General features: G+C 60.6%; 47 protein-coding genes (2 of these 47 only partly in view). 20 read left to right on the forward strand and 27 right to left on the reverse strand.

Annotated features, from left to right (window positions below; genetic code table 11):
* The 5 genes from HY29_RS16455 to HY29_RS16475 form a co-directional block, all read left to right on the forward strand.
* A protein-coding gene (locus HY29_RS16455; RefSeq protein WP_034799006.1) for an efflux RND transporter permease subunit crosses the window boundary here: on the forward strand, positions 1-2,646 show its 3' portion. The gene continues 474 nt to the left of window position 1, outside the view; only the last 2,646 of its 3,120 coding nucleotides appear in the window; its start codon lies beyond the left edge, outside the window; it ends in the stop codon at positions 2,644-2,646.
* Positions 2,647-2,720: 74 nt separating this feature from the next.
* Positions 2,721-3,533, forward strand: coding sequence for a serine O-acetyltransferase (cysE, locus tag HY29_RS16460; protein ID WP_034799008.1), 813 nt, complete (start codon positions 2,721-2,723; stop codon positions 3,531-3,533).
* A 206-nt stretch (positions 3,534-3,739) separates the two neighbouring features.
* Positions 3,740-4,885: an OmpA family protein gene (locus tag HY29_RS18675; RefSeq protein ID WP_051601681.1), complete on the forward strand. Its 1,146-nt coding sequence runs from the start codon at positions 3,740-3,742 to the stop codon at positions 4,883-4,885.
* Positions 4,886-4,915: 30 nt separating this feature from the next.
* The gene (locus HY29_RS18680) at positions 4,916-6,763 is read left to right on the forward strand and encodes a hypothetical protein (RefSeq protein WP_155838394.1); all 1,848 of its coding nucleotides are present in this window, start codon (positions 4,916-4,918) and stop codon (positions 6,761-6,763) included.
* A 154-nt stretch (positions 6,764-6,917) separates the two neighbouring features.
* Positions 6,918-7,127, forward strand: coding sequence for a DUF3126 family protein (locus tag HY29_RS16475; protein ID WP_034799010.1), 210 nt, complete (start codon positions 6,918-6,920; stop codon positions 7,125-7,127).
* A gap of 58 nt (positions 7,128-7,185) precedes the next feature.
* Here the strand turns inward: HY29_RS16475 and HY29_RS16480 are convergent, their stop codons facing one another.
* Complete coding sequence (locus tag HY29_RS16480; protein ID WP_034799014.1) at positions 7,186-7,614, reverse strand: hypothetical protein; 429 nt, start codon at positions 7,612-7,614, stop codon at positions 7,186-7,188.
* 238 nt (positions 7,615-7,852) lie between these two features.
* Positions 7,853-9,268: an exodeoxyribonuclease VII large subunit gene (gene xseA, locus HY29_RS16485; protein WP_034799017.1), complete on the reverse strand. Its 1,416-nt coding sequence runs from the start codon at positions 9,266-9,268 to the stop codon at positions 7,853-7,855.
* A gap of 134 nt (positions 9,269-9,402) precedes the next feature.
* On the opposite strand from xseA, the gene HY29_RS18685 reads away from it, so the two are divergent.
* On the forward strand, positions 9,403-10,410 hold the full coding sequence (locus HY29_RS18685) for a sensor histidine kinase (RefSeq protein WP_162176752.1): 1,008 nt from the start codon (positions 9,403-9,405) through the stop codon (positions 10,408-10,410).
* A gap of 16 nt (positions 10,411-10,426) precedes the next feature.
* Here the strand turns inward: HY29_RS18685 and HY29_RS16495 are convergent, their stop codons facing one another.
* From HY29_RS16495 to HY29_RS16505, 3 genes are all read right to left on the reverse strand, one after another.
* The gene (locus HY29_RS16495; RefSeq protein ID WP_081811468.1) at positions 10,427-12,277 is read right to left on the reverse strand and encodes a PAS domain S-box protein; all 1,851 of its coding nucleotides are present in this window, start codon (positions 12,275-12,277) and stop codon (positions 10,427-10,429) included.
* 235 nt (positions 12,278-12,512) lie between these two features.
* Complete coding sequence (locus tag HY29_RS16500; RefSeq protein ID WP_034799019.1) at positions 12,513-13,937, reverse strand: TadE/TadG family type IV pilus assembly protein; 1,425 nt, start codon at positions 13,935-13,937, stop codon at positions 12,513-12,515.
* Positions 13,938-14,123: 186 nt separating this feature from the next.
* A complete protein-coding gene (locus HY29_RS16505) occupies positions 14,124-14,822 on the reverse strand; it encodes a hypothetical protein (RefSeq protein ID WP_155838395.1) in 699 nt (232 codons plus the stop codon).
* 221 nt (positions 14,823-15,043) lie between these two features.
* Here HY29_RS16505 and purD point away from each other — a divergent pair, with 221 nt between their 5' ends.
* The 5 genes from purD to HY29_RS16530 all read left to right on the forward strand — a co-directional run bounded on the left by purD (position 15,044) and on the right by HY29_RS16530 (position 21,802).
* On the forward strand, positions 15,044-16,342 hold the full coding sequence (gene purD / locus HY29_RS16510) for a phosphoribosylamine--glycine ligase (RefSeq protein ID WP_034799034.1): 1,299 nt from the start codon (positions 15,044-15,046) through the stop codon (positions 16,340-16,342).
* Entirely contained in the window at positions 16,339-16,869 is a 531-nt protein-coding gene (locus HY29_RS16515; protein WP_034799036.1) for a DUF1993 domain-containing protein, read from the forward strand. Before purD ends, HY29_RS16515 begins: the two co-directional genes overlap by 4 nt.
* 122 nt (positions 16,870-16,991) lie before the next feature.
* Complete coding sequence (locus HY29_RS16520; protein ID WP_155838396.1) at positions 16,992-18,932, forward strand: hypothetical protein; 1,941 nt, start codon at positions 16,992-16,994, stop codon at positions 18,930-18,932.
* A 147-nt stretch (positions 18,933-19,079) separates the two neighbouring features.
* On the forward strand, positions 19,080-21,056 hold the full coding sequence (locus tag HY29_RS16525; RefSeq protein ID WP_155838397.1) for a hypothetical protein: 1,977 nt from the start codon (positions 19,080-19,082) through the stop codon (positions 21,054-21,056).
* Between the two features lie 101 nt (positions 21,057-21,157).
* Positions 21,158-21,802 (forward strand): TetR/AcrR family transcriptional regulator, encoded by a 645-nt coding sequence (locus HY29_RS16530; protein WP_162176753.1) that lies wholly within the window; start codon positions 21,158-21,160, stop codon positions 21,800-21,802.
* A gap of 6 nt (positions 21,803-21,808) precedes the next feature.
* Here HY29_RS16530 and sigJ read toward each other — a convergent pair whose 3' ends face one another.
* The 7 genes from sigJ to HY29_RS16565 form a co-directional block, all read right to left on the reverse strand.
* On the reverse strand, positions 21,809-22,678 hold the full coding sequence (sigJ, locus tag HY29_RS16535) for an RNA polymerase sigma factor SigJ (RefSeq protein ID WP_034799043.1): 870 nt from the start codon (positions 22,676-22,678) through the stop codon (positions 21,809-21,811).
* Positions 22,675-23,211 carry a hypothetical protein gene (locus HY29_RS16540; RefSeq protein ID WP_034799046.1) on the reverse strand — a complete coding sequence of 179 codons (537 nt, stop codon included), beginning with the start codon at positions 23,209-23,211 and terminating at the stop codon, positions 22,675-22,677. Before HY29_RS16540 ends, sigJ begins: the two co-directional genes overlap by 4 nt.
* Entirely contained in the window at positions 23,208-23,597 is a 390-nt protein-coding gene (locus tag HY29_RS16545) for a hypothetical protein (protein WP_034799049.1), read from the reverse strand. Before HY29_RS16545 ends, HY29_RS16540 begins: the two co-directional genes overlap by 4 nt.
* 64 nt (positions 23,598-23,661) lie before the next feature.
* Entirely contained in the window at positions 23,662-25,527 is a 1,866-nt protein-coding gene (locus HY29_RS16550) for an ABC-F family ATP-binding cassette domain-containing protein (protein WP_034799050.1), read from the reverse strand.
* 58 nt (positions 25,528-25,585) lie between these two features.
* On the reverse strand, positions 25,586-27,103 hold the full coding sequence (locus HY29_RS16555) for a M61 family metallopeptidase (RefSeq protein WP_081811470.1): 1,518 nt from the start codon (positions 27,101-27,103) through the stop codon (positions 25,586-25,588).
* A 97-nt stretch (positions 27,104-27,200) separates the two neighbouring features.
* Positions 27,201-27,485: a hypothetical protein gene (locus tag HY29_RS16560; RefSeq protein WP_034799052.1), complete on the reverse strand. Its 285-nt coding sequence runs from the start codon at positions 27,483-27,485 to the stop codon at positions 27,201-27,203.
* 61 nt (positions 27,486-27,546) lie between these two features.
* Positions 27,547-27,813, reverse strand: coding sequence for a hypothetical protein (locus HY29_RS16565; RefSeq protein ID WP_034799055.1), 267 nt, complete (start codon positions 27,811-27,813; stop codon positions 27,547-27,549).
* Between the two features lie 109 nt (positions 27,814-27,922).
* Here HY29_RS16565 and HY29_RS16570 point away from each other — a divergent pair, with 109 nt between their 5' ends.
* From HY29_RS16570 to HY29_RS18690, 6 genes are all read left to right on the forward strand, one after another.
* On the forward strand, positions 27,923-29,011 hold the full coding sequence (locus tag HY29_RS16570; protein WP_034799058.1) for a phosphotransferase family protein: 1,089 nt from the start codon (positions 27,923-27,925) through the stop codon (positions 29,009-29,011).
* The gene (locus HY29_RS16575) at positions 29,008-30,243 is read left to right on the forward strand and encodes an MFS transporter (RefSeq protein ID WP_206741989.1); all 1,236 of its coding nucleotides are present in this window, start codon (positions 29,008-29,010) and stop codon (positions 30,241-30,243) included. The genes HY29_RS16570 and HY29_RS16575 overlap by 4 nt, the downstream gene beginning before the upstream one ends.
* A gap of 55 nt (positions 30,244-30,298) precedes the next feature.
* The gene (locus tag HY29_RS16580) at positions 30,299-31,210 is read left to right on the forward strand and encodes a hotdog family protein (RefSeq protein ID WP_051601689.1); all 912 of its coding nucleotides are present in this window, start codon (positions 30,299-30,301) and stop codon (positions 31,208-31,210) included.
* Positions 31,211-31,220: 10 nt separating this feature from the next.
* A complete protein-coding gene (locus HY29_RS16585) occupies positions 31,221-32,258 on the forward strand; it encodes an alcohol dehydrogenase family protein (RefSeq protein ID WP_034799066.1) in 1,038 nt (345 codons plus the stop codon).
* Positions 32,259-32,272: 14 nt separating this feature from the next.
* Entirely contained in the window at positions 32,273-33,577 is a 1,305-nt protein-coding gene (locus HY29_RS16590; RefSeq protein ID WP_034799068.1) for a metal-dependent hydrolase family protein, read from the forward strand.
* 118 nt (positions 33,578-33,695) lie between these two features.
* Positions 33,696-34,595 carry an OmpA family protein gene (locus HY29_RS18690; RefSeq protein WP_051601693.1) on the forward strand — a complete coding sequence of 300 codons (900 nt, stop codon included), beginning with the start codon at positions 33,696-33,698 and terminating at the stop codon, positions 34,593-34,595.
* A 64-nt stretch (positions 34,596-34,659) separates the two neighbouring features.
* On the opposite strand, the gene HY29_RS16600 is transcribed toward HY29_RS18690, so the two are convergent.
* From HY29_RS16600 to HY29_RS16650, 11 genes are all read right to left on the reverse strand, one after another.
* On the reverse strand, positions 34,660-35,730 hold the full coding sequence (locus tag HY29_RS16600) for a DUF2855 family protein (protein WP_034799071.1): 1,071 nt from the start codon (positions 35,728-35,730) through the stop codon (positions 34,660-34,662).
* Complete coding sequence (locus HY29_RS16605) at positions 35,727-36,482, reverse strand: enoyl-CoA hydratase/isomerase family protein (RefSeq protein WP_034799074.1); 756 nt, start codon at positions 36,480-36,482, stop codon at positions 35,727-35,729. Before HY29_RS16605 ends, HY29_RS16600 begins: the two co-directional genes overlap by 4 nt.
* Complete coding sequence (locus HY29_RS16610; protein ID WP_034799076.1) at positions 36,479-37,810, reverse strand: cytochrome P450; 1,332 nt, start codon at positions 37,808-37,810, stop codon at positions 36,479-36,481. Before HY29_RS16610 ends, HY29_RS16605 begins: the two co-directional genes overlap by 4 nt.
* 13 nt (positions 37,811-37,823) lie before the next feature.
* Positions 37,824-39,158 (reverse strand): cytochrome P450, encoded by a 1,335-nt coding sequence (locus tag HY29_RS16615; protein WP_081811471.1) that lies wholly within the window; start codon positions 39,156-39,158, stop codon positions 37,824-37,826.
* A gap of 21 nt (positions 39,159-39,179) precedes the next feature.
* Positions 39,180-40,142, reverse strand: a complete 963-nt coding sequence (locus HY29_RS16620) for a pseudouridine synthase (protein WP_034799079.1) — start codon at positions 40,140-40,142, stop codon at positions 39,180-39,182.
* Between the two features lie 15 nt (positions 40,143-40,157).
* Complete coding sequence (locus tag HY29_RS16625; RefSeq protein WP_034799081.1) at positions 40,158-40,586, reverse strand: hypothetical protein; 429 nt, start codon at positions 40,584-40,586, stop codon at positions 40,158-40,160.
* A 63-nt stretch (positions 40,587-40,649) separates the two neighbouring features.
* On the reverse strand, positions 40,650-41,876 hold the full coding sequence (locus tag HY29_RS16630; RefSeq protein WP_081811472.1) for a sensor domain-containing phosphodiesterase: 1,227 nt from the start codon (positions 41,874-41,876) through the stop codon (positions 40,650-40,652).
* Between the two features lie 249 nt (positions 41,877-42,125).
* Positions 42,126-43,478, reverse strand: a complete 1,353-nt coding sequence (locus tag HY29_RS16635) for a M24 family metallopeptidase (RefSeq protein ID WP_034799083.1) — start codon at positions 43,476-43,478, stop codon at positions 42,126-42,128.
* Between the two features lie 19 nt (positions 43,479-43,497).
* Positions 43,498-44,724, reverse strand: coding sequence for a M24 family metallopeptidase (locus HY29_RS16640; RefSeq protein ID WP_206741990.1), 1,227 nt, complete (start codon positions 44,722-44,724; stop codon positions 43,498-43,500).
* A gap of 41 nt (positions 44,725-44,765) precedes the next feature.
* Entirely contained in the window at positions 44,766-46,211 is a 1,446-nt protein-coding gene (locus HY29_RS16645) for a M20/M25/M40 family metallo-hydrolase (protein ID WP_034799088.1), read from the reverse strand.
* 90 nt (positions 46,212-46,301) lie between these two features.
* Positions 46,302-47,984 carry an alpha/beta hydrolase-fold protein gene (locus HY29_RS16650; protein WP_034799090.1) on the reverse strand — a complete coding sequence of 561 codons (1,683 nt, stop codon included), beginning with the start codon at positions 47,982-47,984 and terminating at the stop codon, positions 46,302-46,304.
* Positions 47,985-48,463: 479 nt separating this feature from the next.
* Here HY29_RS16650 and HY29_RS16660 point away from each other — a divergent pair, with 479 nt between their 5' ends.
* The 3 genes from HY29_RS16660 to HY29_RS16670 all read left to right on the forward strand — a co-directional run bounded on the left by HY29_RS16660 (position 48,464) and on the right by HY29_RS16670 (position 53,833).
* Positions 48,464-51,379: a TonB-dependent receptor domain-containing protein gene (locus tag HY29_RS16660; protein WP_162176754.1), complete on the forward strand. Its 2,916-nt coding sequence runs from the start codon at positions 48,464-48,466 to the stop codon at positions 51,377-51,379.
* Positions 51,380-51,646: 267 nt separating this feature from the next.
* A complete protein-coding gene (locus HY29_RS16665; RefSeq protein WP_206741992.1) occupies positions 51,647-52,483 on the forward strand; it encodes an IclR family transcriptional regulator domain-containing protein in 837 nt (278 codons plus the stop codon).
* Positions 52,484-52,570: 87 nt separating this feature from the next.
* Positions 52,571-53,833: a SulP family inorganic anion transporter gene (locus tag HY29_RS16670; RefSeq protein ID WP_034799094.1), complete on the forward strand. Its 1,263-nt coding sequence runs from the start codon at positions 52,571-52,573 to the stop codon at positions 53,831-53,833.
* Between the two features lie 20 nt (positions 53,834-53,853).
* On the opposite strand, the gene HY29_RS16675 is transcribed toward HY29_RS16670, so the two are convergent.
* The 4 genes in view from HY29_RS16675 to HY29_RS16690 are tightly spaced (at most 2 nt apart) and all read right to left on the reverse strand, a layout consistent with a single transcriptional unit that may run on beyond the window.
* A complete protein-coding gene (locus HY29_RS16675) occupies positions 53,854-54,813 on the reverse strand; it encodes a lysophospholipid acyltransferase family protein (protein ID WP_051601696.1) in 960 nt (319 codons plus the stop codon).
* A 2-nt stretch (positions 54,814-54,815) separates the two neighbouring features.
* The gene (gene lpxK, locus HY29_RS16680; protein ID WP_051601698.1) at positions 54,816-55,805 is read right to left on the reverse strand and encodes a tetraacyldisaccharide 4'-kinase; all 990 of its coding nucleotides are present in this window, start codon (positions 55,803-55,805) and stop codon (positions 54,816-54,818) included.
* Positions 55,802-57,064, reverse strand: coding sequence for a 3-deoxy-D-manno-octulosonic acid transferase (locus HY29_RS16685; protein WP_034799103.1), 1,263 nt, complete (start codon positions 57,062-57,064; stop codon positions 55,802-55,804). Before HY29_RS16685 ends, lpxK begins: the two co-directional genes overlap by 4 nt.
* Positions 57,064-57,671 carry the 3' portion of a lysophospholipid acyltransferase family protein gene (locus HY29_RS16690; RefSeq protein WP_034799104.1) on the reverse strand. 127 nt of this gene lie beyond the right edge of the window, so 608 of the gene's 735 nt are visible here — the last part of the coding sequence; its start codon lies beyond the right edge, outside the window; it ends in the stop codon at positions 57,064-57,066. Before HY29_RS16690 ends, HY29_RS16685 begins: the two co-directional genes overlap by 1 nt.

Consider the following 57,671-nt stretch of genomic DNA (forward strand, 5'->3'; position numbering starts at 1 on the left):
ATGGCGCTGGACCTTGAAGACCGCTTCCAGCGTCTTCCGGGCACGGAGCTGACCGATACGTTCGGCCTGCCGGATGAGGAAGTACGTGTCGTGGTAGACCCGCAGGCCCTGTCTGCCGCAGGCCTGTCCTTTCGTCAGGCGGCCGGGCTGATTGCCTCTGCTGACAGCAAGACCCCTGCCGGACGCCTCAGAAGCTCGGGCGGAACGATTGGCCTTCAGGTCGGTGGAGAGTTCGACAGCATTGCCCGCATCCGCGAAGTGCCGCTGCTGCAGCGCCAGGATGGCTCCGCCGTTCGGGTGGGCGATGTCGCGCGGGTCGAGAAAGGCTTTGCCGATCCGCTGCCGCACAAGGCGCTGGAGAACAACAAGCGCACCGTGCTGATCGGTGTCTACATTTCCCCGAACCAGCGCGTCGACAAATGGGCCGAAAATGCCCGCGCCATCGTGCACGAATACGCGGAAAATACGCCTCCCGGCCTGAAGATCGAGACCGTGTTCGACCAGAGCCGCTATACGACAGACCGGCTGAACGGGCTTGCGAAGAACCTGATGCTCTCGGCGCTGATCGTGTTCGTCGTGCTGTTCATCACAATGGGCTGGCGCTCTGCCATTGTGGTTGGCGCGGCCATTCCGCTGACGGTCAGCCTGGTCCTGATCCTGTTCAATGTGTTCGGCCATCCGCTGCACCAGATGTCGGTGACGGGGCTCGTCATTTCACTGGGCCTGTTGATCGACAATGCCATCGTCGTTGTGGATGATTTCGATCAGCTGCGCGCCAAGGGGCATGCGCGGGTAGACGCCATCCGCAAATCGCTGCGCCATCTTGCTGCGCCGCTCGCGGCCTCAACGCTGACGACCGCGCTCGCCTTTGCGCCCATTGCCATGCTGCCCGGCGGCGCGGGAGAGTTTGTCGGCATGATTGGCCTGTCGGTCGTTTTCTCGATCACGGCATCCTTCATCGTGTCGATCACGGTCATTCCCGCCATGGCCGGCTGGTTTGACCGCAAGCGCTCCTGGGAGACCGGCCATGCCAAGCGTCCGCGCCGCTGGTGGCGCGACGGTGTGCACAGCGACTTCCTGTCTGATGGCTATCGTACAACGGTGGAGGCCGTGCTGCGCTTTCCGCCGCTGGGCATCGTGCTCAGCATCTTCCCCGCACTGCTGGGTTTTTACCTGGTCGGGCAATTGCCGAGCCAGTTCTTTCCGCAGACGGAGCGGGACCAGTTTCAGGTCTCCATGCAGCTCGCCCCGGAAGCCGACATTTCCGACACGGAAGACGTCGTGCGCCGCGCAACGGAGATGATACAGTCCATCGAAGGCGTCGAATCCGTCACCTGGGTGTTGGGGGAACCGTCCCCGCGGGTCTACTATAATGCTATCGTTAATACCGAAGGTGTTGAGGGCTTTGCCTCCGGCTGGGTACAGCTGGACGGAAATCAGCGCACGCGCCAGACCGTCGGCGAAGTGCAGCGCATGTTGCGGGAGGAATTCCCCAGCGCGCGGTTCCTGGCCTTGCCGTTTGAGCAGGGTCCGCCTGCTGACGCGCCGATTGAGTTCCGTGTCATGGGCGATGATTTCGACGTGCTGAACATGATAGGCGATCATACCCGCTCCATCCTCAGCCAGACTCCGGGCGTCACCTATTCTGTCGCCTCGCTGCAACTCGGCGCGCCGACCATTCGTCTGCAGGCAGATGAAGCGGCCACAGCCCTCGCAGGCGAAAGGCTGACAGACATCGCTGCAGACCTCAGCGCCGAACTGGACGGCGTGCGCGCAGGATCTGTGCTTGAAGGCACTGAAGAGCTTCCCGTGAAAGTCATCGCGCCAATGTCTCGGCGGACTGGCATGTCAGACTTGCGCTCAGCGATTGTCGGGCAGGGTACGGGCACGCCGATTGCCGCCTTGGGCGAAGTGACGCTGACGCCGGAAACGGCCGTCATCACAAGACGCAACGGACAGCGCATGAACCAGATCCTGGCCTTCCTTGATCCGTACACGCTGCCCGCGCCGGTTCTGGCAGATTACCAGCAGCGCCTTGAGGCCAGCGATTTTCACGTGCCCGCAGGCTATGAGATCATCGTCGGGGGTGAGGCAGAAAACTCCAGCGATGCCCTGGGGAACCTTGCGGCGGTTGGCATACCGCTCGTCATGGTGATGGCGGGTGCCATCATGCTGGTGTTCAACTCCTTCCGCATGATGCTGTTGGTGCTGACCACGGGCTTCCTGTCGCTCGGCCTCGCCTTCTTCGGGGTGTGGCTGTTCAATCTGCCCTTCGGGTTCAATGCGATCATTGGCGGCTTTGGCTTGTTCGGCATCGCGATCAACGGCTCCATCGTTGTGCTGTCGCTGTTGAGGGCCAGTCCCGAGGCGATGGCGGATGATGTGATTGCCCAGCGAGAGATCGTCGTCGATGCGACGCGCCATATCGTGGCCACCACCCTCACCACGATGGGCGGTTTCGTGCCGATCCTGTTGTCCGGCGATGCCTTCTGGATGCCTTTGGCGGCGGGCATTTCCGGCGGTGTGGCGGGGTCGGCCCTGTTGGCGCTGTATTTCACGCCGGCAGTCTTCCGCATCACGACGCTGAAGCCCGTCCGGCGCACCTTCACCTATCTGTTTAACCGCAAGGAAATGCCGGCGAGCTAATCAGGGATCAGGCCTTGCCACATGGGAATTGATCCCCCATCTCGCTTATTCAGGGAAAGAAAGGGACCCCCGACATGCCAGAGAACCCGGATATCGGCGCCCCCGCGCCTGCCTGGAGCCGTCTGCGTTTCGAGGCCCGCGCCGCCGCCTCGGATGAGCCGACCCTGTCGAGCTATCTGAACTCGGCCATTCTGGCGCATTCAACGCTGTGCCAGGCGCTGTCTTTCCATCTGGCGGAAAAGCTGGGCAGCCCGGTGATGAGCACCCAGCAGATCCGCCATATCCTGTCCGAAGCGTATAATGCAGACCGCACCCTGGTCGACGCCGCCGAGGCCGACATGCAGGCCGTGCTGGAGCGCGATCCCGCTTGCCGCGGCATGTTGCAGCCTTTCCTGTTCTTCAAGGGCTTTCTGGCGCTGCAGACCTATCGCGTGGCGCACCAGTTGTGGCGTGAAGGCCGCGAAACGCTGGCCTTTTACTTCCAGAGCCGCGCGTCCGAACTGTTCGGCGTGGACGCGCACCCCGCCGCCCGCATAGGCCGCGCCGTCATGCTGGATCATGCCTCCGGCATCACGATCGGCGAGACGGCTGTTGTCGGCGATGGCTGCTCTCTGCTGCACGGCGTTACGTTGGGCGGTACCGGCAAGGAAGTCGGCGACCGTCACCCGAAAATCGGCAAGGGCGTACTGCTCTCTGTTGGTGCGAAAGTTCTGGGCAACATCACGATTGGCGACGAGGCCAAGGTGGCTGCAGGCAGCGTGGTGCTGAAAGATGTGCCTGCGCACTGCACCGTCGCGGGCGTTCCGGCGAAGATTGTCAGCGGTCCGTCCTGCTGCCATCCGGCCGAAACAATGGACCAGACGATTCCCGACGAAGCGTCTAAATAATCTGAACATTCCCCTGTCGCGTGTTGCTGCACTCAGTAATTCACGCGACAGCTGAATTATCCACAAGCATTCACTGTTTTATTGCTTTGCCCAGCGTTTCATTTCGGGATCGCAATATTGTTGCTTGTTTAGCTTTCAGTTACCATCCGGACTTGCGTCTCAGTAGGGACGAAGCGTGATTCCACGTTCCAGAAGGGGGCTGTCGGGTGAGCTATGAGGAGGAGAGCGAAGGCCGTCTGCGCCGCACGCGCAAGGTGCGCCGCGTGCAGGCAGAGCGTTTGCCCTTCATGCCCTATGCTGCCGGCCCGCTGATCGCCTTGGGTCTGCTCCTTCTTTTTGCAATCTGGCCGTTCGCCTTTGGTGTGATCGAGCGCTCGGCAGAGCGCGCGGCGGTTGAGGCGCTGGCCGGGGCAGACGCTGGCTGGGCTCGGCCCAAAGCCTCCGGTCAATGGATCATCCTGGAAGGCACGCCCCCCTCAAAAGAGGCGGCTGACAGCGCGCTGCAGGCCGTGCGCGAGGCCAAGGCCCGCACCTTGCTGGGCCCCGCCCGCCCGATCACCCGTGTGCGGGACCGGTTCACTCTGACGGAGGCGGCTGACACGCCGACTGGCATGCCGAATGGCTGGTCTTACCGCCTGTCCGATGGCGTGCTGACGCTTGATGGCGACATGCCCAACAATGATGTGCGCGACGAAGTGCTAAAGGCCGCCCGCGCCGAGATCGATCCGCCGCGCCTGATCAGCGTTCGGGATAGCCTGACCATCACCAATGAGCCGCTGCCGGAAGGCTACATCTCTGTCGCCCTGCGCGGCATTGATACCGTCACGCGGTGCGATCGCGGTGTGGCGAGCTTCAGCTCCAACCGCTTCTCGATCAGCTGTGAACTGCCGGGCTCGGATGCCTCTGCCGTGCGGGAAATCGCGCTGGCCCCGATTGCCCTGGGGGAGATTGGCGCAGTCGACATCATGGCCCGTGAGGCCGTGGCGAGCTGTGAGTCCTCTCTCTCAGACCTCCTCTCCGGCACGCAGATCAAGTTCAATTCCTCCAGCGCCGCCATTGATGCGTCCAGCTCGGAATTGCTGGATGAGGTGGCAGAGGCCGTGCGGGCCTGTCCCGGCAATCTGCGGATTGAGGGGCATACGGACAGTACCGGACTAGACGAGACCAATCGCCGGCTCAGCCAGGCGCGGGCGGAAGCCGTGCGCAATGCGCTGATCGCGCGCGGCGTTCCAGCCACGCGCCTCGTTGCGGCAGGCTATGGCGCCAGCCGGCCCATCGGCTCTAACCGCACGGCAGACGGCCGTGCCCAGAACAGACGCATAGAAATACGGGTGATCCGTGTTTCCGAATGATTTCCTCCTGAGACTCTGAAAGTAACGACCATGTGGTATCTCCTTATCCAGATCCTCGTACTCATGATCTTCGCGGCCGTCGCCGGGGCATTGCTTGCCTATTGGTGGATGAAGAACCGCTATGAGGATGTCACGGAAAGCTATGAGGACATGCTGGAGCGGTCCGCGCATGATGCGCTGCCACCTCCTGCGACGCGCGCTGACCTGCAGGCCTTTGTGTCCGGTCTGGAAGCGCGGCTTGAGGCGCGTCTGGAAGGCCTGCCCGCCCTCGTCACGCGGGAGGAGCTGGACACTGGCCTGCGCGGCATCGGCGCCCAGATCGCCTCTATCCCGCAACCTGAAATGCCGGAACAACCGGACCTGACCCCGATCACTGCGCATCTGGAAACGGTCACCCACCGTCTGGACGGCATCACGGGCAATGTGGAAGGCATGCGCACGCACCTGACGGCAGACGGCGAAGAGAGCGCCTTCACCCCGCTGATCGGCCGCCTGTCACAGATTGAGGATGCTGTTGGCCAGCTGAAGAATACAGAGCTGAACTCGGTTGAAGGCCATCTCGAAAGCCTGGAAGCCCGCATCTCCCGCATTGAGGATGGCGTGAACCTGCTGATGAGTGTGGAAATTCCCAAGCCCCCGGAAATGCCGGAGATTCCGGAAGTGGACCTCGGCCCCGTGCACAGCGCGCTGGCCAGCATCCAGCTTGCCATCGAAAGCATCGACGTGCCGATCACGGATCTCGACCCCATCCGGCAGGATTTTGGCCAGATGGAAGCCCGCCTGGCTGAGTTTGCCGAAGGGCTCGATGCCCAGCGCAAAGCCGACAATGAAAGCATGACGATCCGTCTGCAGACCTTGTCCTCTTCGCTTGCCTCCCTCCGTGTGCCGGATGTGGACGGCCTGCGCGAGCGCCTCTCCAAGCTGGAAAATGTCATCACCGCGCTATCGGAGCAGAAGTCAGATCTTGGCCCGATCACCGAAACCCTGCGTGAGATCGACAAGCAGATGCGCAACCCGTCGGATGACATGCGCAAGATGTCGACCCGCCTTGCGGATCTGGAAGGCGGCACCGCCGCAGTTCACGCAAAGCTGGTGCTGCTGGAGAGCACTGTGTCCGGCATGCGGCCAGAGCCAGTTGACCTGAGCCCCGTTCAGACCCGCATCTCGCAAGTCGAAGCGGCGCTGTCCTCCCTGCGGGTGGAGTTGCAATCCCTGCCGGACAATGCACCGCTGGAGCGCCGCATCGCGGGCCTGCAGGAATCTGTCCTGTCGCTGAGAGAGCCGGACCTGTCCGGCCTTACAAACTCTCTGCGCAAGATGGAATCGCGGATGAATCTCGGCGCTGTGGAAGACCGGCTGAATGCCATCGAATACGCGCTGTCATCGCTGACGCATTTCGTACGTACGCGACCAGACCCGGTCGACTATTCCTTCCGCACGCCCGCTCCGATGCCGGCCTATGAGGATCAGTCAGGCCCCACCTTCACGCTGCCTGTGAAGACACCGGCCTCGCCGCCTCCACCACCGCCACCCCCTCCGGCGAAGCAGCCCGCACCTGAAGCCGTTTCAGGTGATCCGGTTCAGGCCGCCATGCGCCCGGATGACAAGGCGAACCTGCTGGTCGAAGCGGCCTTCGGGGAAGGCGACGATCTGGAGCTGATCAATGGCGTCGGCCCGATGCTGTGCGAGCTGCTCAATGATGTCGGCGTCTACTATTTCTGGCAGGTCGCCGAATGGGGCGAGGACGAGATCGAATGGGTCGATGGCAAGCTGGAGCACTTCAAGGGCCGTATCGAGCGTGATGACTGGGTCGGCCAGGCCAAGCAGCTGGCTGAGCGCCCGGATGTCGCCAAGCGCCCGCGCCCGCATTCCGACTAATGCGGCATGGCGGGGGCTGGCTCTGCTGGCGCGCGTGACAGTGGGGCCGTTCGGTCTATATCAGGCGCATGGCCTGATTGCAGGTCGAGCGGTTGCAACGGCACCGAAAATCTCTAGGTTGCGCCGCGAACACCGAACATAAAGGAGCCGCGTTATGGAGCGCGAAGAAACGCTGCGTCTTGAGGCGTACCTGAAAGAGAAACTTCACCCTGGCCTCCGCCTGGTGCCGCGCGACAAGACGGATGATTCCGTTGAGTGCTATCTCGGCGCTGAGTTCCTGGCTGTCGTCTACAAGGATGTCGACGAGGGCGAGACCTCTTACCAGTTCCAGATGACCGTTCTGGAAGAAGACATTAACGGCTAAGCTGACAGAGGCCGTCCCGGCGCCGGAACGGTCCTCATTCAGCCATCTGGCCCTGCCCCTAAAAGGGCAGGGCGCATATGTCCGGCTCAACCCATTCGCGCCGGGCTTTCACGCTGAACAGCGTGTCCCGGTGCCAATATTCGAAAACCCAGTCCGATTTTCCGCACGGGCCGGCCAGCAGGCCGGATAGCACGGCGTGAATCGGCGTGCCTTCAGGCGCTGAGCGCCAGGCATGCTCGGCGGCTTTCAGCGAGGCGATGGTGATCGTCTCATGATAGCCTTCCGCGTCTGTGTTTCGGCCGCCGAGGGATTCATTATAGGCGCGGATCATGCCGGGCATGTCGCGATATGCGGCGGCGGCATCCTCCGCGATCAGGCCCAGCGCCGCGGCCCAGTGGGCGGCATGGGTCCATTCCGCTTTCGGCACGCTGCATCTGCGGAAGCCATCCAGCAGCACGGCGATATCGTCATCGGTTTCAAAACGCATCTTTCAGTTCCTTAAATGATGGCGGGACCAAAACAAAAGCCCCGCCGGGTGGCGGGGCTTGTTGGGTCGAATGCTGGTATGACACGCGGGTCAGTCAGGCAGTCGCCAGGCACAAGCACACGCCGGCTGGATGAGCCGAGTCTGTTGCTGAACGGTGATCGCGTGTTTGTGCATGAAAGCCGGTTAACGAATCCTGCCGGAAATGGCAAGTCCGAATTTATCCTTAGGCGGAGTTCACCTAGAAGAGAGAGCCCTGCTGGCCTTTTGGTTTCGGCTTGTCTGCCTTCGGTGCAGGCTTTGGCGTGGAGGGCGCTGGCTGCGGCGCGCTGCCGTCCGGGCGGGCCATGACATCGCCATCGCCAAAGCTGACCTTGAAGGCAGGCGATTTCGCCGCCGCACCGGCAGAGCGGATCAGGTTTCCATCCGTGTCCCGAACAATTGCATAGCCCCGCTTCAAAGTGGACTGATAGGAAAGGGTTTCCAGCAGCTTGCCCTGGCTGGAGAGCGCCGTCTTGCGGGTCTCGATCAGGCGCATCAGGGCCGGGCGGGCGCGCACGGCCGTGTCGCGCAGGCGCTGTTTCGAGGCGCGGATTTCGCCGCGCAGACTGGCCGGGCTGAGCGATTGGCGTGACAGGCGCAAGCGGGCCTTCTGGACCAGGGCCAGCGCCGCCTTTGGCAGATTCCCGCTGGCATAATCCAGCCGCTGGCGTTTGGTTTGCAACAGCATTTCAGGGCGCGGCAGGCGGGCGGCGGCCAGCTTGTCTTTCGCCTGTCCGGTGCGGCGGGAGAGGGCGCGCTTCAGGCGCTCGCCATGCTCTCCGGTCAGCAGCAACAGTTCTGAGCGCACCGGCACGGCGATCTCGGCAGCGCCTGTCGGCGTTGGCGCGCGGGCGTCGGAAACATAATCGATCAGCGTCGTATCGGTCTCGTGGCCCACGGCGGAGATCAGCGGAATCTCGCTTTCAAAGGCTGCGCGGACGACATTTTCTTCATTGAAGGGCCAGAGGTCCTCAATCGAGCCACCGCCCCGCGCGACGATCAGCACGTCCGGCCGGTCAGCGCCGGTCATGGCGTTGAAGCCCTGGATGCCGGCCGTAATCTGCCCGGCGGCCTGGTCACCCTGGACGAGGGCCGGCCACACGATGACGCGCACGGGGAAACGGTCCCGAATCCGGTGCAGGATATCCCGAATCACGGCGCCGGTCGGGCTCGTCACCACGCCGATTGTCTTCGGCAGGAAGGGCAGCTTCTTCTTGTGCTCGGGCGCGAACAGGCCCTCGGCGGCGAATTTCTTCTTGCGCTCTTCCAGCAGGGCCATCAGCGCGCCAGCGCCAGCCGGGCGCATGGAAGAGGCCAGCATCTGATAGTTCGAGCGGCCTTCATAAATCGACAGGCGCCCCGTCGCGATGACTTCCAGGCCCTCTTCCGGGCGGAAGGGCAGCCGGTCGACCTGGCTTTTCCACATCACCGTGTTGAGAACGGCCTTTTCGTCCTTCAGGTCACAGTACATATGGCCTGACCGGGCAATGGTGACGCGGCCCAGCTCTCCGCGCACGACGACATGGTCAAAATTGGTCTCAACCGTCCGCTTCAGGCTGGCGGCGAGATCGGAAACCGACAGGGCGGCGTCATTGGAGGCAGGGGGTGTAGGCATATGCCTGTTTTGGACGCGCTTGGCAGTCTGGGCAAGGGGCCGAATGCGTCTCTACCTTTCGGAGAATGGTCATAGTCGCTTAACTTCTTTTGGGGCAAAATATGCGCGCATGCCTTCTGGAGGGGGATGAGGAGATGGCAGATACACTTGAGTTTCAGTCAAGAACAGGCGGCTTTGATCTGGTTCAGGCCGCCGACCAATGGCTGCAGCCCATGATGGTACTGGACCGGGAATTCTGCTTCGTTTTTGCCAATCGCGCCTATCAGCGCATCATGGGCAAAACCTGGAAAGAGATGGAAGGCCGGTATTTCTTTGACGTCTTCTACCATGCCCCGAAGAAGAAAGTGGAAGTCGAGGCGACGTTCCGTGAGACATTTGACGGCGAACTGACACATCTGGCCGAGCAGCCCTATGAGCTGGAACAGCCGGACGGCTCAATTCATGTGCGCACCTGGCAATGGGTACAGAAGCCTTTCTTCAACGCTGATGGTCAGGTGACGCATATCGTACAGCGTTGCGAAGACGTGACCGATCGTGTGGAGCTGATGCGCCAGAACGAGATCATGTCGAACGAGCTGGCGCACAGGATCAAGAACATGTTCTCGGTCATCATGGCGACGGCGCGGATCTCCGGCTCTTTGGCGGATGATCTTGAGGGCTTCATCGATGAGTTCAATGACCGTCTGGTCTCGATGAGCCGGGTCTATTCCAGCCTCACCACCAATGACTGGTATGGGCTGCCTCTCCGGCATATTCTGAAAGAGGAAATCGAGGCGGCAGTGCACCGCGATACATCAAGATATTCCCTCTCCGGTCCGGACATCACGCTCAGCCTGAAATCGACCAAGGATGGTGCACTGATCATTCACGAACTGGCCTCAAATGCCAAAAAATATGGCTGCTTCAGCCAGCCTGAGGGCCGTCTGGATGTGCGTTGGTATCTGGAGGATGAACATCTGGTCGTCGAGTGGGAGGAAAGCGGCCTGACTGACGTCAAGCCGCCATCCCGGAAGGGCTTTGGCAGCATCCTGTTCCACATGTTACCCAATCTGAAGGTCACGCGGGACTTCCGGGAGACCGGCCTTATGGTGACGGTGCGTAGCCCGATTTCCATTTCCATATTTGGTGAGGAAGAGGCCTGAGCCGAGCCTGTGTGGATCAGGCCTGCCTGGCTCTTTCAGTCAGCAGGTTTGTCACTTGCCCGACAAGGCGCTGCGTCAGGATGGGCTTCGTCAGGAAGGGGCTGTTCTCATAGGCCTTCCCGGCGGTATCGCGTGAACTGCCGGATACGGTGACGAAGGGGATGCCTGCCTTCATCAGACGCTCTGCGACCGGGTCTGCCGTTTCGCCTGCCAGGTCCACATCCACAACCGCGCCGTCGCACTGGACCTTGTCCAGCAATTGAAGCGCTTCATAGACAGAGCCCACCGGGCCAATCACTTCATAGCCGGAATCCTCAAGCGCCGCTGCGACATCAATCGCAATGATGGCCTCGTCTTCCACGACCAGGATGCGCTGGACCTGCTTCGCGCTCTGCGGGACAGGCACAGTCGGAGCAGGAGCGTGCATTTGCTCTGTCTCCGGAGCATGCTCTGCGCTCTTGTAGTCGTCATCCTCAAAGACGCGATCATCAATGCTGCGCAAATGCCAACGAACGCCTTGCGGCAGGAATTCCAGCTTCACAGGCTGACCAAAGGCGATGCGGGCCATCTTCTCGATCACGGTGGAGCCAAAGCCTCGGCGCTCAGGCGCCGTGACGGGCGGGCCGCCCTCTTCGCTCCAGGTGATGTCGAACTTGCCTGTGCCGTTCTGCAGTACGTCCCACACGATGGTGACCGTGCCGGTATCATTCGACAGGGCGCCATACTTGCCGGCATTGGTGGCCAGTTCATGAAGCGCCATGCCCAGGGACTGGGCGGCGGCAGATGTGAGGCGGACTTGCGGCCCCTTGAGGAAAATCCGGGTGCCGATCAAATCCTTGAAGTGGGCCAGCTGTGAGTTGACGATTTCATCCACGCGCGCCCCGCGCCAGCCGGAATGGACCAGCAGGTCCTGGCTGGAGGCGAGCGACTGCATCCGCTCAGAGAAGCGGGGCATGAAATCTTCGTGCTTGCTGGCCGTCTGGCGGGCGATGGCCTGCACCAGAGTGATCATGTTCTTGGAGCGGTGATTGACCTCGTTCATCAGGAACTGGATCTGCTCCTCATGCTGTTTCTGGTCTGTGATGTCCGTATTCGTGCCGAACCAAAGCGCCAGTTCTCCCTGCTTGTCATGCACGGGCAGGGCGCGGGACAGGAACCAGCGGAACTTGCCGTCTGCGCCGCGCAGGGGGAAGGTCTCTTCCCACGGCTCGCCAGTGTCCCAGGAATGCTGCATGCTAGTTGTCACGCGATCCACATGGTCCGGGTGATGCAGCGTTTGCCAGCCCCAGCCCTTTGTCTCCTCCAGCGTGGTGCCAGTATATTCATACCAGCGCTTGTTATACCAGAAAATCAGGCCTTCCTTGTCAGCCATCCAGGCCAGCTGAGGGATGTTGTCGGCAAGCGCCTCGAACCGCTCCTCGCTTTCCTGAAGCTGTAGCTGATTTTCATACTGACTGGTGATGTCGCGCACGATCTTCGACGCGCCGACAATCTTGCCGTCATCATCGTGGATCGGTGACACAGTGACAATCATGCGCAGCCTGCGCTGATCCTGGTGAAGGCGGACTGTCTCATGGTTGCGAACGGTCTTGCCTGCCGTGATGCTTGTCAGGATATCGTCTGCTTCCTGTTGCCGTTCCGCCGGAATCAGCAGGCGCACAGAGCGGCCAATGGCCTCTTCGGGCTTGTAGCCGAAAACACGTTCTGCAGCCGGATTCCAGCTCGCAATGGTGCCGTCCAGCGCCGTCGAGATGATTGCGTCTGATGAAGATTGAATGATTGCGCCGAGCCAGGAACTTTCCGATGCCGATACAATCGGGGGGCCAGCTGCCGGTCCGGGAGCATTGGGGCGTTTATTCCGCGCCATAGGGAGAGCTCCCGCTTTCATGTGTGGGGCGTGATTTCACGCCGTCGTGTCCGCACATAATATCAACGATAGAGAGGGCTTGTCTATAACCCTGATCAATGCCTCAACAGTGTGTGCGTGACTGCCGCCACGATGGCTCTCAACCTGCCGGAATGCCAATGGCTACGGGCCCTTGTGGTTCAAACAAGGGCCCGCATGCCGGGGGTATATGACAGGTGGAAACAGGCCCCTGCGATTAGTAACGGATACGCAGATCAGAGATGGATTGAGCGATGTGCGTATAGGCATCTTTCAGCTCGTCAGCGTTTTCCGGCTCGAACGCAAAGTCCGGCCCGCTGGAGCAGTAATTCAGGATGGCCTTACCTTTTGAGGGGGCCTGGAAGGCAACCGTATAGATCTTGATTCCGCGCGCCTTGATGGCATCGCACATCTTTTTCGATTGCTGGTTCGAGTTGCCATTTGAGGAGTCATACTGGTTCAGGAAGTCACCATCCGTCATCAGGATCATGGCTTTGGCAGTATCCGGCTCTTCATAGGCCCAGGGCTTGGAGCTGGCGGGCCAGATCGATTTCCACTCCGGTGCAATCAGATACCAGCCCCAAGCGATGCCGAGATGGCCGGCGGTGCCGCCGCTGGCGGGCAAATTATTGATATAGGCGTTCAGCACATCCGTATTGGAGGTCAGCGGAACCGGTGGCGGAGAGTTGCAAGCCTGGTCTGTATTCCAGCGGTCACGGGATTCGTCATATGTGGCGCCGACGGCTTCGACCCAGGCGAACGGACCCGGCGCCGCATCGGTAAAGGCTTCACTCCCGAGACGTTCCTTGACGCAGGTATTGTTGATTGTCTTGGTCGTGGTGCGCGGCTCCCAACTATAATCCGGGACCCATTGCTGCTGGCAATCGTAATACCATCTGCCGCGATATTTGTACCAGTCGCAGACTTCCTCATAGTGGCCGCCATCCTGGACCTGCACGTAGTATGTGCCTTCATAGGTGCGGACCTTGGTTTTGCCCGTGACCGGAGTGAAGAACGCACCGGCATCCATACCGTAGGAATAGGACACCATACCGATACGGACATCCCCGGTATCGATGAGGCTCGAGTCTTCCGGCAAAAGCACCTTCACGGCGAGCACTGCGGCTTCCTTGAGGGCTGCGTTCCGGCTGCCGGACATGGAGCCGGATGTGTCGAACACAAAGGCGATGTCGACCTTACCGATACCGTAGGTGGAGGCGGAGGAGACCGAATAGTTGATATGGTTCACGCCGGCCAGCTGCATGATGGCGGTATCCTGGCTGCACTTGATGTCAACCTGGATGTCCTGGGTGCTGCTGGAGATCGTGGAGACCGGATCCTTGCACCCCATCCCGCCCGAAGCGAGCAGGGACGAGTTGATGTAGTTCTTGATGTATTCCTTGATCTCGGCGTCTGTGCGCCCATCCTGCATCTCGCGTGCGCCGGCAATGACCGCGCTGTCGATGATCTGCTGGACACGGTTCTTGCTGGTGTTGACCTGCTGAAGATCAATGGCGAAGCCCATCAGAAGAAAGATCGGAATGACCGACAAGGCGAAGATGATCGCGACGTTGCCGTCTTCACGCGTGCGTGCCCGGTTCCAGGCCTTTGCGATGAGCTTTGAAAATTTACCCTGATACATGTTTCCCACCCCAGAATAAGGCCGGGTGCGGCCTCTTACGGTTCGTGCGCACCCTCGCATATCTGGATAACTCTACGGTGAAAGCGGGCGGGACGTTTTCAAAACGGGCAGTAAGAAAGCCTTAACCAGCACAGAGGGCGTGAGGGCAGGGCACTCACGCGGGGGACAGATGGTTTTGCGGGGGATTCAGGACGTGTTCGGCCAGAGCTGTTCAACGGTCTCATCATGCAGGGCAAGGGCTGCTTCCTGTTGCAAATGCTTCAGGTGGCGCGCGTAAAACACGGCCGGGTCAAGCCGCTGGACGGGGCGAAGCGGGCCTGCCAGAAGCCGGCGCATTTTGGTGACGTAAAGCGCGGCATTATCCAGCGCGTGGTTAATTGCGAGCAGGCGGCGGACCAGCGGTCCGGACGGAACAAGATCATCCGGCGCAGGCGGATAATCGCGCAGATCTACGGGCGTGTCCTCATCCAGGAAGCGGATGCGCGGGCCGGTGCGGAAGGCTGGCGGCGGGGGCGTGCCGGCACGCCTGGGGCCGTCTTGCGGCTCGGTCAGGCGAAAGTGCGGAATGGGAAAGGCCGGGCGGGACGGGGTCTGCGCCGGGCCTTTGGATCCTGCCGCAGGCTGGGCTGTGGGGAGGCCGGGCCTCGCGGCAGGTGCTGGCAGGGGGCCGAGTTCCAGCGCCTTCAGGACAAAGACCCGGCGCAGGACAGGCTCCAGAAAGGCCAGCAGGTTGCGGATTTCGCCATGTTCCTTGCGGTTCAGGAAGGGTTTGGCAGGGATGGGATAGAGGCCCAGCCGCGCCTGTGCCGAACCCGCCAGATAGCCGATTGCGTCCCACCAGAAGCGGACAAGGCTGACAATGTGGCGGGCGGGGCGATAGGTCATGCCCGCAAGAATGAGGGGGCCGCCTTTGCGCCGGATTGGACCGGGTGGAAAAAAGGCCTCAATCAGGCGGACTGTTTTGAAAGCAATAGGGTAATTTTCACGCACACAAGAGGACGAGCGGGGATTGCGCGTCAAATATGCCCGGTCAAATGACGCGGATGGCATCAAAGGCACGCATACAGGCTTGATCTCCGGCACGGACCCGCGCATCAACCCGTTCCATGAACATACTTCTCATCGGATCGGGCGGGCGTGAACACGCTCTGGCATGGAAAATGGCGCAATCGGCGCTGGTAGACATGGTGCACTCCACACCGGGCAATCCCGGCATGGACGAAGCGGGCCCCTGTTTTGACGTGGCCGTGACGGACATCGACAAACTGGTGCAGCTGACCCTGCAGGTGGAGCCGGACCTTGTGGTCATCGGGCCGGAAGCGCCGCTGGCGGCGGGCCTGGCCGATGTGCTGAGGGCGCGCGGCTTTGACGTGTTCGGGCCGAGCGCGCAGGCCGCACAGCTGGAAAGCTCCAAGGCCTTCTCCAAGGCGCGGATGAAGGAATATGGCGTGCCGACGGCGGCCTATGGCGAGTTCACCGATCCGGTGCTGGCCAAGTCTTACCTGCGAACGCTGGAGGCGCCCTATGTGCTGAAAGCCGATGGCCTGGCCGCCGGCAAGGGCGTCGTGATCGCGCCGACGCTGGAAGAGGCCGATGCCGAGATTGACGAGATGCTGTCCGGCAAGTTCGGCGATGCTTCCGCGACGCTGGTGATCGAGGAATTCATGCATGGCGAGGAAGCCAGCATCTTCGTGATCACGGACGGCACGGGCGCGGTCTATCTGCCTGCTGCGCAGGACCACAAACGCGCCGGCGATGGCGACACGGGCCCGAATACGGGCGGCATGGGCGCCTATGCCCCGGCCCCGGTGGTGACGGACGAGATCCTCTCCCGCGTGAAGAAACAGATCGTACAGCCCATGCTGAAAGGCATGAAGCGCGACGGCATGCCGTATCAGGGCGTTCTCTATGTCGGCATCATGGTGACGGCGGACGGCCCGAAAGTGGTGGAGTTCAATGCCCGCTTCGGAGACCCGGAATGCCAGGTTCTGATGAAGGGCCTTGCTGGCGACATCGTTCCGGCGATCCTGGGCGCGGCGACGGGCGGCCTGGAAGGCAATGAAGAGGCGTTCGAGGCGCTGCTGGAGCTGGACCGGTTCGAGCCGACGGCAACGATTGTTCTGGCCACGGAAGGCTATCCCGGCAGCTATGCCAAGGGCTCTCTCATCCGCGGCGTGAAGGCCGCGAACGAATTGCCGGGCGTTACCGTGTTCCATGCGGGCACGGATGTGGACGAGAGCGGCGCGCTGATCGCCAATGGCGGGCGCGTCCTGAACGTGACGGCCAGTGGCGACACGCTGAAACAGGCCGTGGACCGCGCCTATGCCGGGGTCGACGCCATCGACTGGCCAGAAGGATTTTGCCGCCGCGACATTGGCTGGCGCGCTTTGGGAGAGACGGAATGAACCTTCACGATCTGGTCGTTGTGGCCCCGAAACAGATGCTGCTGGCGCTTGCCGGGCAGCTGGACAAGGCTGTGGCATGGGGCAAGGAGAATGGTGTGTCTGCGGACGAGTTGCTGCAGAAACGCCTGGCGCCGGACATGTTCCCCCTGTTGATGCAGGTGAAGTTCATCTCCCTGCAGGCGCGTGAGACGGTGTGGCGTCTGCGCGGCGATGAGGTGGTTATGTGGGAGTCCGGCGACACGATGGACGAGATGAAGGCGCTGATTGCGCGCACCGTGTCCATGCTGGACGAGGTGAAGCCGGAAGACTTTGACGGTGCGGAAGACCGCGTACTCTCTGTCACGCTGCCCAATGCGATGATGTTCGAGCTGGAAGGCGCAGACTTTGTGCGCGACTGGGCGATCCCGCAATTCCACTTCCATGCCGTCACGGCCTACGCTATTTTGCGCAATGCCGGGGTTGATCTGGGCAAGGCGGATTATGTGCCGCACATGCTGCCCCATCTGCGCCCGGTGACCACGGCCTGATTTCCCCCCATCACATCCCCCCTTGGGGTGATGCCGCAGGACGCGCCCCGGCATAATGTCTGGTCATGTCGTGGAAAGGCGCTACAAATATCAGCGTCTGAGCAAGCCGTGGGGAGACGTTTTTGTTTCGATATCTGATGCTGGCCATGCTGCTGGCCATGAGCGCGCTTCAGGCGCATGCGTGGAAGTCTTATAGCGACGCAGGCAGCCTGCTGGCCGATATCAGCCGGGACAGATGCGTTGAGGACGCGCCGGAAGGCTTCAACTGCCTTTCGAAAGACATCCGCTATGTGCGTACCGATACGGGCACCATGCCGGTGCGGCTGTGGTCCATTTCGCAATTGGACGGCGAGCAGATGGGCGTGATCCTGGACAGGTACACTCTTCCGCGTGAGGACTTCACAAGGTACGCGCAGGATTATGGCGGCCAGAGCAAGGGCAACGGCTATAGCTGGATCTCCAAACAGGTCGTGCTGCAGGGCCTGGCGGCCGAGGACGGCACGATCCTGTTGCCGGCGGAATACATCCAGGTACTGCCCATCAGTGACAAGGTGGCCCTCGTGATGGCGCTGGACTACCGGTATTATTTTGTGACCCTCGACCCGGAGACGCCGCACCTCTTCAAGCTGCCGTTCAAGCACTACGAATTCTACTTCATTTATGGCCGCACGCCCGAAACCCCCTTCACGCTGATGTTCCATGACAAGACGGCGACGGATGCGCGGGGCAAGACGCTGGTCGTGATGGATAATATGGGGAAAGAGGTGCACCGCATCACCGACGTCGTGAACGAGGGCAGCGGGGATTACGATTTCTACTACTATGGCAATGGCAAGATTGCCTTTCCGGTGAAGGGCCAGGACGGGGCGGGCCTGTCCGTGGTCGTCAATGCGCTGACGCTGGAGCTGGAAGAAGTCGGCCCATATTTCCAGACGCTGCCCGTGGGCTATGCGCTGGCGGATGAGTGGGACGATAATAATTTCAATAATTACCAGCAGGCCCCAGTGCAGCGCGTTGCGACCATGACATCCGGACACGGCATATTGTCCGGAGAGCAAATCTACCTGCCCATTCGCAAAGCGGATGGCGAGGTGCTGAATTTCGACCATCCCAACATATTGGGCATTGTGCCGCTGTTCCTGCCGGAGATTGACGGCGTGCGTGGCTGGCTGGTTGTGTATGAGGCGGCGGACGGCCGGTGGTATCGCCTTGTGGCAAACGCCCCGGATGGAGATCTGCTGAGCGGCAAGCGGGACGAGTTGATGCCCGAATCCATCATGGAGCTGATCCTGGGCCGCGAGGGCTATCCGCCCTTTGCCGATATCTGGCTGGGAACGCTGGACAAGGATGAATATTATGGCCTGTTCGCGGGTGCAGACAAGCGCGACATACCGGAGCCGCCCTTGCGGCTGGCAGTGCGCTATTTCAAGAATCCGATGAACCGCTCCGAAGGGGTGACGGACTGGTATGATGCCGGCATGGATATTGGCCGGGAAGAGCTGTGGGCCGCCTATGAGGCGCGGGACAATAAAGCAACGCACCCGGACAATCCGCTGGCGATGGAGCGTCCGCTGATCCTGAAGACGGCCCGCGAATGGTGGCAGAACAACAAGAACTACCGCGAATATCTGGAAACGCCATGGGAGGTGTTGCAGGCACGGTATGAGGCCGAGGCGAGGGACTCCCTGAAGATAACTGCCGATGCGATATTGGCGATGAACAGCAGTGATGTGCCCTATGGCGGGGATTTCTACGCCGCGGCCCGCACGCTGGGCGGCAAATATCTGAGCGCGTATTGGCGCCGGTGGCATGCCCTGCCGCGATCCAGCGACGCGTATGATATCTGCAGCCGGTTCGGGAACAACAGCTATGAATGCAATTTGGTGTGGCCATGGGCGCAGGGGATATCTGACGGCCAGCGCGCGCAGGAACAGAAGGCTGCCCAGGCCTATGCGCAGGACGTGGCACGCACAAAGCGCCGGGCGCCCGCATACAACAAGCCGGTGTCGGAGCCGCGCTGTTACAATCAGGGCGATGGCACGGAAAAGTGCTTCTATGATTAGCGGCGTTTGATCCGGAGGGCGCAAGAATAAGCTGCAGCATCCCCCCTCCGGGGGATGCTGCCTTGGGGACATCTCCATAGTATCAAGGTATCGTCATGATCCAGCCTCGTCATATCCGGCGTCTGGATACGCTTTGGGGAGATGCCTGTGTTTCGATATCTGATGCTGGCCGTTCTGGTTGTCGCAGGGGCGCTGAACGCCCATGCGTGGGAGACGCTGAACGACAAGAATTTCGACTCGACCGTTCGCGATGGCGGGTGCGTTAGCAAGACCGATTTCGAACGCTGTGTGTCTGCCCGGCCAATTTTCGTGCGTACGGACGAAGGCCCCTCGGTCAAACGATATCTTCTCGCCAGTCATGGTGTGACGACAGCGGAGCTGGAGGCGATGCTGGACGAGTTGGGCGTTTCGACGAGCGTCTATGTGGACTATGTCTGGGACAACGAGGGCGGTCGCGGGCGGAAGCATATCGACTCAGTCGCAGAGCAAACGGTGCTGTTCGGCCTGATGGCAGAAGACGGCACGACGGAGCTGGCGCCGCCGATCTACAAGAAGGTCTGGCCTGTGAGCGACAAACTGATCCTGGTCAGGAGGCTCAACCTCGGCTGGGGCTTTATCACTCCGGGTGATCCGGCATCCTTCAGGGCGCTTGATTTTCCTTGGGACAATTGGGACTGGTATTTTGGCAACCAGGCCTCCTTGCCGTCGATGATTATGTTCAGAAGCAAGAGCACGACACCCGGCCTTTTGAAATATACCGTGATCAATACAGACGGAGAGCCCTCCACCACGATTGACAGGGTCAAGCCGACCAAAGGAGACGGGAAGCCATTTGCCATAAATCGCAGTGGTTATCTTGGGTTTCCAGTTCGCACTGAAGACGGCGCCGACACAACCGTATTCTTGAACGTGAAGACACGCGATATCGAGCGGGCCGATCCGACGTTTGAGTTTGTGCCCGTTGGCTGGAGAATAACCGGCGAATATGACCTGGATGTGGGAAGGAAAGGATTCACTTTTACGCCCATGGAAAAGGTGGGGACAATATCTTCAGGTCACGGAATAATATCCGGCGGCATGTATATGCCGCTGGACGATTGGGACAGTGCTCTGAAGCCGAACCCCGAGGCAGATGAACAGAAGATCATTGGCATCGTGCCGATCTATCTTCCTGACGAATATCAGAATGTGCGCGGATGGATCACGGTCCATGGCGACGATACGCGGCGGTGGTACAAGCTGGTGGCACATGCGCCGGAAGAGGATGCGCGCGGGAAGGAGCAGGTCGGCGAGAAGGACGAGCTGGATCCCACGGATATCATTCGCTATGCAAAATATTTTCCTCCGGTGGCTGATATCTGGATCGGGTCTGCGGATGAGGCCAAGTACAGGGAGCAATTCAGGAACGCGGACCCCCGGGATGTTCCCCCGCCCGAGCAGCGCGTCGTGGTACGTCTGTTCGACGATCCCGATCATCCCGAAACGTCCGGCATGACCGACTGGGTCAGCACAGGTAACGATCTCCACAGGCGAGCTATCGAGAAAGCCTATGATACGGACATCTCCACGATGAAGACGCACCCCTCCGATCCACAGGCGCTGATCACAAACGGCGTTATTCTGACTGCGGTCGTGAATGCCGGCCAGAACAAGGATGACCGGGAATATCGTGAAATGACGCCTGCGCAACGCCAGGCACGAGAAGCCCAGCGCGAGGCGAATTATCAGGCCGTCCTGGCGCGTGTCCAGGTTTCCATGGCCGATGAAATCCTGCAGTCAGGCCGGTCCGTCAGGGAGTATGTCAATTTCTACGCGGTGGCGAAGAGACATGGCGGCAAGTATCTGAGAGCCTATTGGCAGGAGTACGGGCATCTGCCGGACATAGCGGATTCAGGCGAAATCTGTAACCGGTTTGGACAGAACAGTGAGGAGTGCCGGCTCGTCTGGCCCAAGGCGCAAGCCTATTATGCCGAGGAAAAGGCGAAGTCCGACCGCGAAGCGCAACGCTATGCCAGGGAACAAGCGGATCGCCGCCCTGACCCCAACTGGAACAGGCCTTCCAAGAGCAAAGAGCCACGTTGTTACAACAATTATGATGGAACGGAGACGTGCTTCTCTGATTAGGCAGGACAAGAGGCGGTCATGCATGCTGTCGTCAGGCTTCGGGGATTTGAATTTTGCGATAGCTTGACGGCACCGCCATGTTTGACGGTAAGATGCGGCCGATGACCAAAACAGATGATAATGGGGCGGGCAGCCAGGCTGGACGAAAGCGGCGGACGCGAAAGGGCGAGGAAACACGGCGCCTGCTGGTGACATCCGCCGTCGAATGTCTGACCGAGCAGGGCTATGCCGCGACTTCCGTGGAATCGGTGATGGCGAAGGCCGGGGTCAGCCGGGGCTCTATGCTGAACCAGTTTCCGACGCGACTGGACCTGATGAGCGCGGCCAGTGAAGCGGCGATGCGCGCCATGATCGCCGATACACGCGCGCGATTTGAGGGCGTGGACAGCCCGGCCACAAAGATGCGCCGCCTGTGCGACATGTTCTGGCAGACGCAGAACATTCCGGAAGCCGCGGCGGTGACGGAAGTCTTGCTGGCTGCGCGCTGGGATGCGGATCTGGCCAAGCGGCTGCGCCATATTGCGGTCGAGATAGAAGTGGAAATCGACGCAGACGTTCAGCGCATCGCGCAGGCGGCCGGCATCAAGGATGTCGAGGCGTGCATTGTGCATGCGCGGATGCTGATCCTGTCTCTGCGGGGCATTACGCTGGAATTGATGTTCGACCCCCAGCGCGATGTCATCCACAGCGCGCTGGCCGAATTGCGTGCCATGCATGCCGCCTTTTGTGATCGGGTGCTGGGCTAGGCCCGCTCAGGCAGGCAGCTTGTCCGGATTGCGCATGGCATAGAGCCAGGCGATGCGGCCGGAGGAATCCGGGGCGAGGGTGAGCACCAGGTCTATTTTGCCATTCAGACGACGGACGATGGCGGGCGCCCTGTTGGCGCTGGCCGGTTCGACGGTCCACTGCGCCTGCTCTTGCGCCGCTTTCTGCATGATGGCCATCAGGACCTGGGCAATCTCTGCCGGACCCGTCAGAGGACGGAGGGCCGCGCGGGCTTTCTTTCCGCCATCACTGTAGGCGGTCGCATCTGGTGAGAAGAGGGCGAGCACGGCGTGGTGATCCTGCGCGGCGGCGGCAGATAGGAAACGCTGCAGCAGATCTGCGACCTCGGCAGGGCTGGCGTCGAAGCGCGGGCCGCTCTCCTGCAGGCGCTTGTGTGCGCGGCTGACCAGCTGGCGGCAGGCGGCCTCTGACTTTCCCGTGGCGGAGGCAATCTCGTCATAGCCAGCATCGAAAGCTTCGCGCAGGATGAAAGCGGCGCGTTCGGTTTCTGACAGGCGCTCCATCGCCCAGAGGAGCGCCAGCTCGCATTCCTGGGCGAGGGCGAAGCTGTCTTCCAGTGAGAGCGTGTCACTCTCCACCAGTGGCTCCGGCAGCCAGGGGCCGGGATAGGTTTCCCGCCGGGACCGGGCAGAGCGCAGCGCGTCGATTGCAATACGCGTCGCGGTGCGGCGCAGCCAGGCGCGCGGGTTTTCGATGGTGTCGTGATCGGCCTGCTCCCAGCGCAGCCAGGTGTCCTGCACGGCATCCTCGGCCCCTGCGCGCTCTCCCAGCATGCGATAACAGAGGGCCGTGAGGGCCGGACGTTCGGCTTCGAAGATGGCGGTGTCGGCAGTCATGCGGCGAGCTTCACGACCTTGCCGCCAAAGTCCAGCCTCTTGCACGCCTTTCCGTGGCCGAGGCCGCGTTTCAGCACCGGATAGATCCGGCCTGAGGCCGCAGCGAAGGCGCAGGAGACAGCGGCCTTCTTGCCGAACTCGCTTTCGATTTCGCGGCGCAGGTCGTCGGCAAGCGGGTCGCCCGTAATCGCCATCATGGCGAAGCGGAAGCCGAGGCCGATGGCGCCCGCGTCCTGTGGACGGCCCTCGGCGCAGGCCTGGAGGCAGGCTGCGTCGGCGCCGCCTTCTAGCGCCATGTCGACGACAAGCTGGGCGCACGGGCCGCAATCGCCCTCCAGCGTGGAGGCGAGCAGCGCGCCGGTCCACACGGCCTGCCCGGCGGCGGGGCCGCGATACTTGTAGAAGTTCGGCAGGCGGGAAAGCCCGATGGCGGCGGGCACGCTGATGTCGATGAGGTCATGCATGTAGTCGACGTCGTAGGTGTAGTGCCGGCCCATCTTGCGGGCCTTGTCGTGGAGGAATTTGCGGATCATGCTCTGAGCTCCTTGCGGGTGAAGTTGAAGGCGGCAGCGAGGGCAAGCCAGGCCGGGGCCTGGATGCCGGTGAGGTTCACGAGCGCGATCTGGTCGAACGGGGCGCCGCGATGAACGGCCCAGATCCAGACATGGAAAAGCGCGTGAAGAGCGGGCCATATGGCGCCGCAAACGGCCGCCGTGCGGTCGGACTTCGCAGCCCCATAGGCAAGGGCTGCCCCGCTCATCCCGAAGGCGAGGGCGATGTCACGCACGAAATGCGGATTGAAAGGCCCCATCATCGCGACGCCGGGCACGGTTTCGTACCAGGTGTGCGGCGCGAACCACATAATCAGCGCATTGGTGAAATGTGCGGCGGCGATGAGGAAAAGGGCTGGTCTCCACATGTCATGTCTCCTGTTTCAGAGACATGACGAGACAGCGCCCGGTTTTGTGACAGGACGGGCTGGCTTACGCTTCTGCTTCCAGCGTTTCTGCGGCTTCCAGCCATTCGGTTTCGGCGGCTTCGGACGCTGCGGCGTGGTCGGCGCGGGTCTTCAGCAGTTTTTCGAGTTCTTCCGGAGGCGGAGTGCCTGCGGCCAGTTTGGCGTCGATCCTGGCGATGGCGGCATTGGCCTTTTCCATGCGCTCTTCAGCCTCGCGGGCCTTTTTCTTGAGGGCGGAGAGGCGTTTCTTCGTCTCCGGGTCTTCAGCCTTTGGGGCCGCAGCTTTCTGCGGCTTTGCTGCCTTTGTCTCTTCCCGGTCGGCCTTCATGACGAGGGCGCGATAGTCTTCGAGGTCTCCGTCATAGGGCGCGGCCCGGCCATCCTTGACCAGCCAGAGCCGGTCAGCGGTCGCTTCGGCCAGATAGACATCGTGCGTGATGAGCAGGACAGCGCCAGGGAAATCGTTCAGCGCGTAGATCAGCGCCTCGCGGCTGTCGATGTCGAGGTGGGAGGTCGGCTCGTCGAGGATCAGGATGTGCGGCGCTTCGGCCGACATCAGGCCGAGCAGCAGGCGGACTTTCTCTCCGCCGGACAGTTTCTCGACATTGGTCTCGACCTTCTCATGCGGAAAGCCCATGGCGGCTGCGGCAGCGCGCACCTTGGCCGGGGGCGTACCCTTGGGCATGATGCGCTGGATATGCATCAGCACGCTGTCGCCTTCTGAGAGTTCGTCCAGCTGGTCCTGCGAGAAATAGCCGATGCGCACGGCGCGCGGGGCGATGCGCTGGCCGCCCATCAGGGGCAGGCGTTCGGCAATGGATTTGACAAGCGTGGTTTTGCCCTGTCCGTTGGCGCCGACAATGGCGATGCGGTCGTCCGGGTCCAGACGAAGAGTCACCTTCTTCAGGATGACGGCATCCTCGCCATAGCCGAGATCGGCGTCCTTGATCTCCAGCATCGGCGGGGCGAGCTTGTCTGCCGGTTCGGGGAATTTGAAGGGCGTTGTGCGGTCTGCCACCGGGATGGAAATGTCCTGCATCTTTTCCAGCATCTTGATGCGGGACTGGGCCTGGCGGGCTTTCGAGGCCTTGGCGCGGAACCGGTCAACAAAGCTTTGCAGGTGGGCGCGTTCTTTCGCCTGTTTGGCCTGCTGGGATTCCAGCTGGGCGAGCTTTGCCGCGCGCAGCTTCAGCCAGTCATCATAGCCGCCTGGCGAGATGGACAGTTTGCGATGTTCCAGCGCCATGGTGTGGGTGACGCAGCGGTTCAGCAATTCCCGGTCGTGGCTGACGATCAGCACCGTATACGGATAGCGCTTGATATAGCCTTCCAGCCAGGCGGCGCCTTCCAGGTCCAGATAGTTGGTCGGCTCGTCCAGCAGCAGGAAATCCGGCTGGGAGAAGAGGACACCGGCAATCGCCGCGCGCATGCGCCAGCCACCGGAGAATTCCTTCGTGGCGCGCGACAGGTCTTCGGTCGAGAAGCCTAGGCCGTTCAGCACTTCGGCGGCGCGGGCCTCTGCCGTCCAGGCGTCAATGTCCAGGAGGCGCTCATGGATCTCGCCGATGCGGTCCGGGTCGGTCGCCGTTTCGGATTCCTGCATCAGGGCGTGGCGCTCTGTATCGGCGGCCAGCACGACATCCAGGATCGTGTCATCACTGGCGGGCACTTCCTGCGCGACCCAGCCGAGACGCGCGCCCGTGTTCAGGCGGATGGCGCTGTCGGCGGTCGGGCGCTCCACATCCTCGCGGATCAGGCGCAGCAGGGTGGACTTGCCGGTGCCATTGCGGCCAACCAGGCCGACTTTCCAGCCGGAAGAGATCTGCGCCGAGGCAGATTCAAACAAGGGCCGGGCTTCGACCTGAAAATCGAGATTGGAAATCGTAAGCATAGGCGGCGGTCTACTAGAGCGCCGCGCGAATGCAAGGGCGGGTGTGCGGAGACCTTTGTTAGCGTGCCTGACGGGCGAAAGGCCCGGCAATGGCGGCGCGGCAGGCGGCCCTGTCTGCGCCGGGCGTCAGGATGAGACGGGCGGGGGCGTCTGGCGGGGAGTCCACACTCAGGCAGCTTGGCAAGGTGAGCGCTGTGAGAGGCAGTTTCGCGCCGCCCTGAACATAGGTGGCAAGGTCTGCTTCAAAGCGCGGGCCGATAACGGTTTCGAGCGCAGCGTGGATCGCCGCATCGGGCAGCAGTAGGGTCTCTCCGCGGGCGCGGGCGGCCTCTGCCCGGTCCAGCAGGGCGGCGACGGCCTCATCCAGGCTGCGGCCTTCAGCGCGGGCGAGCGTATCCCAGTGGAAGGCGAGCAGCGTGCCGCGCTGATAGGGCAGGCGTTCGGTTTCCCGGCTGTCCCAGATATGCGCGATCAGATCCCCGGCGGGCATCGTGTTGACGGAGGAGACCTCATACTCCGCCCAGAGAGCATTCATGTTCTGCAGGAAGTCTTCAAGGCTGGTCTCCCCAGCGCCGAGCAGGGTGAGCTGGGTGTAGTATTCTGTGAAGCCTTCCGTAAACCACATGCGGGCCGGGTCTGTGGCTTCATCGGTCTGGCCCATGCGGCGCGTGATCCATTCGTGGAGGATTTCGTGCGTGATGGTGTGCGTCAGGTTTTCCGGGTCTGCATTGCGAGTGGCGAGCAGGAGGAAGGATTCAGTGAGGCCGGTGCCGATGACGGAGGAGCCTTCCGGCAGGTCTGGCAAAGGCGTGACGGCCAGGAAATACTGGTCAAAGGCGGCGTCTTCAAAGGCCTCTCCCGCGAGGCTGAGCACGCTGGACGTGGTGAAGGCGATGTCGGCATCGGGCAGGCGCCAGTCCCCGAGGATGGCAGTGCGCACGCCGGTATCGGTTTCGCCAAAGCGGTAGGCGCCGAAGGCGTAGAGGCTGTCCTGCGCGGTAGAGAGCGGGATCGGGGCGGATATGCCATCCGGTGCGGGCTGGCTGAACGCTGCGCCGAGGGGGAAGCCGGTGAACGTCACCTGAAGCGCCGGATCGCGGCCCTCGACCGAGGGCAGGATTGTATGGCCGATCAGCGAGGCATAGGCAGGCTGCAGCACCGGGCGCATGCCGGGCATACGCTGGACACCCCATTGTGGCAGGCCCTGATAATCCTGGTGGATGTCATAGCTCAGCTGAATCATCTGCTCCGGTGCAGCGCGGACGGTCACGCGGTTGCCATCCATCTGTGCTGGCAGGGCGTCCCCTGTTGCGGGGTCAAACACGGCGCGGTTGGAGACGAGTTGGCCAAGGTCTTCATCCGGCCCCCAGGCTTCGGGAAAGAGGAAAACCGTCTCTCCATCTGTATCCGCAGGCAGGGTGAGGTCTATCCGAACCGTTTCGAGACTGTCTGCGCTGACCGGGGAAAAGCTGAGCGTCTCGGACGGCAGCGGCGCTTGCGCGGGTGCAGAGACGGGTGTGCCGGTTGCGCACGCCGACAGCAACGCGGCGGTGGCCACGGAGATTTTCAATTGCATTCTGAGTTGCCTCGTATCGAAGTGGATACGCCCCTTGGCGGAAAACCTAGACGGCTTTCCGGATTATCTCAAACGCTGAGTTGAAAGTTGCAGGCGATTATTCCGGCGTGCTGTCTGAGATGGCAGGACTGGCGGCGGGCGCTTGCTGGCTGGCCTCCAGAAGGTCTGTGTTCTTGCGCAGCTCTATGATCAGCATGATCAGGGCGACCAGGATGGCGACATTTATGGCCAGAGTGAGCCAGCGATTGAGGCTGTCCAGTGTGCGATCCGGCGGGCGCACGTCATCGGCCTGAATGATGGTGACATCCGGGGGCGGCGGCGGCGGAGGCGACGCATTTGTCGGGCGCTTGCGGAAGATACCTTTGACGCGGTTCACGACCATGTGCATGCCTCATTAGGTGCGGAAGTTCAGAAACGCACACAAGAGCGCGCCGCCCGCCGCGTCAATGGGCTTGTGGAAGTGGCTGGCTGCGAATCTGTTGATCTGCATGTGCGACTGGCGGCAGGGCGGGGCAGGCCGCCTGCTGTTCGCTGGCGAAAGACAATAGGCGCAGCGTGGCCGATTTTGTTCGGGCGACGCGAACAATCCGCGCCGATTGAACACGCCGGACGGCCTCTCGCCACAAAATGATGGCCAATAGCGCGGTGAGTGTAATAGTTACGGCAGCTATAAACGTCAGAACTGTCACGAGGGTTTCGATCTTGCGCATGGCGCGCGCCTTTCCTGATGGCGGTCATACGGACGCAGGGGAAGGCCTTGGCGTGGCGTAAGCCGTAGGTATGGTGTGACAGGTAAAGTTGGAAAAAAGAGGGCAGAAAATGGCCGAGGGAGAAACCGCCGCGGAATTGTTTACAGGCACCAAGCCTGTCGCGGAGTCACACAAATTCGATGAGACCAAACTGGCGGCCTGGCTGGAAGCCAATGTCGAAGGCTATGAAGGGCCGCTGGAAGTGCGCCAGTTCAAGGGCGGGCAATCCAACCCGACCTATCAACTGGTCACCCCGAACAAGAAATATGTGATGCGCCGCAAGCCGCCGGGCAAATTGCTGCCCAGCGCCCATGCCGTTGACCGGGAATATCGCGTGATTTCGGCGCTCTACCCGCTCGGCTATCCGGTCGCCCGGCCCTATGGCCTGTGCACCGATGAGAGCGTGGTCGGCACGATGTTCTATGTCATGGACATGGTGGAAGGCCGCATCCTGTGGGATGGCACGCTGCCGGACTATGAACCCGCGATGCGCCGCAAGATCTATGAGGCGAAGGTGAAGACCTTTGCTGATTTGCACAATGTCGACTGGCGCGCGGCCGGGCTGGAAGGCTTTGGCAAGGAAGGCGACTATGTGGCCCGCCAGATCCATCGCTGGACGAAACAGTACAAGGCCTCCGAAACGATCCACATTCCGGAGATGGAGCAGCTGATCGAGTGGCTGCCGAATAACATCCCGCCGGGCGACAGGACCACGATCGTGCACGGCGACTATCGCCTGGACAATATGGTGCTGCACCCGACAGAGCCGAAAGTGATTGCGGTGCTGGACTGGGAGCTGTGCACGCTGGGCGATCCGCTGGCAGACTTTTCCTATCACCTGATGAACTGGGTGATGCCGCCGGGCGATTCCACGCGCGGCTCCATCATGGCGATTGATGATCTTGAGGCGTGGGGCATTCCCACGATGGAAGAATATGTCGCGATGTATTGCGAGCATACGGGCCGCGATGGCCTGCCGGAGCTGGACTATTACTTCGCCTATAATGGCTTCCGTCTGGCGGGCATTCTGCAAGGCATTATTGGCCGGGTGAGGGACGGTACCGCCAATAGTGCGAATGCGGAAAGCAATGCCGCGCGCGTTGTGCCGCTGGCCAAGTTCGCCGCCGAATATGCCCGCAGAGCCGGGATGCCGGGGTGACGCCAGAACCCACCGGGCCCTCCGGGGGCGGGCCTGAATATCAGTACCTCAGTCGGCGGGACTTGTTCCTGCTGACGCTGGCCTGCGCCGCAGTGACGGCGAACGCGTATTATATCCATCCGATCATCGCGCTCGTCGCGGATGATTTTGGGGTCAGCGCGTCGCAGATCGGCATGGTGCCGGCCTTTAACCAGATTGCCTTGGCGCTGGGCATTTTCCTGCTGCTGCCGCTGGGCGACCGGATTTCGAACCGGCGGCTGGCGTCGATCTTTGCGGCGGGGCAGTTCCTGGGCCTGGGCGTGATGGCGTTTGCAACGGAGTTCTGGTTGTTCCTGGCCGGATCAACCTTTCTGGGCTTTGCGACGATTACGCCTTACCTGCTGCCGGCCTATGCCTCTAAACGCGCGCCCGCGACGCGGCTGGGCAGCGTAACGGCGATGCTGGCGACGGGCGTGGTGAGCGGCATTCTGGTGGCGCGTGTCGGCGGCGGCTGGGTGGGCGAGCATCTGGGCTGGCGCGTTGTGTATTACATTGCGTTCGGCATCATGGGCGTTGTCGCCTTCCTGTTGCCGCGCATCATGGATGAGCGCCAGTCATCCGAGGATGATACGCCCAAGAAGAGCTATATTTCGCTCGTCCTGTCTCTCTTTCCCGTGGTTCGTCAGTATCCGGAAGTCTTGCTGTCCGGCGTCATTCAGGGGCTGGGCTTTGGCATATTCCTGTGCGTCTGGCTGGGGCTGGGCCTGTACCTGACAAGCCCGCAAATGGGATATGGCGCGGACACGGTGGGATATCTGGCGGCGATCTCCTTGCTGAACCTGATCACGACGCCGCTGCTGGGCCGCTGGGCAGACAGGCTGGGGCCCCGGCGCACGCGCTTTTTCGGCGCGCTGGTGCACTTTAGCGGCGTCGCGCTGCTGGGCGTGTTCGGGCATTCGCTTTACCTGCTGATCATTCCAATTGTGCTGATGAACATCATTGGCCCGCTGGTGGACGTGACGGGTCGGATGACCTTCCTGAACCAGCCGCAGGGCATTCGCACGCGCCTGATGACGGCGTATATCGTGCTGATGTTCATCGGCGGCGGCATCGCCAGCTGGGCGGGCACAAGCGTTTACGAGCATTGGGGCTGGCATGGCATTACGACGCTGTGCCTCTGCCTGTCGGGCCTGCTCGTCACCCTGTCATTCGTCAGCATGCGCCTGACACCGGACCGGCCTGCCAGGATGTGAGCAGGGCCCCGGACACAAGTTACAATTATCCATCTCAATTCCTGAAGGAGCAAATATGACCGAGACAATGAAAGGCCCGCTGCGGGCACCCGCACAAATGCTGCAGGACCAATCCTATGGGGGCCATAAGAGCCTGCATGATGATTCTGAGGCCGAGCGGCTGGGCATCAAGGCAGGGCCGATTGAAGGCCCGACGCATTTCAGCCAGTTCGTGCCATATCTGGTCGAGATCTGGGGCAATGACTGGTTCGAGCGCGGATGCTTTTCCAGCCACTTCCTGAACATGGTGTTCGAGGGTGAGAAAGTCCGCGTGGAAGTGGACCGTCCGGCGCCTGGCGAAACCCGCACCACCTGCCGCGCCTTCAAGGAAGACGGCACACCCGTTCTGGAAGCCAGCGCCTCTATCGGCCCGGACCATGGCGTGCCGCTGCTGGAAGAACGCATGGCCAAGCTGCGCCCGGCGGGCGACCTGGTGATCCTGTCTGACATGAAAGTGGGCATGACCGGCGTGAAGGACGAAACCGTCACCATGGGTCCTGACCAGCATATGGGCGACCTTTATCCATTCTCCCTGGCTGACAAGCTGAAAGTGATCACAGAGCCGATGGACCTCTACCATGATGTGTCTGCCAGCCCGTGGGGCAAGCCGGTCGTGCCGATGGAAATGGTCAGTGTGCTGGGCAATTATACCGCTCATCAAGCGAAATTCCCGGTCAAGCAGCCAGCCATTGGCCTGTTTGCAGACCTGCAGGTGCGCATGATCGACGGCCCGCTTCTGGTGGGCGAGACCTATATCCTGCGCCGTGAGATCGTCGCGCTGGGGCAAAGCCGCCGTGTGGAGAATTACTGGGTCAGCACGAAATTCTATGATGCCTCAGGTAAGAAGCTGGTGGCTGATATGCTGCTGAACCATGGTGTGCTGAAGGCCAGCTATCCGGACTATCCGAAAGAGCTGTTGCCGTCATAGGAGGCGAAAGATGAAAGGCCTGCTGTATCAGGGCACACGGGACATCGTGTATGGCGATGCGCCGGAACTGAAACCGGAAGACACACGGAGCGCCATCGTGAAGGTGACGGCCTGCGGGATATGCGGGTCTGACCTGCACATCTATGAGGGCCACGGCTTCAGCGAGGAGACCGGATATTGTGTCGGTCACGAAGCCGTTGGCGAAGTGGTGGAAACCGGCAGCGGCGTGTCCCGCTTCAAGGCGGGCGACAGGGTGATGATCTCTGCCGCCGTCGGCTGTGGGACGTGTCCGCCCTGTATGGCAGGCCACATCAATGAATGCGAAACGGGCGGCGGGCGCTGTTACGGTTTGGGCCCCGGCCTGCAAGGCGTGCAGGCGGACTATTGCGTGGTGCCGGTCGCCGATTTCGGCATGGCGAAAATTCCGGATGGCGTGACAGAAGACCAGGCCGTTCTGTTGACGGACAATCTGCCGACTGCCTGGCACGGCCTGCATGGGGCAGACATCGAGCCGGGCGATACGGTCGCCGTCGTTGGCTGTGGGCCGATTGGCCTGATGGCGGTGGAAGGCGCGTTCCTGATGGGCGCGGCGCGCGTGTTCGCGGTAGATCTGGTGGCAGAGCGCCGGGCGCTGGCCGAGGGACTGGGCGCCATCGCGCTGGACGCGGCCGAGGCCAAGGCGTTGGTGGCCGAACAGACCAAAGGCCGCATGTGCGACAGCGTGGTGGAGTGCGTCGGCGCGGACCCGGCGATCCAACTGGCGCTGAAGCTGGTGAAGTCTGCGGGCACGGTTTCCTGTATCGGCGTGAACCAGAGCATGGATTTCAAATTCCCCATGGCTTTGGCCTTCATCAAGAATCTGACCTTCCGGACAGGCACCTGCTCTGTGCCGGAGCAATGGCCGGAACTGGTGCCATTGCTGCAAGCTGGTAAGCTGCGGCCAGAGCGGACGATTTCACATCACATGCCCTTGTCTGAGGGGGCAGAAGCCTATCGAATGTTTGACGCCCGTGAGAACGGTGCCATGAAGATGATCCTGAAACCTTGAGGGGAGAGCCAAATATGCAAGGCAAGTTAATGAAAGCCGCTGCGAGTGCAGCTTTGGTCGCGGGCACGGTGTTTGGCGCTGGCGGCAGCGCCTTTGCGCAGGACGCGGTGATCCATGCCGGGCACCTTCTGGCCAAGCCGGGCGAGGGGTACAAGACCAAGCAGACGATTACCGTGAAAGACGGCAAGATCGTCTCCGTCGAGGCGGGCTACAAGAAAGCGCCGCGGGGTGTTGAGGTGATTGATCTGCGTGACGCCTATGTGATGCCGGGCATGATCGACAGCCATGTGCACATCACCAGCGAGACCAGCCCGACAGGCCGGATAGAGATGTTCGAGAACACGGATGTCGACAGCGCTTTCAAGGGCGCGGGCTTTGCCTACAAGACGCTGCTGGCCGGGTTCACAACCGTGCAGGATGTTGGCGGGTCCAATGAAGCAGTCTTTGGCCTGCGTGATGCGATTGAAGCTGGCCAGGTGCCAGGCCCCCGGATGCGCGCAGCAGGCCGGGCGGTAGCTGTCACCGGTGGCCATGGGGACATCAATGGCTATTCCCCGGTCGTTATGGCGATGTTCACAGGCTCCAATATCTGCAATGGCGCCGACGATTGTCGCCGGGCAGTGCGCCAACAGATCAAGGAAGGCGCCGATGTGATCAAGATCACCGCGACGGGCGGCGTGCTGTCCAATACGCGCGCGGGCCTTGAGCAGCAATTCACCAATGATGAACTGTCGGCCATTGTCGAGGCAGCACATTCCATGGGCCGTCAGGTGACGGCGCACGCGCATGGCAAGGGCGGCATTGACTCGGCCTTGCGCGCGGGTGTGGATTCCATTGAGCATGGTTCCTATACAGATGAAGAGACGATCGAACTGTTCAAGGAGTATGACGCAACGCTGGTGCCGACTGTTCTGGCTGGCGCAACGGTGACAGGCTGGGTGAATGAGCCCTGGCTGCCGGCGGCGAGCCGCGAGAAGGCCGCGATTGTTGGCCCGCATATGATCGATATGCTGCGCATGGCCCATGCTGGCGGTGTGAATGTGGCGTTCGGCACGGATACGGGCGTCTCCCGCCATGGCCAGAACGCGGAGGAGTTGCCGCTGATGGTGGATGCCGGGTTCACGCCAGAAGAGGCGCTGCGCTCTGCTACGGTGATCGCGTCAGAGCATGTCGAGATGGATGAACAGATCGGTACGATTGAGACCGGGAAATATGCTGACATCATCGCGGTGGAAGGCGATCCGCTGAAGGACATCAACGAGATGCTGGACGTGGATTTCGTGATGAAAGGCGGCACTGTCTATAAAGGCGGCAACTAAAGCGGGGACTTCCCCTCAGCCGCGAAGCTTTTTGACTTTGCCGTATAAAGGCCGGAAAGTCAGGACAGAGTCGCCCATACAGCAACGTGCAGAAGGCACGCAGGAAAGGGAAAGCAGAATGAAGTTCAGCGGTCTTCTCGCAGGCGCGGTGTCAGGCATTGCAATGCTCAACCTGGCGGCCTGTGGCGGAGAAGATGGCGAGGCCGCCAAGGCGGCCTCCAAGAACTCGGCGGATGACGTGCAATGCGTTCAGCTCGCGCCCGGCGACTATTATTGGGATGGCAGCAATTTTGTCGTCTCGGGCCCGGCCCTGCCAGGCAAGGCAGAGACGGCGCCCCGCTCTACAGCGGCGTCTGTTCCGGCGGAGTCCGGCTGGGCGGCCGAGATGGAGCGGAGCTTTCCCGATCTCGGTTTTCCCTGGATGGGCCTGCATGCGCGTGAGCCCGTTGCCGTGCTGACCGGGATCGCGCCGGATGCCAATGCAAAGCAGACAGGGTTTGCTGCAGGCAAAGCCGCCGTGCAGGAAAATGCGGCGGCGTCTGGTGTGACGCTGATCGTGGATGGCATCAGCCTGGAGAATGCGGAGCAGGTGACGCAGAACGGCCCCGGCGCCGCGCTGACGACGCTGATCCAAAAGGGGGCATCACGGCAGACATGTCAGGCTGCCTTCAACGAGACGATGGAGGGGCGCACCATTCTGTTCCAGAGCAATCTGGCAATCGTGTCTCCGACCAGTCAAAGTTTGCTCGATGCATTGACGGGCGTTGCCCTTCTCTGCGAAGATCATTCTATCGAGATCGGGGGTCATACGGACTCGCGTGGATCCAATGACTATAACGAGATCATTTCCCAGCAGCGCGCAGATGCCGTGCGGGACTACATGATCGAAAAAGGCGTCGATCCTGACGCGCTGACGGCCAAGGGCTATGGCGAATCCCGCCCGCTGGACCCGGCAGAAAATTACAAAGCCTGGGCGAAAAACCGCCGGATGGAATTCAAGGTTTCAGGGCGCCGCTAGAGCGCTGTTCTGTGCAAACTGCCCCTGTTGCCTTCCGGCAGCAGGGGCTTTTGTTATCTGGAGATCAGAGCGACAGGATCAGGCCCTCTGACGGGCTGACCTCAGCGTCGAGCGTTTTGGTCCAGGCGTCAGAAATCTCGGTTTCGCCACTGGCATGCACCGGCGTGATGAATGTCTTTGACGCTGTGTAGAATGAGACCAGCGCCTCCATGAGGCGTTTGTTCAAGGTTTCTGCGCCCAGCTCTTTCGCACGGGTGGCGGCGTAAGTTGGGACAAAGAAGAATTCCGGTTGCGGATCTGGCAGCTGGATCGGCGCGCGATTGCCTTCCCAGTCTGTCACACCGATGACGAGGCTGCGCACTAGCCGGTCTTTCAGCGCATTGTGGATGTCTGCCGTCAGAGAGGGGCGGCCGAGAAAGTCCACAAAGGCAGTGAGCCCGCGCGCATGCAGGCGGTCTGCATCGGAATACGTCCGTACACGACCGTAGAGGCCGGTGGATTCGACAAAGGCCTTGTTACGCTCTGATGTCAGGGCAACCGTATCCACATGGCCGCGCAGTTTCAGGCAATGGGCCAGGGCGAGCGCCGTCTTGGACGATCCCGAGGAGATGACCACGGTTTCCGGAACATCATTGCTGCTTTCCATCAGGCAGTCATCAATCATCCAGCCTGTCGTGAAGAGCGGGCGGAACAGCATCTGCTGGTCCTCGAAGTCTGCGTCATAGGAAGTGTCCGTCGCAGTATCGATATAGGTGTTATAGATCGGCGCAAGCTCCTTGCGATGGACCGCGCCATCCATGAAGCCTGCCGGGCTGATCTTGATCGGCTGAATGTCGAACTCGGTCGAGATCGGGAGATAGCCATAAACACGCTGGCCGGGGGTGACGCCTTCAACTTTTGAGGCTGTAACCGTGGCAAAGCCCCAGACCGGGACGCGCCCCATGGCCGGGTCGCTGGCCGGGTAGAAATCCCAATACTTCATCGCATCGCCAAAGGTCGCGTAGGTGACATTGTTGGCGGTGAGGGCGAATGTATCGACCTTCAGGCGCGCATGGCCCTCTGCCAGATCGGGCAGGTGTGTCGGGGTCCAGCTGGTGTCGCGCAGGTCGCTGCGGCGGATCAGGAAATCACTCATGTGTCTGCTTTCTTTGCCTTGCCGGTAAAGGCCGCGATTCTCTGCTGCATGTCAGGTCCCACGCCTTCGCAGTTGAGAATCTCCCATTGCAGGCCGCCGTCAAGGTCTCTGGCATCGGTGGCCTCCAACAGGCGCTTGTTGGCCGCATGTGAGAAAGGCGAGTTGGAGAGGATTTGCCGGGCGAGGTTTTCTACGGCGGCGTCAAATTCGCTATCGGGGTAGACATGTTCGGCCAGGCCGATGCGGTGGGCTTCGGCGGCGCCGAACATCTCCGCGGTAAACATCAGCCGCTTGGCGGTGGCGATGCCGACGCGGCGGGGCAGGCGCTGGCTCATCCCCCAGACCGGGGTCAGCGCCCATTTGGCATGCGTATCGCCAAAGCGGGCGCTCTCTGCAGCGACGATGAAGTCTGCCGCCAGCGCCACTTCCAGTGCGCCGGTATAGCAATGGCCATGCACAGCGGCGATGACCGGCTTGGGCAATCGCTCCATCAGGCGCAGAGTTTCCGAATGCCAGCCGGGCGAGGGGACTTTCTCCCCCTCGGCAATGTCAGCGAGATCGTGGCCGGCGGAGAAGCATTTGCCCGCCCCACGCAGCACGACGCAGTGAACACTGTCATCGGTCTGGATATCCAGCACATTTTGGCGCAGCTCTCGGAAAACGCCCACAGTGAGGGCATTCAGCTTGTCCGGGCGATTCAGGGTGAGAGTGGCGAGGCCATCCTTGTCCTGACGAAGTACGAGATCACTCATGAGCCGAGATCCACCATCAGGCTTGAGATAGCATGCACGAAATTGTTCGGCGCAAGGCTTTGTTCTCCCGTCCATTTGATGTTCGGGAACCGCGACAGGATCTGACGATAGGCTGTTTCCAGCTGCATGTTGGCCACGCGCTGGCCCAGGCAGACATGCGGGCCGTGGCCGAAAGCGAGGTGTTCCTTCGCGTTCTCACGGGTGATGTCGTAGCGGTGCGGATCGGCGAATTTGGCCGGGTCGCGATTGGCGGCGGCATAGTACATGACCACCTTGTCGCCTTCCGCTATGGGCTGGTCTCCGAGTTGGGTGTCGGTCGTGGCCGTGCGGCGCATATAGGTGACCGGGCTGACCATACGGATCGACTCGTGCACGAAGTTCGGGAACAGATCCGGATTGGCGAGCAGTTTTTCCTTCTGGTCCGGAAATTCCGTCAGCAGGCGCATCGTTCCGGATAGGGAGTTGCGTGTCGTGTCATTGCCGGCGAAAACGATCAGCAGCCATGACCCGTCTAGGAATTCCGGGCTGAGCGGCTTGCCGTCAATCTCCACATTGGCGATGGCGGAGAGCAGATCTTCCTTCGGGTCCTCACGGCGTTTGGCCAGCATATCGCGGCCATATTCGAACATGGCCTGGATCTCGGTCATGAAGGTCATGATCTGCTCCTGGCTCACATTGCCGAGGCCTTCCTGCTGGGCCTGGTATTGCGAGGTTTCCAGGAAGTGCATCCAGTGAACCAGCTTTGGCCGGTCTTCGGCCGGGACGCCCAGGATTTCACACAAGGTAAACAAGGGCAGTTCGGCGGAGAACATTTCCACCATGTCCACGACCGGGCCCTGCTTTTCCATCGCATCGAGGAGTTCATTGACATAGACCTCCACGCGCTTGCGCAGCTCCGCAACAAAGCCGGGACGGAAGAAGTGCATATGCTCCATCCGTAGCGGCGTGTGATAGGGCCGGTCCAGATTGATCAGGCTGTTCAGGCTGGAGGCGTGCAGCAGTGGATGCTTTGGCTGGTCTGGAAGGCCGTACGTCATCAGGATGCCGCCGCGCTGTGACGAATAGGTGGCCGGGTCCAGCTCCACCTGCTTGATCAGATCATAAGAGGTGACCGCCCAGAAACCGGCGGCAACCTGTTCCGGGTGCCACATGACCGGGGCCTGCTGGCGCATCTGCGCAAAGGCCTCATATGTGTAGCCACCATGCCGGGAGAAGACTTCCGGATCGGTCAGGTCGACCGGCGGGGCAAGATCATGAACCGGTTTTCGTTTCGGCGGGGCGGGTGGAACTTCCTGCTGGTAGGTGTCTGTGACATTCTGCAGGCTCATTGGTATTTCCTCCCTAGAATTTATACCTCACGGGTATGGACTTTGGTCCGCCCACGAAGTTTGCCTTGATGTGCGTTGGCTCTCCGGCCAATTCGATGGATTTCAGGCGCGAGAACAATTCCTCGTAAATCGCCTGCATTTCAAGGCGCGCCAAATGCATGCCGAGGCACATATGGCCGCCATGGCCAAACGAGATCAGCTTGTTGGGGCTGCGCGTGATGTCAAACGTATACGGATTGTCAAAAATCTCTTCATCGCGGTTTCCGGATGGGTAGCAAAGCAGCAGGCTTTCCCCCTTCAGGATCTTGCGGCCGCGCATCTCATAATCATCCTGCGCTGTGCGCATGAAGTGCTTCACCGGCGTCGTCCAGCGGATCGCTTCATCCACAGCGGTGCGGGAGACGCCTTTCGGGTCTTCCATCATCTTTTTCAGCTGATCCGGATTCTGCAGCATGCCGAGAATGCCGCCGCCGGTGGACGCGCTGGTCGTGTCATGGCCGGCAGCAGCCACGATGACATAATAGCTCATCGCTTCCAATTGGCCGATCGGTTCGTCATCCACCATGCCATTGGCAATGACGGTGGAGACATCGTCGCGCGGTGTGGCGCGGCGGTCTGCTGTGATGTTGGTGAAGTACATGAAGAATTCGGCGAGCGTCGCATTGATCGAGGCGAGGCCTTTTTCGACATCCTGATCTTCGGCGAGTGTCTTGTCGCGCATCAGGTCTTCATCCTGGGCGCCGAAGATTTCCTGGGTCAGCTTCAGCATCATCGGCTCGTCGCTTTCCGGAACGCCGAGGATCTGCATGATGACGCGGAGGGGATAATACAGGGCGATGTCGCGCTGGAAATCACACTCGCCGCCAAGGTCTTCCATCCGGTCGACATACTCCCTGGCGATGCTGCGGATGGCGTCTTCGCGCTTTTTCACATTCTGCGGCATGAACCATTCCTGGGTCAGGTGGCGCAGCTTGTAGTGCATCGGGTCATCCAGCTGGACGAGCGTCTTGAGAAGATGCGGGCCGCCGGTCTGGGCGTAGACGCCTGCCTCGGTTTCCGCATAGGACAGCATCTCCCGCTCGCCATTGGTGAACAGCTTGTTCTGGCGGCTGACTTCCATGATGTCGGCATGCTTGGTGACGGCCCAGAAAGGACGGAACTTTTCAGGTTCGCACCAGGCCAGAGGATCTTCCGCCCGCAGGCGTTTGAAAGCCGCGTCCAGCTGTGCAGGATCAGCGTACACTGCCGGAGAGACAATATCCTCGCACGTCGCGACCGCCGCTGCGCTCATCGTCCGGCCGGAATCCTTTTTGGTCTCGGGCGGTGTTGCAAGGGCAGTGTCGGCCATGATGCTCTCCAGTCAGTGGTTTTATTTTTTTGGTTTGCGTTTCCTTGGATCAAGTCTAGCCGATGGCTTGCGCCTGCCAAGGCGTGACTTAACGGCACCTTTCCCGTCGGAAGGGGCGTTTTGGGGTGATTTTTTTGTAAGGGGCTGATCCAGCAAGTGTCCGATGGCTGCTTCCAGCAGGTCTGTGGGCACTTCCTCAACAGAACCGGGGCGCAGATCCTCCAGGACGAATGGCCCGTACTGAACGCGGATGAGACGGTTCACCTGAAGATCCAGCGATTCGAGGGCGCGGCGTACCTCCCGCTTCTTGCCTTCTGACAGGGTGACGGTCAGCCAGTTATTGGCGCCGGTTTCCCGGTCCAGTACCGCCTTGATCGGCTTGTAGTCCACGCCGTCCACGGTGATGCCCTTGGCGAGTTCCTGGATTTTCTCCGGCGTGACCGTGCCATGCGCGCGGACGCGATAGGTGCGCTCCAGTTCGTTCTTCGGCAGTTCCAACGCGCGGGCAAGGGTGCCGTCATTGGTCAGCAGCAGCAGGCCCTCAGTCGTCAGGTCCAGTCGGCCAACGGTGACAACACGGGGCAGGGATTTGGGCAACTCGTCAAAGACGGTGCGGCGGCCTTCGGGGTCCGTTGTCGTGGTGATCAGGCCGGAGGGCTTGTGATAGCGCCACAGGCGCGTCGCATCCGGGGCCTGAATGGTCTTGCGGCCGACGCGGATCAGCTCCTTGCCGGTCACCTTGAACGCGGGGGATGTGAGGCGCTGGCCATCCACGCTGACCTTGCCCTCCTCGATCATGCGCTCAATCTCGCGGCGGGAGGCAACACCAGCCCGGGCGAGGTATTTCGCAATGCGTTCGCCTTCGCTCCAGTCCTTTTCGGCGGACAGGGTATTCGGCTTGTAATTGGGTTTTGATTTGGGGCTTTGCTTGCGCGGGCCGGCAGGTTTCCGGCGCGGGCGGCCCGTCTCTCGACGCTCCGTCATGGGATTTTCTTTCGGTTAGTGTGTCAGAAGGACGAATTGCAGGAAGGGGGCCCCAATAGCAAGGCCAAGGATGAGTTCCGTGGGAATCCAGATCGGGATCATGCCAGGCTCGCGATTCTTGCGCGTGTCCAGGATGAGGGACATGGTGCGCCCGATGGCCGCGCCGATCCAGCCTGCCGCAAGCGGCAGCACGACGAGCGCCGTAGTCATCTGGTGTTCCCCATCCCAAAGGTAGAGGACCAGCAGCGCGGTAATCAGGTGGGCAAACAGGAAGACGCCGCCATAGGTGGCGCGGAATTCCGAATACCCACCGGGGCGCAAGGGGTCAGGATCTTCAACGAGGCGCACGACCTTGCTGGCCCAGGCAGGCGAGAACAGGGCGCCCAGCCCCATGACCGTGCCGCAGAATAACGCGATGACAGATATGATTTCGCCAAGATGCATCAGGGGTCCCTCTGGTTTCCTGACTCTAATCTAGAGCATCCCGCCGGGATGAACAGGGCCAGTCTAGCTGGCGCGGAGGATGTTGATCTCTTTGGCGATGGTCTGCGACGGGCGGCCGAGCAGATAGCCCTGGCCCCGGCGCACGCCCAGCAGCTTCAGCGTTTGCAGTTCAGCCTGGGTCTCGATGCCCTCGGCGATGATCTGCGCGCTGGTTTCACGGGTGTAGAACAGAAGCGCGCCAATCAGGGCGCGGCGGGCGAGGTCGGAATCGACATTGCGGGTCAGGCTCATGTCGACCTTCACATAATCCGGGCTGAGCTGAACGATATGGCGCAACGAGGAGTGCCCGGCGCCCGCATCGTCCACGGCCAGACGCAGGCCGCGCCGGCGCAGGGGGGAGAGGATTTTCGTGAACTGCTCATAGTCATCAATCACGGCATGTTCTGTCAGTTCCAGAACAATCCGGGAAAGCGGCAGACGCGAAAACGTGTCGACAAAATGCGCGCTCAGCATCGTGGCGGGCGAGACGTTGACGGAAATGTATTGTTCCGGGTCCAGCGTGTCTATGATGCCGACTGCCTCGCGAATGGCGGCGAGTTCCAGTTCAACAGACAAGCCAACCTCCGCAGCCTCGTTGAACCAGACATCCGGTGTCCGGTAGGGCTCAGCCGAGAAACGGCAAAGTGCTTCATAGCCGCTAGGGTGCATGCCGCCGAGATCTACAATCGGCTGGTAGGCGATGGCGAACGCGCTGGTTTCCAGCGTTTCCATGATGCGGGAGCGCTTCTCGCGCATCTGCAGGGTCTGTTCCATATCGGACTGGATTTGCTGTGCCGCCAGATTGACGAACAGGCGCATGGTTTCCAGATCGCGATGGTTCAGGCTGTGGTTCGGATTCGGTCCGAAGCAGCAGAACATGCCATAGGGTTCGCCATCATTGAGGTAGATTGGGATGCTGAGATGTGAGCCAATCCGCAGTGTCTGGGTGATGGGCATGGAGCTGGCCGCCTGGAACAGTTCCGTATTGGGGATCAGCTCAGGCAGCTTTCCGTCGAGAATGTTCAGACAGTAAAGTTCGTCCGCGTCATACATGTCGCCTTCCTTGATAAGGTGCGACAGGCCCGGGGCATCGACATAGCGGAATAGTGTGCGGCCGTTCACAAACTCAGAGACATAGGCGACAGACATGCCGAGATGCTTGCGAATGGCGGAAAGGGACGACATGATGGTCTGGCGCGAGGACGCGCTCTGCTGGTGCAGCATGGTCGTTGCGAATTCCATACTGGACATTCCAGTCTCCCAGCCAGGCTATCAAGCCTTAAACAGGCTTTGCTTCCAGGCACTGTATGGGGGCACACTTAAGGCTTGGTTCAGCAAGTGTGCAGGAGATTTTCGCGCGCGTTTACGAGTTGCTAAGCATAAACTCCGTGTGCGCCAAGCATAAATATACCCGGCAGGTATTTCGGGATAGGGGAAAATATCCGCGAAATACCAGCCGGGTTGTTTATATCCTTCTTGGCAGAAGGATATTGGGCGCTTTTAGTCTTCTCCCCCAATCAGGTGCAGGCGCGTCTGGCGCCCATCAATGTAAGTGACGGTATCGCCGTCGAAGAAGGCGTCTTCCTCGGTGCGGAAAGTGATCTTCTGCCCCCCCCATTCCGGCACGGCTTTCTCGGCGTAAAGCTCGATTGACCAAGCCGTGTTCGGACGGATCAGATATTCGCCCTTGTCCGTCGGGCCCTGATCATCCCAGAAGCCGATGGACGAGCCGGCGCCGTGGCCATGATAGCCAATCGGGTGGCTATAGATGCTGGGCACAAGACCGGCCGCAATCGCTTTTTCGCGGGCCAGAGCGAGCACTTCATTGCCGCTGAGGCCGACTTTGAAGGAAGAGGTCAGGGCATCCTGAACGCCATTGCTGGCGCGCAGACCGGCCTTCAGGCCTTCCGGAGCATCCGTTTCGCCGTCTTTCAGGACATAGCCGAGATGCTGGGTATCGGTGTTAAGGCCCATATAGACGATGCCAAAATCGATCCAGAGCAGGTCACCCTTCTCGATTACCGCGTCGCCCATAAGTTCATCGTCTTCGCCTTCGCGGAAGATGTGAACGGAGGTGTGGAACCATGGGTCAAGGCCCAGGTCGGAGATCTTCTGGCGGGTCCACCAGACAACATCGTCAGTTGTCGTCTCGCCCGGTGTGATGACCTTGGAAGAGAAGGCTTCGCCGATGATGCTATGCGCCGTGCGGACAATATCATCATAATAGTCCATCTCTGCCGGAATACGGGTTTCCAGCCAGCCGATAGCCAGGTCAAAGCCGGACACGACGCGCTGTTGGTATTTCGGGTCCAGAGACTTGTATAGATCCGTATACTGGCTGCTCGTGAGGCCATCTGCGAAGGCGTTCACAGAGGAGACGTTGACGGCGATCTTTTCCGGGTTGAGTTCTGCCACGAGTTCACCGAAGCGTTCCCACTGGTCGTCACCATCTTCCGGAACCCATGCGGATTTGAAGAAATCACCAAGATCATAGCGGCTGACCGTCAGGCGCTCCAGGGGCTGGCCTTCGCCCGGATCATAAAAGACGAGGATGGTGCGGCGGCGTGCGCGCAGGCTGGTCGCGTTCAGCATCGTGCTGACGACCGGGTCTTCCATATACTCGCGGGCGACCAGTACCCACATGTCGATGCCATTCTCACGCATCAGTTCCGGCACGACGGTGTCGAGGCGCTCTGCCAGCCATTCGTCATGCATCTTGGCGCGCTCACGCAGCGGTAGGATTTCGGGGGTGGCGGGTGACAGGCTGGCTTCGCCCTGGGCAGGCTCGTCTGCCATGGCAGGGGTGCCGGCAAGCAGGGCAAGGCCTGCGATACCATACATCAGTTTACGCATTATGTGGCTCCTTGATTTCTCAGCCAAAGGGGGCGTCGAGAGAGGTGGGTGGTTGGGTGAAATATTTTGGGCCGGTGTCTGTGATGTAGAAACAGTCTTCGATCCGCACGCCGAATTCACCGGGAATGTAGAGGCCTGGTTCATTGGAGAAGCACATGCCGGGGCGCAGCCGTGTTTTCTCGCCATGGACAAGGTTGACGGGCTCATGAATGTCCAGGCCGATGCCGTGACCTGTACGATGGGGCAGGCCGGGCGTGCCATAGCCGGGGCCATAGCCCATGCTTTCATAGAGGGCGCGCACAGCGTCATCCACCTTGCCGGCCTCAGCGCCCGGTTGGGCGGCGGCCATGGCCGCTGCCTGGCCTTTGCAGACCTGCTGGAAGACTTTACGTTGGCGCTTGCTCGGCTCTCCGAAGACCAGTGTGCGGGAGATGTCTGCATAATAGCCATCCACGCGGCAGCCACAGTCCATCAGGATGACAGAGCCTTCTTTAATGGTCTCGCGGACCTTGGAGCCATGCGGCAGGGCGCTGCCCTCATTGATCTGTACACCGCCTGATGGGAACTGCCCGCCAAAGCCTGAAATGGCGGCGCTCATCATCGCGAAGATGTCACTGCCATCCATGCCGGCTTCGAACTTTCCGGACAGGCTGCGATAGGCCGTGTCGACAATGTCTGCGGCCTCTTGCATCAACGCAATTTCCGGCGCCGTCTTGATCATGCGACAGGCGGTCACGATGGGCTCAGCCGAGACGAGTTGCAGCGATGGTGCGGCCTTGCGCAGGCCATCTACGGCAAAGAAGCGTACCGTGTCTTCAATCGCCATGGGGCGGTCGCCGAGCTTTTGCTCTGCTGCCCAGTCGGCCACGATTTGGTGCGGGTTCTGGTGTTCATTCCATATACGCACCTCACCCGGGACGACCAGCATCTCGCGGATCGAGGGTTCTTCAAATTCCGGCGTGACGATGCAAATCTCGCCATCTGCCGGCAACAGCGCAGCGGTGAGGCGTTCGCTGCGCCACCAATTGATGCCGGTGAAGTAGAACAGGGATGAGCCTGCCTCCACCATCGCCGCGCCGATGCCGTTCTGGCGCATCAGCTGTTGCAGGCGGGCGAGGCGGGCCGCCCGTTCAGCTGGCGTGATGGGATCGGCCCGGCGAATGCCTGAGGCGTCTGGCTGTGTGTCTGCAGCGGCCCTGCCAGACAGCAAGCTGCCCGCCATAGCCGTGCCTGCGGCCGTCGCCATGAAGCCCCTCCGGCTGAGGCCTTTGAGGGATGCGGCGGGCATTAATTGTTCCCTCCGGCAATGTCTTTCAGCAGGACTTCCCAGAAGATCAACTGGTTGAAATAGCTGTCCAGCGGAAGGCGCTCATCAATGCCATGGGCACGATAGTCATCCGGGCGAACCAGCGTCAGTGCGCCCGCGCCATAGGTGGGGATGCCAGCAGAGCGATATTCGCGGCCGTCGGTGCCGCCAGACGACATGGAGGGCTTGACCGGCGCGCCGGGGTGAAGCGTGTGGACTGCATTCCGGATGGACGCGAACAGCTCCTCATTGATCGGAGAAACCGGGCTTTCCAGCGTATCGCCAACGACTTCAATACTGATGTCCGGATTGCCTATGGCGTTGGCCAGATCCTGCTGCACGCTGGCGACGGTTGTGCCAGGAAGAATGCGGCAATTGACAGTCAGCTGCGCCTTCTGCGGCAAGGCGTTTTCGGCAGAGCCTGCAGACATCATGGTTGGAACGCATGTTGTGGAGAGGAAGTGCGCTTCCACCGGAGCGGCCTCGATGATTTTGCGGGCTGCTTCATCTGACGGATCGGCCAGCAAGGTGGTCATGGCCTTTTCGAATTCACCGCCTTCGGTTTCAGCGAGGTCCTTGGCCATCTGGCGGGAAATATCGTTGAAACCGATCGGGAATTGCAGGGCGCGAATGGCTTCAATCGCGTCCGCTATGTCGAACAGGGCATTGTCTGCGCGCGGGGCAGAGCTGTGGCCGCCGCGATTGGTCGCCGTGATATGGAAGGTGGCGTAGGTCTTCTCGGCAGACTGGATGGAGTAGCTGGGATTCTTGCCATCCTTATCCACAGAGCCCACACCCGCATCGGAGTTCAGCGCGTATTCGGCATTCTTCACCCATGGGTGCGCCGTCAGCATGCGGGTGGTTTTCATGCCAGTTTCCTCGTCGCCCGAAAAGGCAATGACGAGATCGCGGTCAGGCACAAAGCCATCCTGCTTCAGGCGGATGAATGTGCTGGTGAGCAGGGCGACACCAGCCTTGTTGTCGACCGAGCCGCGAGCATAGAGATAGCCATCTTTCTCGACCGGCACATAGGGGTCTGTTTCCCAGGTGTCGGCGGAGGCGTCCACCACATCCATATGGGCAATCAGGGCGATGGGCGGCTTTGTGCTGCCTGCCTTGCCGGGGTAGCGCACAACGAGACCGGCAACCGTCTCACCATCAATATCAAGCGTCGGAATATCGATATTCTCTTCGCTGAAGCCAGCGGCCTTCAATTTGTCAGCCAGAAGACGAGCCTGCGTTTCGGTCAGGCCGTTGCCTTTGGCGGTGCGGATACGGAGAATGTCTTCCAGAACGCTGCGAGCGAGGGTGATGTCTCCGCTGTCCAGGGTGACGGTCTCATCAGCCGAGGCCGGAAGGGAAGCCGTCATACCCATGGAGAGGGCCGCGATGCAGGCGACGGAGGCGAGGCGGGATGTAAGTTTCATGTGAGCGTCCTTTGTGGCCGGTCTCTTATTAAGAGGAAATTCCCGGACCGCGGAGGTTCGGCCCGGGAAAACATGAGGATGTCAGGTGCGTCAGTAGCGCCAGCTTGTCAGGTCAGCACCTTCGGGGGCGGCATCCTCAATCCTTTTGAGAATTTTCGGTACATACATCCAGTTGTAGCGAAGTCTCGAAACGGCATTCGGCAGAGATGGGTCACCGTTCCAGCAATGCTCGTCACGGTCACCATAGGTGACTTCCCCCTCATAGGGCGGGTCTGTCTTGTTCAGGAAATCTTCCATCAGATAGACGGCGTTGTTGAGATAGAAATTATCCATATCGCCGGCATAGATGTGGATCTTGCCCTGGAGTTTCGGGCCGAGTTCCTGCCAGTCGCGCTCCATAATGTAGCGGAGATCGTAATTGTCGCGCCAGTATTCAGCGACCTCAGGATCAATTTCGCCTGTGCGCTTGTCCCAGATGCGCTGGGGGTAGCCATCTTCGCCATTCGGGGAATAGACGGCTTCCCAGATATCCCATTGCTGGCCAGAGCGTGTCTTGTCACCAAGGACAAGTTCCCAGCGATTCTCCATTTCGACCGTGTAGGGAATATGGCCAAGATAGTTGCGCTTGCCAGGCTTGTCGACCTTGCCGAAGGTGCCTTCATTATAAAAGGCGTTGTCTTCCTCATAAATGTTGGTGACCATCATCTGGCGGAAGTCGATCGGATCCGGGCAGGCTGCGAAGGCGCCATTGTACTCATCCGGATACTTCACCTGAACTGCCAGAGCTTCCCAGCCGCCGGTAGAGCCGCCATAGACGAAGCGTGACCAGCCTTCGCCAAGACCGCGGAATTCTTCCTCCAGGGCAGGCACGAATTCGTAGGTGATGGCATCGCCATAGGGGCCGATATTGGCCGAGTTTACGGCATAGCTGTCATCATAATACGGGTTGGAGTGGTCGATCTCCACGATCAGCATGCGGGGGAAGTCATCCGACGTCCACTTCTTGTAGAAGTCATAAGCTTCCTGCTGCTCGATGCGGTTATAGCATGGCTCGTCGAAGCGCTCGCTATAGACACACTCCAGGTCTTCGTCCGGCGGGCTGGTGCGAAAACCGCCAAAGTCTGCCGGGAAGTGGCCGTGGAAGATCACCAGCGGATACTCGGCCTCCGGGTGGTCATCAAAGCCTTCGGGGACAAGCACATGGCCGCGAATGAACACATCCGTGCCCCAGAATTCCGACAGCTTTTCACTGCGCATCTTGAAGTGGCGGATATATTTTGTGTCTTCCGGCTCCTCGATATCCGGCAGAACCGAATCGAGCTTGATGTCGATCACCTTCTTGCCGTTCGGGTCAAAGCTGACCTTTTTCGGCTCACTGATGATGTTGCCGGGCTCAAGCCGCCAGTTTTGTCCGGCGCCACGTGCCGCCGGCAGCTTCACTGTCTTTCCGTTAGATAGGTTGAAGGTGTCGTATTTGTGCAAGACGGCCTGAACATAATAGTCGCCAGCCGGGACATCATCCATGTCGATAGCCGGGAAGCCCAGCGTGCCGCTGCCGATCTTGACGCTGGAGCCGGGTTTCATGCCGTCTACGGTGACGCCGAAAATCTGCGGTGCGTCATAGGATTGCTTCACCTGGAAGCGGGGCTCTGTCTCGCCATCCGGAGTGATGACGAGAATGACGCGTCCATCCTGGGCTTCTTTTACGGCCTTCTTTGACAAATCAATCTTGAATGTGTCTGCGTGTGCCGGGGCGTTCAGTGCACCAAGCATTGCTGCAATGCTGGCTGCGCCCGTGAGTGTTTTCCTAATCACGTTATTCCTCTCCTGGTCCTTGGAACCTTTCTGAGCGAAGCATGATGCATTCCCTCAGCCCTGGCGCGAATGTACATGGATGTGTGGGCGATCTGTCAATGGAAAAAAGTACGTAATTCGACCATTGTTTCCAAATCGTGCGCTATGCGGACACTTTTGACTCTTCTGACTTACCTTTGGTCAAGGGTGATTAAAACTTGCACTCCTGTATTGGAATATGGCGATATATAAAAAACCCAATCAAATATGACGTTTTCTCTATTGACTTGTGACGCAACAATGTTGTGAAGCTGTGCATGCGATAAAAATACGATATACGAACAAAGTTCGCAATTAGTACAAAGATAGCCATGGGGGTCATCATGCCTACAAGAAGTCTAAACGGGTCGTTCAAGAGCAGGCCGCGTCCAGCGCGCGCCTTCATGCTGGGGGTGGCCATGGCGCCACTCGCAGCCATGCTGGGAGCCGCAAGTCTGAGTGCCTCAGCGCAGGAAGACGTTGAAGAAAGCAAGGTTGAAGAAACCATCATCGTGACGGGGTCACGCATCGCCAACGCCAATGTCATGTCGCCAAGCCCGGTGACGACGGTGGGCGCTGAGCAAATCCAGGCGCGCGGTACGGTGCGCGTCGAAGACATGCTGAACACACTGCCGCAGGTCTCTCCTTCCGAGGGATCCGGCCGGGCCAACGAAGCCGCGGGTACGGCAAACGTTGACCTGCGCGGTCTCGGCGCAGAGCGGACATTGGTCCTGGTTGATGGTCGCCGGATGCCTTACGGCTCTCCGATTTCCGCACCGGCTGACCTGAACCAGATCCCGTCCATGCTTGTGGAACGGGTTGAGGTTCTGACTGGTGGTGCATCTGCCGTTTACGGCGCGGACGCAGTGGCCGGCGTTGTCAACTTCATCATGAAGGATGACTTCGAAGGCATCATGATCGACACGCAAGTCGGTGCATTCCAGACCGGCAACAGCAATGACATGCTGGAAAGAACGCTTAATGCGTCGAACCAGCCCGTGCCAGGCTCAACGATGGATGGGGAATCCGTCGACATCAACGTGGTCTTCGGCATGAATGGCGACGATGGCCGCGGCAACATCACTGGCTACTTCAACTGGAAGAAACAGAATGAAGTTCTGCAAGGCGAGCGCATCAGCAGCGCTTGTGCGCTCGGCTACAGTGATGGCGTGTTCTCCTGCGGTGGGTCTGGTACGACCTTTCCGGGCCAGTTCACCAGCCTCGGCGGCGGGATCGCGCCATTCTCCTTCACGCTGGCAGAAGATGGCGGCATACGTGACTATGATCCGTCTACAGATACCTATAACTACGCGCCGCTGAACCACTTCATTCGTCCGAATGAGCGGTATTCCTTCGGTGCAATGGGCCATTATGATGTGAGCGACAAAGTGGAGCTGTATGGCTCGTTCGCCTTCACGAATGATGTGACCACAGCCCAGATCGCCCCGTCGGGTGACTTCCTGCAGACGAATACGATCAACTGTGACAACCCGATGCTTTCTGATGAGCAGGTGCAGACAATCTGTATCGATAACGGCATCGACCCGAATGCTGCTGATATTGCTGACCGGACTGCCGCTCTGTCTATCGGCCGCCGGAACGTTGAAGGCGGTGGTCGCCGCAATGAGATCGAGCACACGTCTTATCGGGTCGTTGGTGGTTTCCGCGGTGATCTGGATGATGTCTGGTCATATGACGTTTTCGGTCAGTATGCGAAAGTTTCGTATTCCGACTCAGCCGAGAACTTCTTCAACCTCGACAAATTGCGCAATGCTCTTGAAGTCCGGATTGATCCGGAAACCGGCGAAGCAGCGTGTCAGGTTGCCATTGATGGGACTGACCCGACCTGTGCGCCTTACAACATCTTTGAGCTGGGCGGTGTAACGCAGGAAGCGCTTGATTACATTCAAAGCCCGGGCTTCCGTGAAGGCGAAGTCACCCAGGAAATGTTCAGCGCCGTGCTGACGGGTGACATGACCCAATATGGCATCGCAACACCTTGGTCCGAAACCGGTCTTCAGGTCGTGTTCGGTGCAGAGTATCGTGAAGAATATCTCACTCAGAAGAACGATGCCCTGACGCGTGAAGGAAAGCTGGGGACAGCTCGCCCGGACGTCGAAGGTGGTGTTAATGTCTATGAGTTCTTCACGGAGCTTCAACTGCCGCTGGTCGAGAATCGTCCGGGCATTGACGAACTGGCGATCAATGGCGCCTATCGTTACTCAGACTATTACGACACGACAGGGTCTCAAGGCACCTATGCACTGGGCCTGACCTATGCACCGGTGCCGGAATATCGCTTCCGGGCGCAGTTCCAGCGTGCGACGCGCTCCCCGAACCCGATCGAGCTGTACTCTCCGCAGTCTCCGTTCGAGTTCACCCTGCCAGCAAATGCCAATGGTCTGTATGATCCGTGTGCAGGGGCAAACCCGGCCCGGTCCCAGACCGAGTGTGCACGCACCGGGGTAACGGCTGCGCAGTATGGCAACATTGCCGACAACCCGGCAGCCCAATTCCGCAACATCAGCGGCGGTAACCCGAACCTTGATGTGGAAAAATCCAACACATACACCTTCGGTGTTGTGGCGTCGCCAAGCTTCGTGCCGGGCCTTAACCTGTCCGTCGACTACTTCAACATCGAAGTGGAAGACTTTATCGGCAGCATTCCGGAAGAGGAATCCCTGAACCAGTGTCTCACCACGGGGGATGAGTACTTCTGTGGGCTTATCAATCGCGGCGCAAATGGTACGCTGTGGGCTGGTGACGATGCTTATGTCATCGCGACCAAGCTGAATACGGGCTCTCTGAAAACGTCCGGTGTCGACGTGTCGGCCAGCTACAATTTCGATGTCGCCTCCTATGGTTCTGTCCGCGTCGACTATCTCGCCACCTTCCTGGACACGCTTGATAAAGAGCCACTGCCAGGTCTGGATGTGATCGAATGTGCCGGTTACTTTGCTTCGACGAACAGCTCCTGCGGTACGTCCAAGCCGAAATACCGTCACAATCTGCCGGTCAGCTGGATGACGCCATGGGGTGATCTGACGGTTCGTGCCACATGGCGCCATATCGGGTCTGTCGATCTGGTCGGTTCCAATGTGGACAATGTGAACACCGTGCTTGAAGCGCGTGACTATCTGGACCTGTCCATGAAAGCCACAGTGCGTGACGGCGTTGCCCTGCGCTTCGGTGTGAACAATGTGTTCGACCGCAATCCGCCAGTCAGCACCAATGTCGGCTCAGCCGGCGGCTCCTTCGGCAACGGCAACACATTCCCGCAAGTATATGACGCGCTCGGCCGGTATATGTTCGCGGGTGTGAATGTGACCTTCTAAGTCTGGTCGCCTCACTCGAATACCTAAAAGGGAGGGGCGCCATGATGGCGCCCCTTCATTTGTCCTTACAAGGAGAGTGTTTCGTGTTCGGTGCAGTTTTTGTTGTTTTGTGCGAAAATATTCTTTTCTTTCAATAGTCAGGCTGGTGTTAGAGCTTGCTAAAAGGTTTTGGATCAATAACATTAACCTATGTAAGAAGATCATGGGCGCGATAGGCGTGCGACTGCATGACATGGCCTTCTGAGAAAATAAGGGACTTCAGGAAGAATGCCGGACATGCCTGCTGACAGCAATTCAGACGAACCCGAGAAAACCACTCTCGAAATAAGTGAAGATAGCGACAGGGACTATGTAGCCACGCTCGCGCGAGGGCTGGATGTGATCTGCTCGTTTACACGCTATACCCCCCGGATGACACTCAGCGAAGTGGCCAAGGCGACCGGCATGACGCGCGCATCTGCCCGGCGTATTCTGCTGACGCTGGTCAAGGAGGGGTATGCTGAGAAGAATGACCGCGTCTTCTCATTGCGGCCAAAGGTGTTGCAGCTCGGTTATTCGGCTTTGTCATCCGTCGGTATTCTGGATGTCGTGCAGCCGATCATGAATGAGCTGACACAGGCGACGCAGGAATCCATTTTTACGGCTGTTTTGACCGGGGATGATGTCACCTATCTTGCGCGGTCAACGCCGGACCGGGTCATGTCAGTCAGTTATAATGTCGGCAATCGCTTGCCAGCCTATGCCGTATCGACCGGGCGCGTTCTTCTGGCATATGAATCTGACGAGGCCCTGGAGCAGTATCTTGCCCGCGTGCAGCTGAAGCAGCACCGACCGAACACGGTCAGCACGACGGTGAGGCTTCGTGAGGCCATACTTGAGACTCGTCAGCTCGGCTATTCCCTTGTGGACGAGGAGCTTGAGGCTGGCGTGAGGTCTCTTTCCGTGCCGATCCGCGACATGAACAACCGGGTCATCGCGGCGCTGAATGCGTGCTGTCCGTCGGTCCGGTTTACAGTAGATGAAATGCGCAGCCAATTGGTGCCAAAGCTTCTGGATGCCGCGCTGCGGATCAATCGCTCCTTCCTGACGGGGGCTGCGGGCTAGGCTTTCGCGCGACATAAAGATGCGGTTCCGGACTATTTTCATGTTCCGGTGAGGGGCCTATGCTGAGCGCGAAAGGCGCAGGGGCCCATGAAACCGAAGATACTCACGACGCTGAAGACCTATAGCTGGCCGGCGTTCATGTCCGACACCTTTGCCGGCATGACGGTGGCGCTAGTGGCCATTCCACTCAGCCTGGCGATTGCGATTGCGTCGGGGGCAGACCCTGGCAAGGGCCTGATCACGGCGATCGTGGCGGGTTTCCTGGTCTCTTTGTTAGGCGGTAGCCGCGTACAGATTGGCGGGCCGACGGGCGCGTTCATTGTTGTCGTCTTCGGGGTCGTGGCGGCGCATGGCTATGACGGATTGGTGCTGGCCACCTTCATGGCCGGGGTGATCCTGATTGCGGCAGGCCTGTTAAGGGCAGGCAATCTGATCAGTTTTGTCCCGGAAGCCGTCGTGAACGGCTTCACGATCGGCATTGCCATTATCATTGCGACCAGCCAGCTGAGCGATCTGTTCGGGCTGACGGTGCAGCATCTACCGGCTGAATTCTTTGCCAAGCTGAGCGCCCTGTGGGGCGGTCGGGAGACGTTCACGCCCCACGCGTTTGCGATAGGCCTGGCGACCATGGTGCTGATCGTGGTGCTGCGCCGGATCGCACCGAAGTTTCCGGGCTTGATTGTGGCTGTGGGGGTGACTTCGGCCGCAGCGGCGCTGCTGAACCTGCCCGTCGATACGATTGGCAGTCGGTTCGGTGCGCTGCCCAGCCAGCTGCCTATGCCACATGTGCCGAACTTTAGCGTGGATCGCGTGGTGGAGCTGTTGCCATCCGCGTTCGTCATTGCGTTTCTGGCGGGCGTTGAGTCCCTTTTGTCCGCCATGGTGGCAGACCGGATGACGGGGGGGAGTTATCGGCGCAATGCTGAGGTTCTGGCGCAGGGCTTTGCCAATATCGGCTCATCGCTGTTTGGCGGCATGCCAGCCACGGGCGCCATCGCGCGCACAGCGACCAATGTGAATGCCGGAGGCAAGACGCCGGTAGCGGGCATGGTGCATGCTGTGACGATCCTGCTGGCCATGATGCTGGCGGCGCCGCTGGCGGGGTATCTGGCCATGCCTGCACTGGCGGGTCTGTTGCTGTTGACCGCATGGAACATGAGCGAGCCGCACAAATGGCGCAGCTATCTTTCCATGCGCAAGGCAGATCTGGCGCTGATGCTGATCACGCTGGTGCTGACCGTTGTGGCAGATTTGACGATTGCCATCGGCGTAGGCGTGTCGCTGGGCCTGGCGATCCGTTTGCAGCGGCGTCATGTGCCGCCCGCCGACTGGGAAGAGCCGCACCGCTAGCGCGGGCAAACATGACAGGATCAGGTGATGCCGGCTTTCTTCCAGGCGTCCTTGGGCCAGCGGCGGTGTTGCCAGAACCATTGGCCGGGCGCCTTGCGAACGTGTTCTTCAATGAATGCATTGATGCGCAGTACGCTGTTGCGAATATCCGCATCGGTATTCCCGGTGTTTTCAGGCACAAAGGGCTCATGGAATTCCACGCGGAAGCGGGCCGGGCCGGTACGTTCTGTCGAGACAGGCACGATGGGCACGCCATATTTCAGGGCGAGGCGCGTCGGGCCGGGGGCGGTCATGGCCTCATGACCGAACAGGGGCACGGAAATGCCCTCATTGAATTTCTGGTCATTCATCAGCGCGACCGGCGCACCGCGGGACAGGGCGCGCATCAACTCCCGCGTGCCAATGCCCTTGGGCGCATTGACCGTAGTGCCATAATCATGGCGCAGCTCCGCAATGCGGCGGTCAATATGCGGATTATTCAGTGCACGGTAGGTCATCACCGCGTCGGGAATGCGCTGGGTGATCGTGGCGGGCATGATCTCCCAGTTCGCAAAATGGCCAGACACGAAGACCGCGCCCTTGTCGCTGTCGCGGATGCGGTCGAGGATATCCAGCCCGACAAGTTCAACGCGTCCGGATGTGTACGGATCGATTGAGGGCAGGTGCGGCAATTCCCCGGCGGTGCGCCCGGCGCTTTCCCAGCAGGCCATTGCGGTGTCGTGGATCTTCTCTTCGGACCAGTCCGGAAAGGCCAGTTTCAGATTGCGCAAAGTCGTCTTGTGCTGGGACAGGCGCGGACCGATCTTCTTCAGCAGCCAGCCGCCAAAATCGGATGCCTTGTCCGGCCCCAGCAGCTTCATCGGGCCCCAATAGATCAGATCCCATGCAATGGTCTCCAGCCGCCACTGGACGCGCTGCCAGAAACTGGCGCGGTTATCGATATCCTTCGGGCGGACATAGCTGGAAGACGAGTCGGGCATGATCAGAGAGAGTTGAGAACCGGTGAGAGAAGTTCGTCAAGGCGTTCAGGCTGGTCAAACTGAGCTTTGACGGGGAAGTCGAGGATGTCTTGCCGCTCGGTCGCTGAGAGGCGGGCATGGTCTTTGGTCGTGGTGATCAGCTGAGCCTGATGGTCTGCGGCCAGGCGGCGCAGATAGGTCAGGTCACTGGCGCTGTAGGTGTGGTGATCGGGATAGCCGACGGCGTCGCGGACATCGCCGCCCCACTCTTTCAGGCTGTCAAAGAATTTGGTTGGGCGGCCAATGCCGGCAAAGGCGACAAGCGGCCCGGATGGAGGAGGGGCTGATGGAACAAGTTTCGCGCGCAGCACCGGCAGGCCGGAGGCCGCGACTTGCGCGGGGAGGTCTCCCTCTCCCATCAGGATCACGGCGTCGGCGCGGGCCAGGCCATCGGTAATCGGTTCGCGCAGCGGGCCCTTGGGCAGCACATGGCCGTTTCCGAAAGGCGCGGCGGCATCGATGACGACGAAAGATAAGGTCTTGTTGACGCTGGGGTTCTGATGGCCGTCATCCATGATGACCACCGCGACATCATTCGCCGCCATGGCCCGAATTGCGGCCGGACGGTCTGCACCAATCCAGCTTTCGCCAGACTGGGACAGTTGAAGCGGCTCGTCCCCGCACATGGCGGCCGTGTGCCGGCCGGGATCAACTTTCAGCGGGCCGCGCTCTGATCCGCCATAGCCACGTGAAAGGCTGGCGGCGCGAAGACCGCGCTGCTCAAGGCGCTGCCGAATGGCTTCGACGATTGGGGTCTTGCCCACGCCGCCGGTTGTCAGATTGCCGATACAAATGATCGGGATGGCCGGTGTCTCGGGAGTGGCGCGCGCCAATTTTCGGCGGATGCCCCAAGTATAAAGAGCGGCAAGTGGTGTCAGCAAGGCGCGGGTCAGCGGGGCGGATTCACGAGACCTCGGGTCCAACCCGGCTGACCAGAAGTGCGGCGCCTTCATTGCAGCAGCCCCGGCTCCGGCAGCAACGGGATCAGCGCCTGCAGGGTTAGCGTCATCGGGGCATCGGCCTCGCGCGTCAGGGCGGCCAGGGCTTCATCGGACGGCGGCTCCATCGTGCGCAACGCCTTGCCGATCGCCTTGGGCGTTTTGAGGCGGCGGATCAGGCCGCGTTTCTCAAGATCATCCATCATGGCGGCAAAGTTGAACACGTCCGGGCCTGTCACAACCGGTCGGCCGAGGCGGATCGGCTCCAGCGGATTATGCCCGCCCACGTCCGGCGCGTGGCCGCCACCGAGAAAGACGGAGTCCGCCAGGCGATACCAGATGCCCATTTCGCCCATCGTATCGGCCAACAGCACGCGGGTGCGTGGCGTCGGGATTTCCCCGCGAGAGCGGCGGGCATAGGTCAGGCCGCGATCCTTCAGCAGGGCTTCGACCTCGTCACCGCGATCCGGATGACGCGGGGCGATGATCAGTGCGGCGTCGCCCGCCTGCTTGATCGCATCCAGAAAGATTGCCTCTTCGCCTTGATGGGTGGAGGCGGCGAGGATGCACTGACGCGCGGTGAGAAAATTCTCGCGCAGGCGCCGGATCTCTATGTCGCTGGCCGTTGGCGGGGGCAGGGCAGACTTCATATTGCCGGTCGACTGAACCGGCTTGCCCAGCAGCACTTCCAGGCGGCGGGCAGTGTCCGTATCCGCTGTCAGTACCACGTCAAACTTGCCGACCAGTTGCTGAAATGCGCCGCGGAATTTCTGCCAGCCTTCTGAGGATTCATCCGTCATGCGGCCATTGACCAGCGCGCGCCTGGCCCCGGCCTTTTCAGCTTCCATAATGAGGTTTGGCCAGACTTCGCCTTCGCCGAAAATGCAAAGGTCTGGCCTCCAATGCTGGATGAAGCGCCGTGCAATGGCGGGCGTGTCCAGTGGCGCCATCATGTGAATGCCGCGGTCCGGCAGGGCCGGTCCGATCAGGCGGGCTGAGGTGAGGGTCTGGCTGGTGAACAGCAGCATCAGGTCTGGGCGCTCCGCTAGCAGGCGGTGGCCCAGTTCCAGCAGCAACTGGCTCTCGCCCACGCTGGCGCCGTGCAGCCAGATCAGCGGTCCGCCTGCCATGCGGCGCGGCATGTTGCGCGCAAGACGCTCATTCAGGCGGCCAATGTCTTCCTTCCCGGCCCGGGCACGCCGCTTCAGAATGCCCGGCAGGAAAGGCCCCAGGGCACTGGTCGCAGTACGATAGAGGTTTAGTCCAAGGGTCATCAGGCGGAGGTCACCGGCGAATTGTCTGTCGAATAGCCCGCTAGCATGTCGGCCCTCTGAGTCGCGGCATCAAGACGTTTCTGCAATTCTGCCTGCAGCTCTGCCGGGTCTGCGTCGCGCGTCGTCGCAAGCGGTTCGCCATAGACTATGGCCCCGCGTGCAAACGGGAAAGGAATAATGAACCTGTCCCAGGTGCCGAGGCGCTTGGCCGGTTTGACGGACAGGGCGTAGGGCAGGATTGGGGCGCCGGCGCGCTGGGCGATCATGATCGCGCCCGGGCTGACCACTTCAGCGGGGCCGCGCGGGCCGTCTGGTGTGATGCAAACGCCCGTTCCGCTGCGCAACAGGCGCACGGCTTCGGCCACGGCCTTGATGCCGCCCTTGTCTTTTTTGGCCTTCTTCTTGTTCGCGGCGGAACCGCGAATGGCGTGAATCCCCAGATGGCCAATGGCGCGGGTGACGGCCTCTCCGTCTGGTGACAGGGAGATCAGCATGGCACCTTTATGGATTGGCCCCGGCCAATGCCTCATGTGCCGGATCCAGCCGCTGGGCAGCAACATGATGCGGGAATGCCAGGAGGCGACGACAACGCCCTGATTTTCGCTCC

Source organism: Hyphomonas beringensis (assembly GCF_000682755.1).
In the GTDB taxonomy this organism is placed as follows: Bacteria; Pseudomonadota; Alphaproteobacteria; order Caulobacterales; family Hyphomonadaceae; genus Hyphomonas; species Hyphomonas beringensis.

Excerpts from the sequence above, each read along its gene's own strand:
- sigJ (WP_034799043.1), bottom strand. The coding sequence starts at position 22,678 with ATGACTGCCGACACCGCCATCTTCGAAGCCGAACGTCCGGCCCTCACG.
- HY29_RS16495 (WP_081811468.1), bottom strand. The coding sequence starts at position 12,277 with ATGGCGCGGAATAAACGCCCCAATGCTCCCGGACCGGCAGCTGGCCCC.
- HY29_RS18680 (WP_155838394.1), top strand. The coding sequence starts at position 4,916 with ATGTGGTATCTCCTTATCCAGATCCTCGTACTCATGATCTTCGCGGCC.
- HY29_RS16625 (WP_034799081.1), bottom strand. The coding sequence starts at position 40,586 with ATGCATCTTGGCGAAATCATATCTGTCATCGCGTTATTCTGCGGCACG.
- HY29_RS16480 (WP_034799014.1), bottom strand. The coding sequence starts at position 7,614 with ATGCGTTTTGAAACCGATGACGATATCGCCGTGCTGCTGGATGGCTTC.
- HY29_RS16540 (WP_034799046.1), bottom strand. The coding sequence starts at position 23,211 with ATGATCCGCAAATTCCTCCACGACAAGGCCCGCAAGATGGGCCGGCAC.
- HY29_RS16545 (WP_034799049.1), bottom strand. The coding sequence starts at position 23,597 with ATGTGGAGACCAGCCCTTTTCCTCATCGCCGCCGCACATTTCACCAAT.
- HY29_RS16600 (WP_034799071.1), bottom strand. The coding sequence starts at position 35,730 with ATGAGTGATTTCCTGATCCGCCGCAGCGACCTGCGCGACACCAGCTGG.
- HY29_RS16605 (WP_034799074.1), bottom strand. The coding sequence starts at position 36,482 with ATGAGTGATCTCGTACTTCGTCAGGACAAGGATGGCCTCGCCACTCTC.
- cysE (WP_034799008.1), top strand. The coding sequence starts at position 2,721 with ATGCCAGAGAACCCGGATATCGGCGCCCCCGCGCCTGCCTGGAGCCGT.
- HY29_RS16620 (WP_034799079.1), bottom strand. The coding sequence starts at position 40,142 with ATGACGGAGCGTCGAGAGACGGGCCGCCCGCGCCGGAAACCTGCCGGC.
- HY29_RS16530 (WP_162176753.1), top strand. The coding sequence starts at position 21,158 with ATGACCAAAACAGATGATAATGGGGCGGGCAGCCAGGCTGGACGAAAG.
- xseA (WP_034799017.1), bottom strand. The coding sequence starts at position 9,268 with ATGCCTACACCCCCTGCCTCCAATGACGCCGCCCTGTCGGTTTCCGAT.
- HY29_RS16635 (WP_034799083.1), bottom strand. The coding sequence starts at position 43,478 with ATGCGTAAACTGATGTATGGTATCGCAGGCCTTGCCCTGCTTGCCGGC.
- HY29_RS16565 (WP_034799055.1), bottom strand. The coding sequence starts at position 27,813 with ATGCGCAAGATCGAAACCCTCGTGACAGTTCTGACGTTTATAGCTGCC.
- HY29_RS16580 (WP_051601689.1), top strand. The coding sequence starts at position 30,299 with ATGACCGAGACAATGAAAGGCCCGCTGCGGGCACCCGCACAAATGCTG.
- HY29_RS16500 (WP_034799019.1), bottom strand. The coding sequence starts at position 13,937 with ATGTATCAGGGTAAATTTTCAAAGCTCATCGCAAAGGCCTGGAACCGG.
- HY29_RS16585 (WP_034799066.1), top strand. The coding sequence starts at position 31,221 with ATGAAAGGCCTGCTGTATCAGGGCACACGGGACATCGTGTATGGCGAT.
- HY29_RS16660 (WP_162176754.1), top strand. The coding sequence starts at position 48,464 with ATGGCGCCACTCGCAGCCATGCTGGGAGCCGCAAGTCTGAGTGCCTCA.
- HY29_RS16590 (WP_034799068.1), top strand. The coding sequence starts at position 32,273 with ATGCAAGGCAAGTTAATGAAAGCCGCTGCGAGTGCAGCTTTGGTCGCG.
- HY29_RS16615 (WP_081811471.1), bottom strand. The coding sequence starts at position 39,158 with ATGGCCGACACTGCCCTTGCAACACCGCCCGAGACCAAAAAGGATTCC.
- HY29_RS16675 (WP_051601696.1), bottom strand. The coding sequence starts at position 54,813 with ATGCCCGACTCGTCTTCCAGCTATGTCCGCCCGAAGGATATCGATAAC.
- HY29_RS18690 (WP_051601693.1), top strand. The coding sequence starts at position 33,696 with ATGAAGTTCAGCGGTCTTCTCGCAGGCGCGGTGTCAGGCATTGCAATG.
- lpxK (WP_051601698.1), bottom strand. The coding sequence starts at position 55,805 with ATGAAGGCGCCGCACTTCTGGTCAGCCGGGTTGGACCCGAGGTCTCGT.
- HY29_RS16515 (WP_034799036.1), top strand. The coding sequence starts at position 16,339 with ATGAACCTTCACGATCTGGTCGTTGTGGCCCCGAAACAGATGCTGCTG.
- HY29_RS16650 (WP_034799090.1), bottom strand. The coding sequence starts at position 47,984 with ATGCTTGGTGCACTGAACGCCCCGGCACACGCAGACACATTCAAGATT.
- HY29_RS16645 (WP_034799088.1), bottom strand. The coding sequence starts at position 46,211 with ATGAAACTTACATCCCGCCTCGCCTCCGTCGCCTGCATCGCGGCCCTC.
- HY29_RS16555 (WP_081811470.1), bottom strand. The coding sequence starts at position 27,103 with ATGCAATTGAAAATCTCCGTGGCCACCGCCGCGTTGCTGTCGGCGTGC.
- HY29_RS16610 (WP_034799076.1), bottom strand. The coding sequence starts at position 37,810 with ATGAGCCTGCAGAATGTCACAGACACCTACCAGCAGGAAGTTCCACCC.
- HY29_RS16570 (WP_034799058.1), top strand. The coding sequence starts at position 27,923 with ATGGCCGAGGGAGAAACCGCCGCGGAATTGTTTACAGGCACCAAGCCT.
- HY29_RS16630 (WP_081811472.1), bottom strand. The coding sequence starts at position 41,876 with ATGTCCAGTATGGAATTCGCAACGACCATGCTGCACCAGCAGAGCGCG.
- HY29_RS18685 (WP_162176752.1), top strand. The coding sequence starts at position 9,403 with ATGGCAGATACACTTGAGTTTCAGTCAAGAACAGGCGGCTTTGATCTG.
- HY29_RS16560 (WP_034799052.1), bottom strand. The coding sequence starts at position 27,485 with ATGGTCGTGAACCGCGTCAAAGGTATCTTCCGCAAGCGCCCGACAAAT.
- HY29_RS16670 (WP_034799094.1), top strand. The coding sequence starts at position 52,571 with ATGAAACCGAAGATACTCACGACGCTGAAGACCTATAGCTGGCCGGCG.
- purD (WP_034799034.1), top strand. The coding sequence starts at position 15,044 with ATGAACATACTTCTCATCGGATCGGGCGGGCGTGAACACGCTCTGGCA.
- HY29_RS16685 (WP_034799103.1), bottom strand. The coding sequence starts at position 57,064 with ATGACCCTTGGACTAAACCTCTATCGTACTGCGACCAGTGCCCTGGGG.
- HY29_RS16640 (WP_206741990.1), bottom strand. The coding sequence starts at position 44,724 with ATGGCGACGGCCGCAGGCACGGCTATGGCGGGCAGCTTGCTGTCTGGC.
- HY29_RS16665 (WP_206741992.1), top strand. The coding sequence starts at position 51,647 with ATGCCGGACATGCCTGCTGACAGCAATTCAGACGAACCCGAGAAAACC.
- HY29_RS16475 (WP_034799010.1), top strand. The coding sequence starts at position 6,918 with ATGGAGCGCGAAGAAACGCTGCGTCTTGAGGCGTACCTGAAAGAGAAA.
- HY29_RS16505 (WP_155838395.1), bottom strand. The coding sequence starts at position 14,822 with ATGACCTATCGCCCCGCCCGCCACATTGTCAGCCTTGTCCGCTTCTGG.
- HY29_RS16550 (WP_034799050.1), bottom strand. The coding sequence starts at position 25,527 with ATGCTTACGATTTCCAATCTCGATTTTCAGGTCGAAGCCCGGCCCTTG.